This is a genomic window from Lentibacillus salinarum (assembly GCF_042679865.1).
Classification (GTDB): domain Bacteria; phylum Bacillota; class Bacilli; order Bacillales; family Amphibacillaceae; genus Lentibacillus; species Lentibacillus salinarum.
The window spans coordinates 1-56870 of the sequence record NZ_JBHTNH010000005.1; the positions used below are offsets into that span (position 1 = coordinate 1).

The following is a 56870-nucleotide window of genomic DNA, read 5'->3' on the forward strand; positions in this document are numbered from 1 at the left end:
AGCAGTGTAATGTTCATCTTTAGAATTAATCGATACAGTTATGTCCAAGACTCCTAGATGAGACTCCGCAGTGCGACGAGCAATCTTTTCTGCGAGGAGCGTATGTCTCACCGAAATAGCTTGCAACGTGATGAGCACAAAGCAAGGCTTCCCTGAGCACGCTTCAACCTGCGAGGAGTGCCGCTTCACCGAAAAACTTGCAACACGACGAGCACCAAGCAAAGCTTCACCGAGTACGCTTCAACCTGCGAGGAGTGCCGCTTCACCGAAAAACTTGCAACACGACGAGCACCAAGCAAAGCTTCACCGAGTACGCTTCAACCTGCGAGGAGTGCCGCTTCACCGAAAAACTTGCAACACGACGAGCACCAAGCAAAGCTTCACCGAGTACGCTTCAACCTGCGAGGAGTGCTGCTTCACCGAAAAACTTGCAACACGACGAGCACCAAGCAAAGCTTCACCGAGTACGCTTCAACCTGCGAGGAGTGCTGCTTCACCGAAAAACTTGCAACACGACGAGCAATTTTTTCTGCGAGGAGCGTATGCCTCACCGAAATAACTACTAACGTGACGAGCACCAAGTGTTTTTCCACAGCGATGGACCAGCACTTACTCAGTTTCAGAAGTCTGGAGGAATTCCTGATAAAGTTACGTCGCAATTTTTATCGCATATAAAGGTCTGTACCCGCCAAAAAACGGCGGCTAACTGACCTTAAATGCCCGATTCTGTTCAACTGCGAGGGTTAAAGGGTAGCAAAATTTCAAAACTATTGTCAGCTTTGCCGGTCTTATGCATCCGGCGTCATAACCTCATTGTGAGGTGGGAGCCGGATTTTGCATGGCAATTAGGGACATTGAAAGATATTGACGCCACACCGCAATTTTCGGCAAATCCCATCGTTTACGCTAACACCCCTCATCATTCTTTTGTTAGAATAAAGTCAGTATCATTATCTTCATACATAAAGGAGGCCACCTATATGGACTACCGGATTGAAAAAGATACGCTGGGCGAGATGAAAGTACCGGCGGATAAATATTGGGGAGCACAGACACAGCGAAGTAAACAAAACTTCCCAATCGGCGGGGAGAAGATGCCATTCGAGGTGATACGCGCATTTGCGATACTTAAAAAAAGCGCCGCCAAAGCGAACAACGACCTTGGACTATTGGATAAACAAAAAGCAGATGCCATCGGTTATGCCGCTGATCAGATTGTTGAAGGGAAGCTGGACGATCATTTTCCCTTGGTTGTCTGGCAAACTGGGAGCGGCACACAGTCCAATATGAATGTGAATGAAGTCATTGCTTACGTGGGAACAGAATGGCTGAAAGAGCAGGGGAGCGATGTGATCTTGCATCCAAATGATGATGTCAATAAATCCCAGAGCTCCAATGACACGTATCCGACAGCTATGCATATCGCATTTGTTTTAAAATTGGAAGATCATGTCCTGCCTGCTGTAAGGACACTGAAGAACACCATGAATGAAAAGATGGAAGCCTTCCAGGATGTTGTTAAAATTGGCCGCACCCACTTACAGGATGCCACACCTTTGACACTGGGACAGGAAATCAGCGGTTGGCAGCGCATGCTGGAAAAATCAGAAACAATGATTTCGGAAAGCCTCCGTTATGTGAGGGATCTGGCCATCGGTGGAACAGCCGTTGGGACAGGCCTGAATGCGCATCCGAATTTCTCGGAAGCTGTCACAAAAGCCATCAGTGACGAAACCGGCAAAACATTTAAGTCTGCGTCGAATAAATTTCATGCGCTGACAAGCCATGACGACACCGTTCATGTCCATGGTGCCTTGAAAGGGCTGGCCGCTGATTTAATGAAAATTGCCAATGATGTGCGCTGGCTGGCCAGCGGACCGCGTTCAGGGATCGGAGAAATCACGATTCCGGCAAACGAACCTGGTAGCTCAATCATGCCAGGAAAAGTCAATCCGACACAGCCTGAAGCTGTAACGATGGCAGTAACTCAAGTCATGGGTAATGATTCAGCTATCGGATTGGCAGCTAGTCAGGGCAATTTTGAGCTGAATGTTTTCAAACCGGTTATTGCTTATAATTTCCTGCAATCATGTCAGCTGCTGGCGGACAGTATGCTGTCATTTGACGAACGTTGTGTGCAGGGCATCGAACCAAATTATGAACAAATTGAAAAGTATGTGCGCGATTCGTTAATGCTCGTAACCGCTCTGAATCCGCATATCGGCTATGAAAATGCCGCCAAAATTGCTAAACAAGCCTTTGCGGACAACACAACGCTTAAAGAAGCAGCGGTTGAACTTGAACTCCTAACTGAAGGGGAATTTGAAGAATACGTGAATCCAAAAGAAATGACTTATCCGAAATAATGCTAAAAAGCTCACTACACAAGGTAGTGGGCTTTTTTTGCGCCTTCATTTTTCAACAACATATAACGGACAGTAAATCCCGAAGAACGAGTCTTAACTGACCCTAAATGTCCGATTCGGCTCAACTAACATTCAGCGGGGAAGAACGTCCCGCTGAATGAAGTTTCGCTTTATCCCGCATGTAACGGTCAGTAACCTGCCAAAAAACGGCAGCCAACTGCCCGTAAATGTCCGATTCGGCTCAACTAACATTCAGCGGGGAAGAACGTCCCGCTGAATGAAGTTTCGCTTTATAAGCAACAATTACCAGCGATATTTCATGATAAGTTTTCGAGATCTGCTCACAATAATGCGTACAGGAGGTGATAAACATGGCAAACAACAACAGTCAAAACTCAAACCAGCTGGTCGTTCCTGGCGCAGAACAGGCTCTGAACCAAATGAAAACTGAAATTGCATCAGAATTTGGTGTTAACCTAAGTGCTGACACGACTTCCCGTGCAAACGGTTCTGTCGGTGGCGAAATTACAAAACGTCTGGTTCAGTCAGCTCAATCTCAATTCAGTGGACAACAACAATAATAATGAATGGCCTCACAAGGGGTAGACCCCCTTTAAGAAGAGGGAAGTCCTTATAGGGCTTCCCTCTATTTATTATGAATACATATTGGTATTTTTTACATCAAACGGCATTTCATACGCTATAATTTTGTTTAAAAATTCCAAGCTTTGCTTATCACCGTATACGCTGTTCTGTGTCGGCATCAAAGAAAAGTGACTTGTTCATGTCAAAGGCCAGTTCGATCTGCTCCCCGCCTGTAATGTCTGAGCGGGAATCGACACGTGCAATGAAATCCTGTGCGTCGACTTTTGAGTAGAGATAGGACTCGGCTCCCATCAGTTCTGCAACATCGATAGTTGCTGTTATTTTGGTTTCGGGTGAGGCATTGATGAAAGCCGGTTCATCATGAATATCTTCCGGACGAATACCTAGCACCACATCTTTATTGACATATCCCTGTTCGCGCAATACCTTCATTTTGCCTTCGGGAATTTTAATGTTTGTGTCGTTATTGTTAAAGTAACCATCCTGCAATGTGCCAGTCAGAAAATTCATCGATGGCGATCCGATAAACCCGCCGACAAAAACATTTTCCGGTTGGTCATATACATCTTTCGGGGCGCCGACCTGCTGGATGACCCCGTCTTTCATAACGACGAGACGTGTTGCCATTGTCATGGCTTCAGTCTGGTCATGGGTTACATAGATCGTCGTTGTCTGCAGGCGCCGATGCAGTTTTTGAATTTCGGCACGCATTTGGACACGCAGTTTCGCATCAAGGTTGGACAGCGGTTCGTCCATCAGGAACACTTTTGCGTCCCGGACAATGGCCCGACCCAGGGCAACACGCTGGCGCTGTCCACCGGATAAAGCTTTTGGCTTCCGGTCCAAATAACCTTCCAGCCCCAATATTTGAGCAGCGTTCTGAACGCGCTGATCAATTTCATCTTTTTTGAATTTGCGCAGTTTTAATCCAAAGGCCATGTTGTCATAGACGTTCATATGCGGGTATAATGCATAGTTCTGGAAAACCATGGCAATATCACGATCTTTTGGGGCAACGTCGTTCATTCGTTTTCCATCAATGTACAAGCCCCCATCGGTTATCTCTTCAAGTCCGGCAATCATCCGCAATGTCGTCGATTTCCCACAGCCGGATGGTCCGACAAATACGATAAATTCTTTGTCCTGGATCCCCAGATTAAAATCATCGACAGCCACCACATTTTTATCATACGTTTTTTGGATATTATCCATTTTCAGTTCAGCCATTTTGTCCCCTCCCAGTATGTAAGCGGTTTACTATAGTATAAAAGCAGGGCGCTCACTCGTAAATGGCCATCATGCACGAAAAAACCAAGCGTTTTTGTGCAACTTGTTAAACATTTGCCAGTAATGCCAAATAAACAGCTGATGCCTGGCGAAAATCCCGTATATCGATACCGGTTTTTTCACTAAATTTATCGAGCCGGTATTGCAGGCTGTTACGGTGCATGAATAATTCTTTTGCGGTCACTGAAACATTCAAATTGCAGGCGATGAAGGTTTTGACGGTATGGAGAAGGTCCCTGTCATTGATTGTCCTCGCTAGCGCAAATTGGATAATATCGGATCGGGTGTCGTCATCCACAAGGTCAATCAGCATGTAAGGAATCGCTTCAATATAGGTCACAACAGCTTTATCAGAATATTTACGGACGACAGCTGCGCCTTTGGTCAGTGACTGGTACGCGTTTTTTGCTTCTGGAAAAGAATTAATGAACGGCCCAACGAAAAAATGGATGTTCACGGACAAATCGCTCATTAAAACATCTATAATGGCTTCATACGAAATGGATTCGTTCAGGTTCTCTTCAATAATAATCCCTTCATGGTCATTTTCCCATAATACAGGGACCTGCTTCAGGAAAAATTCATTGACAGCTTCCTTAAAGGTGTGCGGATCGATTTGATCCCGTTGAAAGGAAAAATAAATAAAGCGGTATGGGATGGATGTGGTATCACTGGTATTACCACCGGTGATCAGGTACTGCCACGCTTTTTCTTCTGTTGTCATCTTCGGCGCGACAATTGAATGCGGGCGCAGGAAAGTATTTAATAATTGGCTGTCTTTTGCTGTCAGTTCCTGTTGATGGATACCGACCAGCTCATTATCTGCGGTCAAAAACCACTGATAGGCCTCTGGTTGTTCTTCTGTCAGATCCTGATACAAAACTAACGTTGAAAAAATTTTCCGTAATTGACGAATCATCAAAACACCACTTTCCCCGGTTCTTTTTTCTATTATAGCAATGAATATGCGGTAAAAAAATCAATTTTGCATTTTTCGGCTTTTTTCCTAATGGTATACAGTGGTTTAAACGTTTGTTATAGTGAGTCTAGACGAAGATGAAGGAGGATATAGCGTGGCTAATATTTATGATAGTGCATACGATCTGGAAAAAGCAATCCGCAACAGCGATGAATTCACCAGGCTAAAAAATGCTTATGATGCCGTAATGGCTGATGAATCTGCCAAAAGAATGTTTGATAATTTCCGGAATACACAAATGGAATTGCAGGAAAAACAAATGCAGGGCCAGGAAATTTCCGAGGAGGAAGTGGAAGAAGCCCGAAAAGTTGTCGAGTTAGTGCAGCAGCATGAGGATATTTCTGCTTTAATGGAAGAAGAACAGCGTCTAAATGTTGTCATCAACGATGTCAGCCGTATCATTACCCAACCGCTTGAGGAGCTATACGGTAACCCGGAAGCAGAGGCAGAAGAATAGATCAATCATAAGGTCCCGCAGACTCATGATGTTCTGTGGGATTTTTTTTGCGATTTTCACATATCAGCCTATTTCTTTTCAGATGCTAGAGGTTAGAAGTCGGATTGGAAGAAATCGGCGAGTTAGCCGATATTGAAAACTATTGAAAGCGTCGTCCAAAATTTCATCACCTTTCCTATCTTTCAAGGATGTCAGCAAACAAGCTGACCATATGGCTAAACAAATACTGGCTTCACCGATCACATCAATGCTGAAAACGAAAAATATTTATCACGGGAACAATATCGACACACTTAAATATTATCTGGAGGCGGAACGGAATGCCCAGTGGGACCTTCGCCAGGAATACGAGCGCCAGAAGGGTGTGCAGGCATTTATGGAAAAACGGAAACCTGATTTCCGAGCGGCGTGACCGGCCCCCTCACGACTATAATCGAATCAAATCGGAAAAAGGTGGCGCTATCTTTTAAAATAACGCCACCTTTTTGCTGCCACATACGATTATAGTTATGAACAGGGTCTGTTTTTACCGGTGAAACAGCACCAGCTTTGCTTCCGGTGAGACACAGCGGTGGGTATGTTCATGGTAACCTTCTTCATCGAGACGTTTCCTGCCAATTTGTTTCGCTTCATCGTTACCGGATGCATCGAATGACTCATCAAGCAATTTTTCGCCGGATTTATCAAAAACGGTTAAAAAATATTGCCTCATAACAAGAAGTCCCCTTCCATACGTTTTTGCTTTAGGCTCTTTTCGCAAATTTTGTTGCTCTTAAAGCCTCGCAGTTGATATAAAGTGCGACGTACTATGAAAACATATTTGAGTGCTATAATACCGCTACGGAAATACACTCCGCTTTCCGCGGGGGAGTGGTGAGCCTCCTCGGGCTGACCCTGTGGGGTCTCACCGATCTCCTACTTACCGCAGTTACGTCGCAGTTTATGGATTTTGTGTCAAAAACAACAATCTTTTAGCAAACAGCCTTGCTTTATGATATAAACATACCATAAAAGAGGTTGTTCAAAAAGTCCGGTAGAAATGACACGTCGAATTGGGATCGTCGACTAAATTCCGACACGTTCTGTGTCAAACGTCGAAGTCACCACACACGTGAGAAACGCAATGGCTTGTATTTCCGCTCCTTGGAAAAGATAACAGAATGCGCTTTCGCTGTGGGTTTTGCTGAAATAGCGGCTAAGGTGACACGTCATGCGATGGTTACAGGCAGCAGGGCATTCGCGATGACAGGGCGTTTCTCTGATGTCAACAAATTGTGGTCGCATTCCTGAAACAGACATGATAAACTGTTTTAAGATATGCCTTTAAAAGGATACATTCTTTTAGTCGGCGGAGTGGACGTACCGGGACAGGTCATGCCGATATTTGTTTTGTGTTAACACGGACGTCTGACGGAGGTATGTACCGCCATATTAAATGTTCAATAAGCATATGGAGGGAGTCCAATGCCAAACAGCCAGCACCCATCAAATGAAATGGAAAAATACGAGGAAACGCTCGAAAAATTCATCCAGGTAATTGCTAAAAATATGAACTTGTATGGGATTACGTCATCGATCGGACGATTATATGGTGTGCTTTATTTTTCAGACGAACCGATGACACTGGATGATATGCGTGATGCCTTGGAAATGAGCAAGACGAGTATGTCGACAGGTGTCCGCACATTATCCGACATGAAAATGGTCGAACCAACCTTTAAACGGGGGATACGGAAAGATTTATACCAATCAGAAGAAGACTGGTATAAGTCATTTACGTCATTGTTTGCCAATCGCTGGCGCCATCATACCGAGACAAATATTGAAGAAGCGGACGAGGCGATCGCCGAGCTGAGGAAGATAGCTAAGGAAACAAGTGACCAGACATTAGTGGATAAAATTGAACGGGATATCGACCGGCTCCAGTATGCAAAGGACTATTACAAATGGCTGATGCAATTCATTCAGGTCGTTGAATCCGGCAAGATATTCGACTATATTCCGAAGAACATTAATGAAACTGATAACCGCAGCGAATGACAGAACGACGCCCGTCATCTTTTCAGGTAGGATAAAAGGGGGAGAAATCGTGTTGAAAAAGGGGATAGGACATTACAATATCGGTGATCCATTTGATAATTTTATTTTAATCAAATCGTCTTCTCGGGGAGTGGCAAGTAACGGAAAAGCATTTTTAACATTAATACTGCGGGATGTTACTGGCGAAATCGAGGCCAAATTGTGGGATATTACAAAAGAAGATGAAGATGTATTCGTCCCCGAACAGATTGTGAAACTCTCCGGGGAAGTCAATCAGTTCAGAGGAAAACCACAACTTAAAATTTTTTCCATTCGGCCCTCCCAGCCAACAGATGGTGTTCAGGTATCTGATTTCATTGAAAAAGCTCCCGTCAGCCAGGAAGTGCTTATGGAGAAATTGACGGAAGCCATTTTTGAAATGACCAATCCATCTTTGCAGCGGATTGTTCGGGCATTGGTTAAAAAATATCAGGAGGCCTTACTGACGTACCCGGCAGCAGCGAAAAATCATCATTCATATGTGTCAGGATTGGCACATCACATTGTCAGCATGCTTGCATTGGCAAAAGACTTGCATGGCTTGTACCCGCAGACGAATAAAGATTTGCTTTATGCAGGTGTGATTCTGCACGATCTTGGTAAAGTGAAAGAACTTTCAGGTGTGGTCACCACGTCTTACACATTGGAAGGTAAACTGATCGGGCATATTCCCATCATGGTTGAGGAAATTGGTAATACGGCGAAGGAATTGCAAATTGATGGGGAGGAAGTGCTCATTCTACAGCACCTGATTCTTTCACATCACGGTAAAGCGGAATGGGGGAGCCCTAAGGCGCCAATAATCCAGGAAGCGGAGCTACTTCATTTAATTGATCTGATCGACGCCCGGATGAACACATTGAACCGTGCACTGGATAAAGTCAGACCGGGAGAATTTACTGAACGATTATTTGCGCTGGATAACCGATCGTTTTATAAACCAATATTTGAAGAAAAATAAGACAGACCGACTGTGTTGCAACAGGTATTTTTTTACCTGTCTACCCATATACATGTAGTAGATTCATGGACAAGGGGGGTATCGAATGATTCTCGGAGTGCCTTGGTGGGTATTTATGATGATACTCTTTATTTTTGTGAGCGGCTACATGGCTTTTCGGGCAATGCGAGCAGAACGCAGGCTTGAGCAGCAATATATTGCACAGGAAGGCAAAGTGTATATGGATCGGGTCGAGAAGGAACGCCAGCAAAAACAGGCGCGCAGACAACAAATGTCATGATGAAAAAACGGCTGCCCCGTTAAATGAGGGTACAGCCGTTTTTTATTTAAAAGATAAGCGAGTATAGAATGTTGGGCGACGTTTTCAATGCCGAAATCGCCGAAATCGGCTAACTCACCGATTTTTTCCAATCTGATTTCTACCTCTTCATCTGAAAAGACGCGTCAGCGTTTTTTCTTAACCTTGAGCTTGTCCGGCGTCTTGTTGTTCAAAAATATCTTCCAGACCTTCTGCCTGAATGTTAACATCCGAGTCTTCAATCAGCCCATTGATTTTTTCCTGAAGCCCCTGCACGTCGACACGCTGATTAATGATGTCCCGGCGTATTGTATCTTTGTTGTCTTCAAAGGAACCGATATCCTCTTCGGTCTCACGCTTGTCCGTTACTTGAATAATGTGAAACCCATGTTCAGATTCAACAGGATCGCTGATTTCATCCACTTCCATGCTGTAAGCAGCATCTTCAAAAGCAGGTACCATATCACCGGCTGAGAAGTAGTCCAGGTCACCGCCGTTTTGGGCAGATGCATCGTCAGTGGAGTATTCTTCTGCCAGATCAGCGAAATCGTCACCGTTATCAAGCTTATCTTTGACTTCATTTGCTGTTTCTTCATCTTCCACTAAAATATGTTTCGCCTCAATTTCCGTTTGCATCCGGTCATATCGCTTCTGCAAGTCGTCTTCTGTAATATCCATATCCTCGGCCGCTGCTTCTAACTGCAGGAGACTGAGACGGATTGTTCGATGGTAGGCTTCTTCATCCTGGAAGCCCTCCTGTTGCAGGAACATGTCAAATTGATCCCCTAATTGATCTTTCGTATTTTGAACCTCCTGATCCACCTGTTCATCAGTTACGTCATAGTGATCGTTTAACACCTTAAGCGTAACGATTTCACGCAGGACGTTCGGTCCGACCTGGTCTTTCATTTCTTCATAAAATTCTTGCTTGGACACATCGCCCGCATTTGTTTCAGCGACGGTATCGGGATCACCCCCGCCTGAATCACAGGCTGTCAAAGTCAGGATGCCGGCTGTTAAGCTTGCAGCAATCGCCAGTTTCTTCATTTGTGCACACTCCCAGTTCATTAAATCTTTTTTGGTTAGGTTATTTCATAAACATAACACATATTGTTGCAAAAAAAATAGACATATCCCTTATACTGTTGCATTTAGTACTTTTACATAGGAAGATACGAGTAAAACCAGAATCATGATATTAATGACACGAAACATGGAAGATTGCTTTTTTTCTTTTATTTCCATTTTCATGCAAAATTGATGCGTCAAAGAATTGAAGATAAACAATACAAAAAGGGCATAAAACGGAAAAATTAGTGTCATTGTCAAAAACCCCCTTCAAGGATACCACAACATCCATATTAAATACTGTATCAAAAGATGCTTGTGATGAACAGTATAAATTTACTTTTTCAGGCGGATGTTCAAAGATAACAACCATGCAGGCAAAAAAATAAACCGGCTAACCAGCCGATTTATTGTCACTATTTACGAGGATTGTAATTTCGTTATTACTGTTTTCGATATAGGAGCGCTTTGGTGCTTTAGAGATATAGAGAATATATAAAAAGTCTGTGAACGTCATGGCCATATGGACGGACGTAAATATCAGGAAATACACATAGTATTCACTGAACAACCAGGCCCCCATGATCCCGGGAATCGTAATGAGCAGGGTGGGCGCCCCCGCCGCAAGTAATGACGCTTTTTTTGTCAAATGTTTTTTTGTATAATAATTAACAATAGGAAAGAATAAGGTATTTCGTTTGAAAATCAGTCTTGCACGCTTATTCAGCATAATCAATGGTAAAATATGCATAGACGTATGCATAATGGGCATAAAAAAGATCGCTAAGATTAAGGGTATAATACCCGATTCATACAAATCTGCTGTTCCGTGCTTGACGGAAAAAGGTATATAGAGCAATATGAACGCCAGCAGACCGATCAAAAATGACTGCAAATACAACCTGTTCATCCCAAATTCCTTATTAAAATTGATGGTTTTCCAGCAATTCATTTTTGATCCCTCCCGTGTAAATGTCTTAACGCATCATAGTACGTTCTGTGTTAAAAATCAATAGGTTTAACTGAAAAATTTTTTTCGTTTTCTGCATGGCGAAGAGACCTGTCATGCCGGGAAACATGGAAGGTTGGAAAATACCAGTCTGGAGGTCTTATTGTTGGAAAATATCGAGTATCATGACACCATTCATTTTTACCTTCAACTGTTATCGAAAACGATTGATATGAACCGGTATCCATTTACAAGGATGGTTATCGAAACGCATTTGACCAGGGCGGAGTATGATGAATTAATGCAGTTGCTCAACAAGCTGCATCAACAGTATATGATGCAAAAAGAGGAAGGGTTTTTGGATTTTTCGTCTCTTTTAGTCCAGTTTGCTGGTATGCTAAATGAAAAATTGGATCCGAATACGGCTGTCTATGCTTTGAAAAAAGAAGGTTGTTATCCTTCTTTAATGGCGGAATTTATAAAAGTGCTGGAAGGGTGACCGGCCAACGACCAAGCCGGTCACAACAATCATAATGACAGGTCGGACAAGTGCGTTTTTCGCGTCAGTTTTACTTAAGGTGGTGGAACGAGGATTCAATTTGATTGTGGAACGCAATAATCTCGTTTAAATTGTCCAGCAGTTTGGGAGCGTGTGTATCGCAGCTAATAAGGTTCTGCTGTATTTTTTCGAGTGCTTCTCTTTGATGGAGGGTTGTGTTAATCCATTGATTTGCATAATGGCTCATAAACAATTTGAATAACTGACTGTTAGCTTCATATAAATCTTTCCGTACACCTTTTCTCCAAACGAGTGTGACCAGACCCGCATCGGACAGGGAACGGACACTTGTACTCATCGACGTTTTGCTCTTTCCCAGTGCTTCACTCATCTCATCCAGTGTTTTTGGCTGTTCCTGCAAGTATAAATAAACGAATAACCGCGCTTTGGACGGACTTAAACCAAACATTTCTATTGTTTTAGCAAACTCATTGATGACTTGGTATGTAACTGTTTCTGTTTCGTTAGTAGATTCCTGCATAAAAACCTCCTGAAAGCCCTGGTGCATAAAGCGTACCTCAAATTCAGCCAGAATCAAAATATGGGATAGATAAGTAAATAAAAGAAAATAAAAGGAAATCAAAGAACAAGCTGGCACAATTTTGTACAGTACAAACTGTACAAAAAATACATACAAAATCACCGGTATTTAGTATTTGAAATTTATAGTTACTAGTTATATAGTATTAAGAGTGGACGACACGAGATCAGTTAAATTCATACATAGACCGGACCAAATCGTTTTGGTTTGTTTTATGAATTTAATCTGATAGAAAAGTAGCAGGACTTTTAACCTTGTCATTCGTGTTGGTTTGGAAAAGGGCAGAACGGCTGTTGTGGATTGCTCACCGGTTTTGGGCAAGATTCATCAATGTGTTCTGGAAACTGCTGAAAAAAACTATAGATAGGCGTTAAGCGAGGTGAAAAGAATGAGTAAGATTAAGGTAGATCGGTTAACGAAAATATTCGGGAAGCGACCGAAACAGGCTGTCAAATACCTTGAAGAAAATAAATCGAAGGATGAAATCCTGGAATTAACGGGTATGACAGTGGGCGTTAATCAGGCTACATTCGAAGTTGAAGACGGTGAAGTCTTTGTTATCATGGGTTTATCCGGAAGTGGTAAATCCACACTTGTCCGTATGCTCAATCGCTTAATTGAACCAACTTCAGGCGATGTGTGGCTCGAGGATGAAAACATAACAAAAACGAATAAGGACGAACTGCGGCGTTTGCGCAGGAAAAGAATGAGTATGGTATTCCAGAATTTCGCATTGCTGCCGCATAAATCAATCATCAAAAATGCTGAATACGGGCTGGAGATCCAGGGGACTGACAAGGAAGAACGGGAAAAAAAGGCCCGTGAGGCCCTGGAACTGGTTGGTCTGGGCGGCTACTTGGACAAATATCCAAGTGAGCTTTCCGGTGGTATGCAGCAGCGTGTCGGATTGGCGAGAGCACTGGCCAATGATCCGGATATTCTTTTGATGGATGAGGCATTCAGTGCGCTGGACCCATTGATTCGGAAAGATATGCAGGATGAATTGATGGATTTGCAGCAATCGGTACACAAAACCATCATCTTTATTACACACGACTTGAATGAAGCGCTTCGGATCGGTGACAGAATTGCCTTAATGAAAGATGGCAGCATCGTACAAGTTGGTACGGCTGAGGAAATTCTGATGGATCCCGCCAACGATTATGTTGAGCGTTTCGTTGAGGATGTCGACCTTGCCAAAGTTCTTACGGCCGGTCATGTGATGAAACGTCCTGAAACAGTGACGGTTGACCGAGGGGCCAATGTTGCCTTGAGACTAATGAAGGAGAGCGGCATTTCAACCATCTATGTGGTTGACAAAAAACAAAAACTGCTCGGCTATGTGACGGCCGATCAGGCAGCAGCTGCTGCTAAGGAAAGTAAAGGACTAGAAGATATTCTGACAGGTGAAATTCCGACTGCGCATCCGGATACATTGCTGTCTGATCTGTTCGAACCGATGGCTGATGATAAAGCGCCACTTTCTGTTGTGGACGATTCAGGTAAGCTGGTGGGCATTGTTGTCAGAGGATCTGTAATTGGTGCACTCGCTGGTAATGATGAAGTGCTGAATGGAAATGGAAATGGGGGTGATGAGACAGATGGATAACTCTGGAACACTCTTACCCAAACTTCCATTAGCTGAATGGATAGAAGCGTTAGTCGACTTTTTGACTAGCTCATTCTCAGTCGTATTTGATTCCATATCTGCGGTTCTCGGATTTATTACGGAGAATTTTGTGGTAGTGCTCGGGATTGTCCCACCACTACTATTGATTGTCATCATTGCACTGCTTGCATGGTGGGTTGTGAACTGGAAACTCGGTCTTTTTGCACTCATTGGTCTTGGCCTTATCAACAACCTTGGTTATTGGCCGGAAACATTAGAGACGGTGGCACTTGTTATTGTATCGGTTGTCATTTCGATGATCATCGGGATTCCATTTGGTATTTGGATGTCACAGAAGGGTTCCGTACAAGCGGTTATTACACCGGTCTTGGACTTTATGCAGACGATGCCTGCATTTGTTTACTTGATTCCGGCGGTCGTCTTCTTCAGTCTGGGCATGGTACCGGGGGTCGTGGCAACCATCATCTTCTCCATGCCACCGACTGTCAGGCTGACAAACCTTGGTATCCGACAGGTGGACCAGGAACTGATTGAAGCGTCCAACGCGTTCGGTTCATCAACCGGACAGAGACTGTCGAAAGTACAGATTCCACTTGCCATGCCAACAATCATGGCAGGTGTTAACCAGACAATCATGCTTTCATTGTCAATGGTTGTTATCGCCTCGATGGTAGGGGCACCCGGCCTTGGTACGGTCGTTTACAGGGCTGTAACACAGGTTGCAATTGGACCGGGCTTTGAAGGTGGACTATCCCTTGTAATTCTTGCGATGCTGCTTGATCGCATAACGCAAGGGGCAAGTAAAGATTAAGCATGTTCCCGGGTTATCTGCATCATCTAATGATGCAGATTCCCGAACATATAAATTATTACATCTAAGGAGGTCAATTTCTTATGTTTAAGAAATTTAGATTTTTAGGCTTAGCCGCAGCCCTTGTGCTGGCAATTACGTTAGTCGCATGTGGCGGTGGAGATAGCGAAGACGACAGCGGTGAATCCGCTGACGACGGTAGTAATGGCAATGGCGGTGAAGCAAGCGGTGACGCCATTGAACTTGGCGAAACTGAACTGACTGTCCCATATGTCGCTTGGGCAGGTGCACTCGTGCGCACGCCACTTTTGCAAATAGCACTGGAAGAAGCGGGCTATAACGTTGAGGCAACTCAAGTTGATGCTGGTCCGATGTGGACGAGTGTCGCTGATGGTTCGGCTGATTTCATGACAGCTTCTTGGCTTCCGGCGACTCACCAAAACTATTGGGATGAATACCAGGAAGATGTTGAAGTGATTGGTGAATTTGTAGCGCAGGCGCCGCTAGGATTAACCGTTCCATCTTATATGGATGTCGAGTCAATTGAAGACCTGAAAGGCAATGAGGAACTGGGTGAAGCAGTCGATTGGACCATTACTGGTATCGACCCAGGTGCAGGTGTTATGGCGAGCACGGAAGAAGCAATTGAGAACTATGGACTTGAGAATTGGGAACTGCAGGAAAGCTCTGAAGGGGCCATGCTGTCAGAACTGCAAAGCAAAATTGATGATGAAGAGCCAATCCTTGTTCCGGGTTGGAAACCACATTGGAAATTTGCAGAATTGGATCTGAAAATGCTGGAAGATCCTGACGAAATTTATGGCGGTGAAGGTGACCGTATCGAAGCTGTTGCCAACCCTGAATTCGAGGAAAATTCACCAGGCGCTTTTGAAGTCGTACAACGCTTTACAGATGATTATAATGAAGAAATGGAAAATGAGCTGCTGGTAGCCGTTAATGATGGTGCCAGTGAGGAAGAAGCAGCACAGCAATTCCTCGACGATAATCCGGATCTTCTGGAAAAATGGACAGAAGGTATCGGTGAATAAAAAACCGAATCTATTCGTAAAAAAGCTGTCTCATGTAAATGAGCCAGCTTTTTTTTAAGAAGTTGAGAGTGTCTGAAAATCGGAAGAGAGGGATTACTTTTCAAACGGCCGAATTAAGGATGAAACTGGCTACCTTACCTATTCCTTCCAATCCGACTTCTGACCCCTGGTATCTGAAAAGACACGTCAGCGTTTTTTCTTATGGACGGTGCCAGCCATCTGACGTTTCTAAAACCGAACATACAAAAAACGCCCCCGTATCCGTAGCTACAGATATGGGGGAGATACATCATAATGTTTCGTGTTTATGTTTTCTTGCCTTCCTGGAAGTGAGGCGGCTCGGGTATATTCACGAGGTACATGAAAATCGTCAGTTTCTTACTTTATCCTCCAGGTCTTTTAAACTTGATTCAATTTGTTCGAGGTATTCATGAATGTTTTCCTGATGGGGTTCCACCGTTTTTTTCCATTCTTCCACTGAATTTTTCATTTCCAGTGTCAATTCCTTTGCGAGAACGGCGCCCTCTTTGGACGTTTCGGTAAGTTGATTTTTCAATTGTAAGCCATTATCCGTCAGTTTTTTAAACAAATCTTTTAACTCAATACGCTGTTCTTTTGCGCGGCTGCGCAAGCTTCTTCCCGATTCTGGCGTACTTAACAGGGCCGCAGCGGCGCCTATGGTGCTTCCTGCCAAAATCCCGAGAAAAAATGATTTTCCCCTTGCCATATGCTGAACGCTCCTTTCAAAGATTCCATATATCTCCTTTAACAGGCCGTGGCATCCCACTGAATGACGTTTCACTTTACCTGTTTCCAGTTTGTCATCTGCAAAAACCTGTTCAGTAAAAGTCATTTTAAAAAAATCCTCTGACAAAATAAATGTGCCAGAGGATTGCTGTCGCGCGTCTTGTTCTAGGTGGTGGTTAACGGTTGTGCCTGTTTTAAAATGTTTTGAACGATCGGATAAACAATCATCATGAATGCTGTGTTCAGGGCAGCTGCCGGCAAAACAATGGTTGCAAACAATAGAGGGAATGCCCCTTCCATTAACCCGATGATATAAAGCGCCAAAGTTAAAAATATTGACCCACTGATCATGGTACCGATAGCCGTTAGAACAGGAACATTGATTTTAACGTTAATCCGATCCTTCACTAGCAATAACAGTGCAAAGAATACCAGTCCTGTAATCGGCTTATCGATCACGTTGGCAATCTGTCCGCCTGGCGTTTGCGTTGTCAGGGCGGAAATGACGCCTGCTGCGATCGATACGACCAGTACATACTTTGCTCTCGGAAATAACATAATACCCAAAAACATCATGGAAAGCAACATGTCAGGCTTCATTCCGTAAATGAAAGGCGGAATGACAAAATGCAATACGGCACCAATCCCCAGTAACAATGATAATAGCACTAAAATTCTCGTATTCATTTTTACCTCTCCTCTTCTCAGCTGAGCTAATTTCATTTTCCAGCTGTGCACTCCTGCCAGCCGCGAAAATCATAATGTTATTATAACAGAATAACACGCAAATAAACAGTACTAATTTTCTAACAGGTTGTTTAGTACAAATCCAAACGTAACAAATTAAATTTCTGTGCTAATTTCTTTAGCAATCTGCTGCAGGTCGTCCTGTGAATAATCATCTGAATGCACCTGCCAGTTGGATGAGAAGCCGTCATTTTCATCATAACGTGGCAGCAGGTGAATATGCAGATGGAATACCGACTGATCGGCGAACTCCCCGTTATTGTTTAACAAGTTCATGCCCACTGGTTTATACGCTTTCTTGATGGCATTTGCGATGGTCGGAATACGTTCAAATAGTTTGGCAGCAACTTCCGGTGATGTTTCATAAATGTTTTGTGTATGTGTTTTAGGAATCACCAGTGTGTGGCCTTTCGTTACCTGGCTGATGTCCAGGAATGCGTAGACGTCTTCATCTTCATACACTTTTGCTGACGGAATTTCCCCATTGATGATTTTGCAGAAAATACAATCCTCATGCGCCATGCCAATCACTCCTATGTATGCTTTTATTCATTGTATATATAATCAGGGGCGAAAGTAAAGCAATCTGATTAGAAAAACCCGCCACTCGCTTCGTGTTAAAGCGCATGTCTAAGGACATCCTGGCGTTAAAAAAAAGAAACAGGCCGGGTCCACGTTTTAAGTGAACCGGCCTGCTTTAAGAAGCAAGAGGATGACAAAGCATCTAACGTTGGGGACTTTGTCTTCGTTATCGCATCATCATTCATGCGCTAACAAAAACCGATTTGTCAGCATCCCAAATGATTGGGACGATCCGGCAAAAGGGTTTAAGCATTAGATGGTACATTAAAGACCTGTGCTTTGCATCACAAGACGCTTGGCTTTTGATCTTTCCTGTCAATCACCTAATTATCGATCACAAACACCTCATTTGTGTGTCATGCGAAATTACATGATTTTGTTCATCCTCTTCGCTTCATTAAGTAGTGTTAACGGGAGATGCTTTTTTATACATACAATGTGAGCAAAAAATTTTATAACAGCCTGTTACATTCCGGACACCGTATTTAGCTGATCCATCTGCGACGTGAGGTACACTGCAAGTCACTGACTGGCGATGACGCTGTTGTTAATTTGTCGAAGAGTTTACTTTGGCATGATCAGGCAAACATGGTAAACTTTTAACTAAGTGAAAATTGGGAGGAACGCTTGTGGAACCTTTGTTACATATAGCAGATCTACATGGCGGCTACACGCATAAAAACGTGCTGCACGGCATATCATTTGATGTTTTCCCGGGAGAGATTGTCGGTCTGATCGGGCTTAATGGCGCCGGGAAAAGCACGACGATTAAGCACATTATTGGCCTGATGCAAGCCAAAAAGGGCACGGTTGCGGTCAATGGTAAGACATTTCAGGAAAATCCGGATACGTATCGGAATCAGATGGCCTATATTCCGGAAATGCCGATTTTGTACGACGAACTGACGTTGTATGAGCATCTGCGGCTGACGGCAATGGCCTATGATATTCCTGAGGATGTATTTGAAAAAAGGCTGCCGCCGCTCTTGGAAGCGTTCCGGATGGAAAAACGGCTGAAATGGTTTCCGACGCATTTCTCCAAAGGGATGCGGCAAAAAGTCATGATTATGTGTGCGTTTTTAATTGAGCCGCCGTTATATATTGTGGACGAGCCATTCGTCGGCCTTGACCCGCTCGGCATCAAATCCTACCTGCAACGAATGGATGGTATGAAAGCAGCAGGCTCAGGGGTGCTGATGTCGACGCATATCTTGGCGACTGCTGAACGGAATTGTGACCGGTTTGTCATCTTGCATGATGGGCACATCAGGGCAATCGGCACATTGGAGGAATTGCGCAGTGATTTTAACATGCCAGCTGCCACACTAGATGATTTGTATGTGGAACTGACAAAGGAAGATAGCCATGTTTGATTCGCATGCATTTTTTAAGCAGCGTTTTGCGGCCCACCTGAAAGAGCTGAGCCGCTACCTGCGCTATATTTTTAACGGGCATATTGCGGTTGCCATGCTGTTTTTTGTTTCGGCCGGCGCTTATTATTATCAGCAATGGCTGGCGGAACTGCCGGAACATTTCCCGACAGCGCTGATCATTGGTGTGACATTTGGTCTCCTGGTCAGTTATAGCCCGGTTCGAACGTTAGTAAAAGAGCCGGATCTCGTGTTTCTGATCGCTGCTGAACATAGAATGGGCCCTTATTTCCGTGATGCTCTGATCTACAGCTTTGTTATCCAGCTTTATTTGATTCTGCTGGCCGGCGCTGTGTTTGGTCCGCTGTATTCTGCTTCCTTTCCGGACCGTCCGGGAAATGCCTATCTGTTGACAGTGTTTGTGATGCTTATCTTTAAAGCGGGAAATCTGATTGCCAATTGGTGGATCCTGAAAATCAGGGAGCCTGGGGTGCGGCAGATTGATCAGACTGTACGCATTTTCTTGAATACGGCTGTTTTCTATTTCCTGATTCAGGGTGAGATGCTTTGGGCCGGCATTACAACGCTATTGTTTGCACTCGTATTTTTATATGATTTAAATGTTTCCCGTAAACAGCCTGGAGTTGTCTGGGATCTACTGGTGGAAAAAGACCGAAACCGAATGCAGGCCTTTTACCGGATGGCGAATATGTTTACGGATGTGCCTCATCTGAAAAATCGCATCAAAAGCAGATATTGGCTAGTATCACTTGTCAGTAGGGTGCCCTTAGCCAAAAGCCGGACATTTGATTACTTGTACCGGATTTCCTTCGTACGGAGCGGCGACTATTTGGGAATGTATGTGCGGCTGATTGTACTCGGCGGATTGTTCATTTACTTTGTGCCGAATGTGTGGATGAAACTATTGTTCGCTTTGCTGTTTTTGTATATGAGCAGTTTTCAGATGATGACCCTGTACCACCAGCACCGGACCGTTATGTGGCTGGATTTGTATCCGGTTAATATTGGGGTACGGCGAAGATCACTGCTCAAATTGCTGTTTCAGCTGACGCTTATTCAGACGATCCTGTTTGCACTGGTGTTTTTGTTTATGCAGGAATGGAGTGGGATGGTGCTCGTGCTGACCGGTGGAACAGTGTTCAACTATCTGTTTATGCAAGGATATGTTAAAAAGAAAATAGCGGTATAAATAGGGGAGGCTGATCCATTTTTGGATCAGCCTCTTTTCTGGTCAATGCTGTTTTTGGTATGCAAAATAGGCGGAAATAAGCGTTTTGGCTGCGACCGGTATTGCCCGCTCATCAATATCGAATTTCGGGTGGTGGTGCGGGTAGTGGTGCCCTTCTAATTGTGCCCCCGTGAAAAAGTACGCACCTGGTTTTGCCAATGTGTAATAGGCAAAATCCTCGCCAGCCATCACCGGTTTTATTTCTTCAGCGGTTTGGATGTCATCGACATGTTTCGCTGCCTCGAGCACCAACTCCGCTTCTTTGGGATTGTTAACAAGAGGCGGATAGCCTTTTTCGTAATTGATTGAATAGGAGGTGTCATTGGCGACAGAAATGCCCTTCACGATTTTTTCCATTTCATCAATAACCTGTTCTTGGATGTCCCGTTTTAAATAACGGACTGTGCCAACAAGCCGTGCTTTGTCAGCAATTACGTTAAAGGCATTACCGGCTTCAAATTGGCCGATCGTGATGACTGCCGTTTCCAGCGGATCCAACCGCCTTGAAACAATTTGCTGCAGCTGGGAAACAACTTGGGTACCAATCGTGATCGCATCTTTTGTCTGATGTGGGTAGCCGCCGTGCCCGCCCTGGCCTTGAATCGTAATTTCAAAACGGTCCGGACCAGCCATGAAGACGTCTTTGGATGTCTGCAGCACCCCGAATGGTGTTGTCGCCCATAAATGGGTTCCGAAAACGGCATCAACATTGTCAAGTGCACCGGAGTCGATGATCGGTTTGGCCCCGCCTGGTGCATATTCCTCTGCATGCTGATGCAAAAAGACAATCGTGCCCGGCAGGTCGTCTTGAAAATCCTTCATGGTTTTGGCAAGTGTCAACAGTGATGCGGTGTGCCCATCGTGACCGCACGCGTGCATGACACCGTCCACTTTAGACTTATAGGGGGCATCTTTTTCATCCTGGATCGGCAAGGCATCGAAATCAGCCCTGAGTGCAACGGTTTTACCTGGCTTACCACCTTCAAGGGTCGCAATAACACCGTTGCCGCCGACGTTTTTCTGATAAGGAATACCAAGCTTCTCGTAAAAATCGGCAATATATTGAGCTGTCTTCGTTTCCTGAAACGACACTTCCGGATACTGGTGCAAATAACGGCGGATCTTAACCATCTCCGGGTACAATTCATCCAGCCTGTTATGTATAGCCTGTAACATTGAAAGGCCTCCTTCAGCTATTTTCCGACTATTATAACATGGTTTGGAAGCAGCATGCCGGATTGGAGGCCAATTGGTAGAAAGAAAGTTGGGTGAACCAGGCGTTACAGGAAAAAACGCTGACGCGTCTTTTCCAGATGTCAGAGGGTCAGATGTCGGATTGGAAGAAATCGACGAATTAGCCGATTTCGGTATTGAAAAGATCGTCCAAATATACGCTTATCCTTCGAAAAAGGCTGTTCCAATATGTGGTTTGGAACAGCCGTCGTTTTTTTAATGAACTCTCGGGTCAGTCAATAACCGTTGAATTTCTTCCTCATGATTAGTTTCATCGGCAATCATATCTTCCAGTTTTACAACAAGCTCCGTGTAACCTAACGTCTCGGCCTGTTGTTTGCGTTGTTCGTAACGTTTAATGGTATCTTTCTCAGCTTCAAGTGATGCTTCCAGTAAATCTTTCACATCTGTCGGCTGCGGTACGTCAGCGGATTTTGTTGTCGGTATTCCGCCTAACGACTTGATTTTTTCGGACAGGTATAAGGCATGCCCCATTTCGTCATTGATTTCACTTTCGAAAAAAGGTTTCAATGCCGACCGATATAATCCCGAAACAACTGAAGCACTGTACGTATACTGGATTGCTGCCGCATATTCATGGGTCAAATCTTCATTCAAGCCATCAATCAGATTTTGTAACTTCTGATCCATCATATATCCCTACCTTTCAAGTATAATTAGAGCACGTCATTATTATTCCCTGCTTTATTTTTTTGAAACTTAAGTGAATCGTATTCAGCAGGGCGTTCCATTTTTCAACTTTGAAAATGAGAAATGTATCGTCTTTTACAGTGGGAGAGAATAAAGTATGATGAGTTCAGGAGGTTATGAACGTGTGGAATCGACGACACACTATGTTGTTATTACTGGTGATCGTACTTAGTGTGATTGGTATCTGGATCGGACGCATTATAAGCGGCCGGATCATTGTTGTTGATCAGCTGACGCGGGGACTTGTCGACCAATTGGCGGATACGTATTTCTATACGGTCTTCCGCTGGATAACTGAATTAGGCTCTGGTACATTCCTTACCCCGTTTACGGTTATTGTGGCCTTTATCGTATGGCGGTCCTTCCGGGATTGGCTGCCAGCGTTGGTTTTCGGTCTGGGCACGCTTGGCAGTCACGGTCTGAACGTGCTTATTAAACATCTCGTCGCCCGTGAGCGGCCAAGCATCTTCATTGCCGCCAATGCGGAAGGGTTTAGTTTTCCCTCTGGCCACGCCATGATTCCAATGGTCTGTTACGGTCTGCTCGCTTACTTTCTGACGAAAAAAATCACCTCGTCAAAAAGTGTATTCATCATCCAATTCAGTTTGGCATTGCTTATTTTTCTGATTGGGATCAGTCGTTATGTGATTAATGTCCATTATTTAACAGATGTCCTGGCCGGCTTTGTGTTCGGCTTCCTCTACTTAATCGGCATAATTATTTTATACGAGAAGCTGCAGTCGGTACGGCGGAAATCTCCGACCTGAGACTGAGGCGAAAACAGGCTGGAGCCAATTATGTATGGCAGGACTATTTTGTATAATGGGACCACGATGTTTAATAGTGCGTGTTTAAAAAGGAGCATGAAAAGGATCGGTTGGCTAGGTTCGCAACGACAATCGCAAACGCCGACACCGGCACGTCCTGTGCGTCGAAAGTTCGGCGGCGACGTTTTGATGGGCGGGCTTCCACAGGATGTGGTGATTTCTGCGATTGGCTGTTTTAGCAGAAGAACCCGATCGATGTGTCATTTTCACCGGCCTTTTTGAACAACCTTTAATGGGATGGTTAAGGTGATGGAAGGGGGAAGCTGGTTGGTACGTTATATGCTGGCAGTTATTCTGATAGCAGCCGGTGCAGCCCTTGTGCTGGCTAATATCGGGATTATAGATTTTAACGTCGACAACGCATGGTTTTATATTTATCCGATTTTATTGATTGGCTTTGGCATGAAATGGATGGCTGACCGAATCAGACAACAGGGTGGCAGCTGGATTTTTGGGTCGTTTTTCTTTATCTTCGGTTTGTTGTTGCTGCTTGACCGGTTTAGCGTGATCATGTTCCATTTTGACGACGTCTTTAAACTGTGGCCGCTCCTGATTGTGTATGTTGGGTTTTCATTTATCGGGCGTTCCAGAAGCCATCAGCAGTCATTTGCCCGTCGCAGGAAACAAAAGAAAATGAAATACGCCGGCGGATTTGATTCGTTTACGGTTGGTACCCATGAGTACAATCAGCCTAATTGGAAGGTCGAACCGATGAATTTAAAAAATATGGCCGGTGATTTTCATCTGGATTTTTCCAAAGCATTCATCCCGGAAAACGAAATTCCGATTGCCATCAAATCTCTGGCTGGTGATGTTCATATCGTCATTCCCGGCAATCTTGCTTTCCGGATTGATGCTTACGTTAAAGCTGGTGAAATGGATATTATTGGTCAGGTACAGGAAGGGATTAACCGGGATATCACATATGAAACACCGGATTATGATCAAGCCGTCCAGAAACTAGATTTGTTCATCGATCTGAAGGCAGGCTCGATTAAAGTGGTCAATGTGTAAGGGGGGGGGACGCATCAATGCTGAGAAAACTGAGTGGTATCCGTTATGTGGCTATTCGGTCCCATTTGTATGCGGTATTCTTGACCACCGTTCTGGTTTTGTCCGGCTTGCTGATCATTCATGTGTTGTTTTCACCTGATTGGCTGACGCTGACGGGCATTGTGGCGTTTATGCTGTTTTACATATTGTTTGGCTTGGCGATTGCCTTTTATATCGGGTTTCAATCTGGTGGTGACATAAAAGAGCGGCTGGATGACCTGTCTGTTTTGATTACACAGTTTGCGAATGGCCGCTATGATGCCCGAACTGATTTGGATGAGCGTGATGAAATTTCGAGAATCAGTAACGAAATGAATGAACTTGGCGAAAAGCTGCAGGCTCAGGTGAAATCGCTCAAACGGATGGCTGATGAAAAAGCTGATTACGCCAAATCCGCCCACAAAGCTGCGGCGATGGAAGAGCGGCAGCGGCTTGCTCGTGATTTGCACGATGCGGTCAGCCAGCAGCTGTTTGCCCTGACGATGATGTCGGAGGCGGCCGTTAAACAGCTTGATAAACAGCCCGCTGTTGCCAGATCGCAAATCGGGGAAGTGGCGGCAATAGCCTCAAAGGCACAGACCGAAATGCGGGCACTGCTTTTGCACTTAAGGCCGGTTCATTTATCCGGTGACCCACTCCCGGCCGGGGTCAGAAAGCTGATAAATGAACTGGAGCAGAAAACACAGTTGAATTTTTCAGTGGAGATGGACGATGCGCTAACCTTGTCCGAGACGGTTGAAGAGCATCTGTTTCGGATTATCCAGGAGGCATTTTCCAACACGCTGAGGCATGCGGAAGCGACCAGCGTTAAATTGGCCATTACCCTGCACGCAAATGAGCTGTTTTTACATATTCGTGATGACGGGCGGGGGTTTAAGGCGGAAGACGATATTAACCGCAAGACGTCGTATGGGCTTAAAACCATGAAGGAACGAACGGATGAACTTGGCGGAACATTTACGGTCAGGTCGAGCGAGGGAGAAGGAACTTACATTGATATTCGTATTCCGTGTTAGGGGAGGAGGCATTTTCGATGATTCGGGTAATGGTGGTTGACGATCATGAAATCGTCCGAAAAGGGATTGTCGCTTATTTGCAGACAGACGATGCGATTAATGTTGTCGGCGAGGCATCCGGAGGTGATGAAGGGGCTGGCCTCGTTTTGCACGCCGAACCGGATGTCGTACTGATGGATTTGATTATGGATAATGGCAGCGGTATTGATGCGACGGAAAAGATCATGAAAAGGCTGCCGGCCTGCAAAATTATTATTCTGACAAGTTATTATGATGATGAACAGGTTTTCCCTGCGCTTGAAGCGGGGGCGTTCAGTTATCTTTTAAAGACAGCTTCTGCATCGGACATTGCTGATGCGGTCAAAAAAGCAGCAGCTGGTGAGACGGTGATTGAGCCGAAAGTGGCCGGAAAAATGATGGCCAGTTTCCGGGGTGCTGAGAAAAAAAAGCATGATGAGCTGACAGAACGTGAATTCGAGGTTCTACTGTGCATTGGTGAAGGATTGACGAACCAGGAGATCAGTGACAAATTATACATTGGCATCAAGACGGTCAAAACACATGTCAGCAACATTCTCGGTAAATTGGACGTCCATGACCGGACACAGGCAGCCGTGTACGTTCACAAAAATGCCGTATTAAAGCAGACGGATTAGCTGTCTGAAGACTTCCTTTTTGCTTTTTGGCTATTATGGAATGTATAATACTTACGAAAAGTAACATGAGAGGTTGGGCATATGGAAAATACAAAGCATGAAACAGTCATGATCGTCATCTGGGCACAGTCGCTTATTGCGGCGTTGGGAAGTCTGTTTTACTCGGAAGTCCTGGGCTATGTACCATGTGAACTGTGCTGGATACAGCGGATTTTAATGTATCCGTTAGTGATCATATATGGGACTGCTCTGGTAAAAAAAGATGTGTCCATGGCACTGCCTGGCTTGATTTTAAGCGGAATCGGGATCGTTGTTTCGGTTTACCATTACCTGGTGCAAAAATGGCCAACGTTACAGGATGCCGGTGAAGCATGTGGTGTCGTTCCGTGTCATACGGCATACGTTAACTATTTTGGGTTTGTGACGATTCCTTTTCTGGCTGGTATGGCGTTTATGATTATATTCCTATTACATTTGTTGTTGTGGAAATCGGGGAGGCGTTAATTTATGCAAAAGAAAATGCTGATCATAATTGGATCGGTTATCGTACTGTTTGCGGCACTGTACTTTGTGATTGATTATAAAAACCAGCAGGCAATCGGGGATAATGACAATCCATATGGGAAAGATGATCTGGAACAGGCGACGGTTGATCAATTGGATGATCCGAACTATCAGAATCAACTGTTACCGGAGGAATTAAGTGAAAAACTGGACAACGGTGAAGATATGGTCGTTTATTTCTATGATCCAACATGCCCGCACTGTCAGGAATTGACCCCCAGGTTGGTTCCGTTGACGGACGAAATGGGTGTCGATATGAAAAAACTGAACCTGCTGGAATTTCAGGATGCCTGGGGACAGTATGGCATTGAAAGCACCCCGACCCTTATTTACTTTGAGGATGGTGAAGAAGCGGATCGAATCAATGGGGCACAGCCGAACGACATGTTCAGAGCCTTTTTCAATGAATATGTGGTTGACGATTCCGGGGAAAATGACGAACAAGCAAGCTAACGTTTCTGGCTTGCTTGTTTTTTATAATAAGATAAGCAACGATAAAATGTTGGGCGACGTTTTCAATACCGAAACCGGCTAACCCCACCTATTTCTTCAAGTCTGACTTCCGGCCTCTGACCTCTAGAAAGACGAGGCGTAAGCCGAGTTTTTCTTAGCGTCTAGTCATCCATTTCGATCATGTGGTAGCTTGTCACAAATGGTCTGTCCAGAAAGTATGCCGGTGGTTTGACGTCACTTCCGTCCTTATGTGCCTGCTTAAATTGGTCCGAATGCTTCCAGTTGTCAAAATCAGCCTCGGAAGCCCATTGGGTCATAACCACATACGTATCGCCTTTTTTCGGTCGCAATAAACGGAAGGCTTGAAAACCGGGCATTGATTCGACACCCTGCTTTCGTTGTTTGAATTTGTCTTCAAATATCGGTTTGCCTTCATCCGCTACCGGAATATTATTCATGACGACAAACCCGTTTTCTTTTAATGTTCCACTCGTGGTCACTGTTTCATATGTCCTTCCCGAGGCAAAGATGCTTTTCTTGTGGTCGCCTTCATAGTAAACGAGTGTGCTTGTATTTTCACGCATAAAGAAAAAATCGATAGCTGGATGTTCGGCCGGCAGTTTTCTCAGGAAGTCGAATGTCCCTTTGGTCATATAGGCATTCATGAAAATTCCCCCTTTCAAGTCTACTCTTAGTTTAACATACCCGTTTGTTAAAACCATTAACCTGATTAAAATGATTATTAATTAATAGTGTATATTATTCTTTCGTCAGCGCAAAAATTGTCGTATACTGTTTTTGAGGTGAATTCCTAAACGATGAAAAAGCTAAAATGGCTGTCGCTTTCATTTATTTTCCTGCTTGTATTGGGCATCATCGGCTATGCTGTCATCGTGTTCGGTGGCGGCCTGATTGTTGATGAGGATGATTTGATCCTTGATGCCACAACGACGATTGAAACAAGTGATGGCGAGGTCGTCGGCAAGCTATACGATGAGAACAGGGTGCCCGTTGCGCTTGATGACATACCGCAGCATGTCCAGAAGGCATTTATAGCGATAGAGGACAGACGTTTTTATGACCATGCCGGGGTTGATTTCATTTCAATTGTCCGGGCTGTTTACCGGGATATAGTGGCTATGTCCAAAGTGGAGGGCGGCAGCACGATTACCCAGCAATTGGCGAAAAATTTGTTTCTCTCTAACGATAAGACATGGATGCGCAAAACAAAAGAGTTAATGGCAGCCATTCATTTGGAGCGTCATTTGTCGAAAAACGACATTCTTGAATTGTACCTGAATGAAATTTACTTTGGTAACGGTGTATATGGTGTTGAGGCAGCATCACGGCGGTTTTTTAACAAATCAGCTACCGATTTATCCCTGACAGAAGGTGCGCTGCTGGCGGGGTTGGCGAAAGCGCCGAATGGCTATTCGCCGATCAATCATCCTGACAAAGCGGCGCATCGTCGAAACGTCGTGCTGCAGGCGATGACGGACACAGAGGTGATCTCGGCAGCAGAACGTTCGGAGGCGCAAGCGGAAGCGGTTGACCTCGATGTACAGACATATGAACCCAAACCGTGGGCAGCAAGTTATATCGATTTGGTGTTAAAAGAAGCTAAGGATAAATATGAATTGTCCAGTGATGAATTACGGCGCGGGGGTTATCGGCTTGTCGTGAACATCGATTCAGATATCCAGCAAATGGCCTATGAAAAATTTCGGGATGATGATTATTTCCCAGGTAATACTGAAGGGGCTGAAGGTGCCTTCGTGATGTTGGAACAGGATTCGGGAAAAGTCGCCGCTGCTATCGGGGGGCGCGATTACCAGCTTGGTGATCTAAACCGGGTGACCGTGAACCGGCAGCCAGGATCAGCGATCAAACCACTTGCCGTCTATGGGCCTGCCATGATGCAGGAAGCCTATCAGCCATACACCTTAATCCCGGATCAAAAAACTGAAATTGCCGGTTATAACGCAACGAATTATGATGATCAGTATGCCGGTGCGGTCTCGATTTATGATGCACTTGTTGCATCTAAAAATGTACCGGCGGTCTGGCTATTAAACGACATCAGCATCCCCTATTCGAAAGACTATTTAGCAAAACTCGGTATGCCGATAGAAGACGAGGGGTTGGCCATCGCATTGGGCGGATTATCAGAAGGCGTGACACCGTTGCAAATGGCAACTGCTTTCCGTGCTTTTGCAAACGGTGGTGAGACGGGTGAGGCATTTGCCATTGAACAGATTATAGATCGGGACGGTACTGTCATTCACGAAGGTAAAACAAGTGACGCTGAAGTGTTCAGTCCGCAAGTTGCCTGGAATATGACAGCCATTTTGTCCACTGCTGTCACAGAAGGAACGGGCAGTGCGGGCGAATACGCCAAGGCGTTGGCGGGCAAAACGGGGACGACACAGCATCCGCACGTTGACGGGGAAGTAAAAGATGCCTGGTTTACAGGGTTTACACCCGAATATGTCAGTGCCATGTGGATGGGTTTTGACACGTCTGATGACACGCAATATTTGACGGCGGGAAGTGAGATGCCGACGAAACTGACCAAAGCTATTCTAGCGGATATCGATGATCAGAAATCACTGGCAGCCTCTTTTGATAAGCCGGCGAATGTGACAGCACTGCCGGAACCGATCGATTTGCCCAGGGATATAACGTTACATGGGGATTATTCGTTTGGCGGCTTCTCCTTGTTCGATGCCAAACTGGAGTGGACAGAAGCTACGGACGAACGCGTTATTTATCGTATCTACCGAGAAGAAGAAGGCCTTGACAAACGAATCGCGGAAGTCGAGGGTGATAACGAATATAAGCTTGACCACATCCGAATTTTTGGATCAACGCGTTATTATGTCGTACCGTATGACCCACTGACAAAAACAGAAGGTCAACGATCCAATACGGTTGAGTTGTCCATGTAGGCCTGTATGAAACAAGCTTTAAAAACCAGCCATGTAATTGAGACAAATTGATGACAATCCCTGCTGTTTTCTATACAACGCCATGGAAAATCGCTATAGTAAGAGTAGCGCGTGTGCATACACTGTGAAAAGGGTGAAGTTAGTGACAACACGTTTTAATGATACAATTTTGCAAGCATATAAAGGTAAAAACATCAATTATACACCTACCTGGTATATGCGCCAGGCAGGCAGGTCACAGAAAGAGTACCGTAAGCTGAAAGAAAAATATTCATTGTTTGAGATCACACACCAGCCGGAACTGTGTGCCTATGTCACCAGGTTGCCTGTTGACCATTACGGGGTTGATGCGGCGATTTTATACAAAGATATCATGTCACCGCTGCCGGCCCTTGGTGTCGACGTGGAAATTAAGAAAGGCATCGGCCCGGTGATCGATAATCCGATCACAAATTTTCAGGATGTCGAACGCTTGGGTACCATCAATCCGGAACAGGACGTGCCGTACGTCCTGGATACTATCCGGCTTTTGACGGAAGAACAGTTGAATGTTCCGCTCATTGGCTTCAGCGGGGCGCCATTTACATTGGCAAGCTATATGATTGAAGGCGGGCCGTCAAAGAATTACAGTAAAACGAAGGCGCTCATGTACAGTCAGCCAGATGTCTGGTTTGCGTTAATGGATAAATTGGCAGACATGACCATCACCTATGTGAAGGCACAAATTGCTGCTGGGGCCCGGACCATCCAAATTTTTGATTCGTGGGTTGGAGCGTTGCATGCAGAAGACTACCGTTATTATATCAAGCCGGTCATGACACGCATTTTTTCGGAATTGCAAACAGAAAACGTGCCATTGATCATCTTCGGTGTGGGCGCGCGGCATTTACTGCCGGAATGGAATGACTTGCCGGTGGATGTGATCGGACTTGATTGGCGCACGTCTATCACTGAAGCACGGCAACTGGGGGTTACGAAAGTGCTGCAGGGTAACCTGGATCCGACTGTTTTGCTTGCCGATTGGCCAACAATTGAGACAAAAACGAAGGCAATACTGGATGAAAGCATGAACGATGGCCGACATGTCTTCAATCTGGGACATGGTGTCACACCGGATATCAAACCGGAAACACTCAAAAAATTAACTGAGCTTATTCAGACGTATTCGAAACGATAATTTGAAAGTGATGAGGTGTTACAAATGGGAAAGAAAACGCTTGGACTGCTTGTGATGGCATATGGAACGCCATACAAAGAAGAGGATATTGAACCGTACTACACGGATATCCGCCACGGCAGAAAACCATCCGAAGAAGCGTTGCAAGATTTGAAAGACCGCTACAAAGCAATTGGCGGCATTTCGCCCCTAGCAAGAATCACGGAGGAACAGACGAAAGCATTGGAAGAAAAACTGAACACCGAACAGGATGACGTTGAATTCAAAGCATATATCGGCCTGAAGCATATTCATCCATTTATTGAAGATGCTGTTCAGCAAATGGCGGAAGACGGCATTGACGAGGCTGTTTCCATCGTGTTGGCACCGCACTATTCAACATTCAGTGTCAAATCGTATAATCAACGTGCCACTGACACAGCCGAAAAATACGGTATCGCCATTGAGTCAGTGGAAAGCTGGTATGATGAGCCGGGATTCATCACGTACTGGGCCGATCAAATCAGCGCCGTTTATGATGATATGCCTGTAGAAGAGCGGGAAAAAGCTGTTTTGGTCGTATCTGCCCACAGTCTGCCGGAAAAAATTCTGCAGGACGGCGACCCGTATGTTGACCAGCTGAAAGAAACCGCACGGCTGATTTCCGAAGCGACCGGCATCCGGAACTATGCGATTGGCTGGCAAAGTGAAGGGAATACGCCTGATCCCTGGCTCGGCCCGGATGTGCAGGATCTGACACGTGATTTGTATGAACAAAAAGGTTACCGTTCATTTGTTTATGCACCGGTCGGTTTTATTGCCGATCACTTAGAAGTGTTATATGACAATGACTATGAATGTAAAGTGGTTTGTGATGAACTGGGCGCGTCCTATCACCGTCCGGAAATGCCAAATGCCCACCCGCAATTTATCGCAACCCTTGCCGATGTGGTATTGAAAAAAGTAAAGCGTGACGCACAATGACTGTAAGAAAAAAGATTTTAATCGCAGGCGGCGGGATAACCGGTTTGGCCGCGGCCTACTATTTGCAGAAAGAGATTAACGAAAAAGGGTTGCCGTACGACGTGAAGCTTGTGGAAGCAGGCAGCCGGCTCGGCGGTAAAATCAAAACAACACGGCGGAACGGATTTGTCATCGAGCAAGGACCGGACGCCATTTTATCGCGCAAACAGCCTGGCGTTAAATTGGTGGAAGAGCTGGGAATGCGTGATCAGATGGTCCGTAATGGCACAGGTCAGTCGTATATACTGGTGAATAACAAGCTGCATAAAATGCCTGCCGGTGCTTATATGGGGATACCGGTTCGCGTTCGTCCGTTCTTGTTTTCCGGCATGTTCTCACCGGCAGGAAAGTTGCGTGCCGGGATGGATTTTATGAAACCGAGAGGGAAGGCCGGTGACCAGTCGCTGGGCGCTTTTTTCCGTCGGCGTTTTGGCAATGAATTGGTGGAAAATTTAATTGAACCACTTCTGTCAGGCATTTATGCCGGTAATATTGATGATATGAGCATCAAGGCGACATTCCCGAATTTTCAGCAGCTGGAACAGGAACACCGAAGTCTGATGAAAGGCCTGCAAAAAACGATGCCGGAAAAAACAAAGCCACAGAAGAAATCAGACGGGAAACAGCAGGGCGCATTTTTCTCGTTTGCCAATGGACTGGAAACATTGGTCGAACGTCTCGGGGAAGTCCTTGGCGATACCGTTTCGCTCGGTGTTGGTGTTGACCACGTTGAAAAGAAAGACCAAGGCTATCATGTCCTGCTGAGCAATGGCGACGTGTACAAAGCAGATGCCGTGATTATGGCAACACCGCATGACACCTTGCCGAAGATTTTCAGCCAGTTCAGCTTGTTCGATGCGTTCCGCGATATTCCAGCAACATCTGTTGCGAATGTGGCGATGGCGTTTGATGCATCAGCCATCAAACAAGACATCGACGGGACCGGCTTTGTTGTGTCGCGAACCAGTGATTATCGAATAACAGCTTGTACCTGGACACATAAAAAATGGCCTAACGCCGCACCGGATGGCAAAGCACTGGTCCGGTGCTATGTCGGTAGACCGGATGACCAAGCAGTGGTTGATCTGCCGGATGACGACATAACAGATATTGTATTGAACGATTTAAACAACACGATGAATATAACAGCAAAACCTGAATTCAGTGTCATCAGCCGCTGGAAAAATGCGATGCCACAATACACCGTCGGCCATACCGAGCGGATCGCGAACGTTCGCGGTGATATGAGTCAGGAGCTTCCGGGCGTATTTTTAGCCGGCAGTTCGTATGAAGGTGTAGGCGTCCCTGATTGTATCGATCAGGGCGAAAAAGCGGTATCTGATGTACTGGCATTTTTGAGTGATTAGTTTTAGAACCCGGCATCGAACAGTGCGTTTGGTGCCGGTTTTTTGTTTGTGGAGGCAGGGAAGCATGGACGTGTTCATGTATATCTTCATATGAGCGGAAGAATCAACAGAAGAACGAGAGAATCAACGGAAGAACGAGAGAATCGACAGAAGAGCGAGAGAATCAACAGAAGAGCCGAAGAATCAACAGAAGAGCCAGCAGAATCAACAGAAGAGCAGAAGAATCAACAGAAGAACGAGAGAATCGACAGAAGAGCCGAAGAATCAACAGAAGAGTCGAGAGAATCAATAGAAGAACGAGAGAATCAACAGAAGAATGAGAGAATCAACAGAAGAACGAGAGAATCGACAGAAGAGCGGAAGAATCAACAGAAGAATGAGAGAATAGACAGAATATCCGAAAGAATCGACAGAAGAGCGGCAGAATCAACGGAAGAACGAGAGAATCGACAGAAGATCCAGCAGAATCAACGGAAGAGCAAAATAAAGCAACAGAATAAGAAAAGATCTGCAGAAGAAGCTAACTTCTGCAGAAATCTATTACGTCTTAATAAAACTGCTCAATTTGTTTTGAGCTATTTATATATGGAAAAGTTGAACGTTGTGGAAAATCGTTGATACTCGGTGCTAAGTATTTTCTTGCTCTATTTTCTCTATCGTGTTGAAGATGCATGCTTTTTAATATAGAATGAGCTGTTCGTGGTGAATCAATCTGAAGTACTTCGCGGCATTCCTTATTTGTTATGCTGGTTTGGTGAAGAAGAAAATAATCAAGAATAATGCGTTCATGTGCTTTAAGGTCAGTAGCAAGACAACTTGGACATTGCCACTTTTTATATAATCGGTTCATTGGATAAGCGTAACACCTCTCACAGGGAATACCCGCTATCAAATGCTGTTTGTTTATACCAAGTTGTGTCAATATGTCTGTCCGGAGTGGAGCGTCCTCATCCAATAAGGAGCGGCACAATTTTTTTAAGCTGTTATTGGTCAAAATATTTTTCGTATATTTTCTGTTTAATCTATTCAGGTGCTCATGCAGGCTTTCGTTGTGAATGATTGTGTTATAAACTTCCGGATCTTCCCTGATATTCACAATAGTAGTTGTAGGGTAAGCGATGACAACAAGGGTCTCAATCGGGACATTAAAAATTCCGTGTTTCTCCAGCCATCCCCGCAGATGCGTTTTTTGAGCTTTGGCTTGTAAAATCGGATCTTTGAAAGACTTTACCTCTCCATTGACTTCTTGTGTTAGCTGTTGCTGTTTTGAATCATAATTGAATGTTCCTTTTTTATTTTTAACTTCGAGAATACCAATAAATCTTCTTGTAAGGATAAGCGTGTCGATTTGGAAATAAAATGGAAAGTTAGGCAGCCGGATGCCTTGAAATACGAAGAGATCTTTATGTGGGTAAGTGGAAAGCTTGTAGTCTACATTCTTTTCGCCGTCATATCCTGCCTTCTCCCGTTTGTATGCTGAAACGATGGATTCCTTTTGTCGGTACTCTTTTAAAACCCGCCTGAACAATGCTTCACAAGCTAATAATTCGTGGGACTTTTTTCTTTGTTTTATATTTGTTGGGGTCAAACTTGAATCACTCCTTCTTTGTCATTAGTTATATATTCTGCAAAAGATTGTCATCTCCTGCTCCTAATTGTGAAAAATTTGTGAATAAAATGGTCGAGATATGAGGAAATGCCATTTTGACGTTGGAAAGTAGTATTAATGTTTGAGTGCCAATGAAAAATATCGACAGAGAACCTGGATAAATCTACAGAATAAAGAGAAAATCAACAGAAGAGCCGAGAGAATCGACGGAAGAGCCGGCAGAATCAACAGAAGAGCGAGAGAATCAGCAGAAGAGCCGGCAGAATCAACAGAAGAGTGAGAGAATCAACAGAAGAGCCGGCAGAATCAACAGAAGAGCGAGAGAATCAACGGAAGAGCCGGCAGAATCAATAGAAGAGCGAGAGAATCAGCAGCAGAAGAGCGAGAAAATCAACAGAAAAGCGAGAGAATCAACAGAAGATCCGAGAGAATCAACAGAAGAGCAGAACAAATCAACAGAAAAAGAAAAGATCCTCAAAAAAGCGAAGCCATCAAGAAAAAATATGCAAATGTGCTAAAAACATCATCATGGTGCCTATTTCTGCATGCAAAAATCATTAAGAAAAGTGCCCCGGCGAGCCCGGGGCGCACTTAATATCAGTCATAGCTTTTTTCCAGTTCATCAACGAGTTGGCCGACATAGGCGACAGCTTCTCTGATGGCATCAGGCTTGGACATATCGACACCGGCTTTTTGGGCCAGTTCGAGTGGTTTCAAGGTTCCGCCGGCTTTCAGGACGGACAGCCAGCGGTCGACAGCAGGCTGACCCTCGTTGCGGATTTGACCGGCCATGGCCGTGGAGATGGTCAGGCCGGCAGAGTAGGTATATGGATACAACCCCATATAATAGTGCGGCTGCCGCATCCATGTGAGACCGGCTCCGTCATCAATTGATACAGCATCACCCCAGAAATTTTTCAGTGCTTCTTTTTTCTGTTCGCACAGGACAGTCGCTGTCAGGGGTGTTCCTTCCTCAGCCAGTGCATACGCACGGCGCTGAAATTCACCCTCAAGCAAGTGTGTCACAAAGTTATGATAGTAAGTTCCGAGTAACGAGCTGATGACCCAGCGTTTCATTTGTTTATCGTCGGTATTGGCCATCATGTGATCAGCTAGCAGCAATTCATTCAACGTGGACGGTGCTTCGATAAAATAGGTGGACGGGCTCGTGTTGACAAGTGACTGATGCTGGCCAGCCAGATAAAAATGGCCGGCATGACCCAGTTCGTGTGCCAGCACAAATGCACCCCGCATCGTATCGGTCCACGTGATTAAAATATATGGATGGACGTCATATGGGGGCGAACAGAATGCTCCGGTTTGCTTGCCGATATTGTCAGCCCGGTCAACCCAGCGATTATTGATCCCTTTTTCCATGATGGCACTGTATTCCGGACCCATCACCTGAAGCGCATCAAGGATCGTATCTGTTGCTTCTTTATAGGTTGTCGATGGATTGAATGCTGGATCAAGCGGTGCTTTCAAATCACAAAAACGCATCTCATCCAGTCCAAGTTTTTCTTTTTTTAGTTTGGCAAATCGACGCATGTGTGGTGCCAACTCTTTCTGAATGATATCCAGTTGATTGTGATACATGTCCTTGGTCACCTGTTGTGGATGCAGCAGCATATCGGTGACAGAATCATAGGACCTTAAGCGTGACATGGTAACTTGTTTCGTCACTTCGGTGGCATAGGTTGCTGCGTACGTGTTCTTGTACCGGTTTAATGTGTTGACGAATGAATCATACGCTTGTTTACGCGTATGTGCGTCAGGCGACAATTCATAGCTGTCCTCATAAAGCGCAGCCGACATGGGCAGTTCCTTGCCTTCACGGGTTTTGATCGGTTCAAACGCCATATCCGACGATTTGCTTCGTTCATAGATCATATATGGCGCTCGATGTACGTCATCAAGTGCCGCGAGTGTTTCTTCAATGTCAGGTTTCAAGCTGAATGGTTTTTTCTCCAAAACATCCTGAAGCATTTTCCGGTACGTTTCCAGTTCCGGTTTTTCGTCCATGAATTGTTCGATGGCGTCTTCGGATAATAGCAGCAGTTCATTTTCGACGAATGCCAGCTTCGCACCAATGGCAGCCAGTGCTGATGATACTTTCGCAGTGTTTGCCTGATTTTGCGGATCGGATCCATCCGCACTTGATTTCAGATTGGCATAGGTGGCAACACGAATCAGCCGCTTTTCAAACGCCTCCTGTGCTTTCAGACCATTCAGCAAGTTTTCGGCATTTGCGGTTAGTCGCCCTTTATACTGTGTGACATCACTGACATGTGCCTGAATAGCGCTTAGTTCATTTTCCCATTTTTCGTGTGATGCGAATAAATCGGTTAAATCCCACGTTTGTTCTTCCGGCACTTCAGCTCGTGTTAAACGTTTTGTATTGGTGGTCATCATGATACTCCTTCCCATACTATTTCGTCTCTCTAATTAATTATAAAATAAAAATAATTGAAATGACACCATTTTCGTATCTTTTGCGGACAAAAAAATACAGCTGTGTGCATAGCTGTATCAATGGAAAGGCAATATATAGTACAATACAATGGGAAGGAACTACCTGGCCGGGTGGTCACATTCGTCGCACAAATTGCCGTAGCAGTCGGCTTTCTCGACCATGGCATGGCCGCATTTATGGCATTTTTTCTGGGGCAGGTTTCGGAAAAATTCGATAACGTTCATCATGCTTGACATCCCCTTTTTGAGTTGGTATCAATATTGTATTATAACAGTATGTAATGTGTCAACGCTGTGTTACAACAAAATTTAAAAATGAGGTGAAAAATTATGAAATTAACTGTAATCGGATGCTGGGGAGGCTATCCAGCCCCGGATGGCGCGACCTCAGCTTATATGCTGGAGCAGGATGATTTCACGTTATTGATTGATGCAGGGAGCGGTTCTTTATCAAAATTACAGACAAAAAAACATGTGGTGGATCTGGACGCCGTCATTCTTTCCCATTACCACCATGACCATGTGGCGGATATTGGAGTGCTGCAATATGCCCTGCTCGTCCAGTCATATATTCATGAGAACAGAGACGTTTTGCCGATTTACGGGCATCAGGAAGATCAGTACGGTTTCAAATCATTGACCCATAAGCATACGGAAGGGATCGCCTACGACCCAACCGCCACATTGGAGGTTGGACCATTCGCGATCACCTTTCTGAAAACGGCCCACCCTGTTCCATGTTATGGAATGCGGATTACCAACGGGGAGACTGTTATCGTTTATACCGCTGATACGGCCTTTAAGGAAGCATGGTATGACTTTGCCAAAGATGCCGATCTCCTGATAACGGACTGCAATTTTTATGAAAACCAAGATGGCTCAGGAGCGGGCCATATGACCAGTAAAGAAGGAGCCATGGTTGCTGAGAACGCAAATGCCAAAGAACTTATCGTCAGTCATTTGCCACAGTATGGTGACCACCATGATTTGGTCAAACAAGCTGAACATTATTTTTCCGGTCGCATTCAGTTGGCTGCAGAAGGTTTGATCTGGGAAAAAAGTCGTAATTTTTGATTGATGCTGTTATTTCGTTTAAACTAAAAGTGTTTGGATTTATTACAGCTGGGGAGGTTAGCATGATGAAATTCATTGATAATCAAGGCATTACTGATCCGATGATCAATCTGGCTATAGAAGAATATATTTTGCAGAATTTTGGTGAAAAAGATACATATCTGCTGTTTTACATCAATCAGCCATCGATCATCATCGGACGGAATCAAAATAGTGTTGAAGAGATTAACACAGACTACGTGGATGAAAATGGCATCAAAGTTGTCCGTCGGTTATCCGGTGGCGGAGCCGTTTATCATGATGAACAAAATCTTAATTTCAGTTTTATCACGAAAGATGACGGGGAAAGCTTCCAGGATTTTGCCAAATTCACCCAACCGATTATTGAAGCACTGAATAAATTAGGTGTCCCAGCCGAAATGAAAGGCCGGAATGACATGGCTGTCGAAGGGCGCAAAATTTCCGGGAATGCAATGTTTTCAACAAGAGGCCGTATGTTCAGCCATGGGACATTGATGCTTGATTCGGAAATTGAAAATGTCGTATCGGCATTGAATGTCAACAAGGAAAAAATCGAATCAAAGGGCATCAAATCAATTCGCAGCCGAGTCGCCAACATTTCCGAGTATTTGGATGAGAACATTTCCATGGATGCGTTTAAAGAAATGATTCTGAAACATGTTTTTGATGTGGAAGATGTCAACGATGTACCACGTCATGACTTGACTGAAGCGGATTGGGAGGAGATTTACAAAATTTCGGAGAACCGTTACCAAAAATGGGAATGGAATTATGGTAAATCGCCTAAATTCAACGTCCAGGCGTCACATAAATTTGATGCAGGGCTGGTTGATGTTCGCCTTGATGTAAATAATGGCACTATCGAAAACTGCAAAATTTATGGGGACTTTTTCGGATTAGGCGAAGTTAGTGACCTGGAAAATGCCCTGACAGGTATCCGGCATGAACGGAAGGCGATCGAAGAAGCACTAGCAGACGTTGACGTCCCGTATTACCTAGGTAAAATTCCTAAAGATGAATTTATTAAATTGCTGTATTAAGACAGCGAAAAATCGGTTTTGGTTAAAGAAGCCGGTTTTTTCATTAGGCTCTTTTCGTAAGGTGAATATAACGTATCGGCCAAAATTGAATTTTTGGATGAACTGCCGAAAAATACAACCGGGAAAGTATTGCGGAAAAACTTGCGCGAACGCTTGGGACAATAAAGAACAGAAGAAGGTGTCCCTGCTAAAAAGGGGCATCTTTTGTTTTACTTTGTCATTTTTAAACGTCATTTTGAGAAAAAGGTAAATTTTCTGTTGCCTTTTTATGTCCGAATTGGTAAATTATACATAGCCTCTTTCTTTTCATGTTTACATGAAAGGATGATAGATATGTTGGATAATTTTTATTCACCCTCATACGAAGTAACGCCTCTCACCATGGCTATCATTGCACAGCAGGATGAAAACGGCAATACCAGTGCATGTGTATTGGAAGAACAGGAAGAATTTTCTGCTCACTATTCTCCCAGCAAAATCATCGATAACGCCTGCAAATTCTTTGGGAGCAGTCTTCGCGGCAGGCAGGACGGCACACGGGGCATTTGCGGTATCACGCATAAAGCGCCGATTTCCATTGATCCGACCAGCGGTATGTACTTTTTTCCGACAACGTCCCCAACCAATCCGGAATGTTCCTGGGTTGCACACTCACACATTGATCAGGTCAATCAGGGACCGGGAAGGCAGACGAAAATTGTCTTCAAAAACCGGAAAACCATCCTTCTTAATGTGTCGTTTGGCTCCATGCTTAATCAGGTGCAGCGAACTGCGCAGTATCGGTATTTATTGGACAACCGGATCAAGTATCTGCATCGGCATAATGCTGACGTGGTGGCAGAGCCTTTTGCATAAGTTCATCGATGATTGTTTCCACTTTTTTGCGGATAGCCGGGTTAAAGTAATTGCGTTTTTCTTCCCGTCCCCTGCAAAGAAATAAGTAGGATGAAAAGGAATCATTCTTATTCAATGTCACGACCTGTATCTTTTTATCCTTCATCATCTTCCGCAGTTCCCTTCGTTCGCTGGCAGCTTCGGTGTCCATTTTTTCCAGAAGATTGATATAAGGTTCCTTAATCTTAAACGTTCCCTGCCGGATATGCTGCAAGTCCTGCTGAATCACAACCATCGCCATGGAAAGAAACAGGAAGCGTGAAGCAAGTTGTAATTCTTCGTCGGTCAGATAACGCATGTAATCCCCTCCATAAACGAACGTTTGTTCCATTACTATTATATGATATAATGATCAAAAAATACACTAAAAAATATGATTTAAGGTAAAATGAAAAGAAAGAGGCACGAACAAACAGCAGATACATGACATGTCTGCGATTGATTAGGGATGATTACAGGACAAATCAGGTATACTAAATAGGAGATGACGAAAAACGACTTGGTTGAATAAGGGGACAATGAACACATGTATTTGCTAAACGTCAGTATTACGGATTGGCGAATCTGGCTTGAGCAGGAAAAAATGGACGAATTTATCCTAGAATTGCTGAAAGAATATGAAAGTCTTGGTCCGTTGCCGGGTATTCTGTTACCATTTATCGAAGCATTTCTCCCATTTTTACCACTGGTCGTGTTTGTGATTGCCAATGCCGCCGCATATGGCCTGTGGGAAGGATTCATATTGTCATGGATTGGTGCATGCGCCGGTGCGATACTCGTGTTTTTGGTGATCCGAAGGCTGGGGGACAAGCGTCTGTTCAAGGCTATCGCCCGCAATAAACAAGTTCTTCGTGTAACCGGATGGGTGGAAAGACATGGCTTCGGGCCGCTCTTCCTATTAATGTGTTTTCCCTTTTCGCCGTCGTCAGTGATCCACGTTGTCTCAGCGCTTTCGGGAATCAGTATTCGGCAGTTTATTCTGGCGGTCATCATGGGGAAAACAGTTATGATTTTTTCAATCGCCTTTGTCGGATCAAGTATATTTGAATTTGCCAAGAATCCGATCCGGACGATTGTTGTCGGCATCTGTATTGGATTGTTTTGGCTGTTTGGCAAATATATTGAACGACGTCTGCAGCGAAAAGCCATGATACGCGACATATCTGAACAAGACAGGGTTAAAAAATAGCTAAGCAGGGTATGCTGGTAAAAAGGTTGTTCAAAAAGTCCGGTAAAAATGACACATCGAATTTCTTCGTTGGCTTGTTTCTCCGCTGCTCATGTATCTAAATGCATACATTCCGCTGCTCGAAACGGCGCCGCCTCGAACTTTCGACGCACAGGACGTGCTAGTGTCGGCGTTGCAACAGGACGTTGCGAACTTAGCCGACCGGTCCTTTTTATCCTCCTTTTTGAACACGCACTAAAAGTAAATATAACGAGCTAATACCCTGGAGGAAAGCTGGAATGAAAAGAAACTATCTTCGCAAACTAACACCAATCGTCTTGGTGGCAGTCGTTCTGGCGATTATTTTCCGGTCCTTTTTGTTTGCCAGCTATGTCGTAAATGGTGAATCAATGGAGCCAACGTTGTATGACGGAAATCTGTTAATGGTTAATAAAGTCGTGTATAATCTAACAGATGTTGACCGTTTCGATATTATTGTGTTTCATGCCGACAAGCAGGATGACTATGTGAAACGTGTGATTGGTCTGCCTGGCGATAACATCGTTTATGCCGATGATCAGCTGTATATTAATGGGGAACCCGTGCAGGAGAAATTTTTGGAACCATTCCGGAAAATAAGCGACAGCAGGCCATACACCGGGGACTTTACGCTGGAAGATGTCACCGGATCGGGAAAAGTACCAGAAGGGAATCTGTTCGTCATGGGTGATAACCGCCCGGACAGCCTCGACAGCCGGGAGATCGGCTTTATAGGTGTTGGGAAGCTTGTCGGAAAAGTAGATATCAAATACTGGCCGGTTTCCGAAGTACAGCTGAGTTTCGGATGAGGATATAATGGTTTACTGAAAGTGTATAAAACCTTTTTCTCTGTTAAAATGAGAAAGAGGTTTTATTTTTACGTCAGGAAAGTATGGATTTTGGTTATCTGACCTCTGGAAGATGAGGCGGATACTGGTTTTCAAGGCAGGGGGAAACGTTTATGGGAATCCGATTTTTGCTGGGGCGAGCTGGCGCCGGCAAACGGGAAAAAATTTTACATGACATCCGGCAAAAACTGATCGACCATCCACAAGGGCCGCCTATCTTTTATATTGTCCCGGAACAGATGACATTTCAGCAGGAATATGCCTTGTTTCAGGATGAAGCGGTTAAAGGGAGTATCCGTGCTCAGGTTGTCAGTTTTTCGAGGCTGGCATGGCGCGTGCTCCAGGAAACAGGCGGAGCAACTAGGCAATTCATCAGTTCAGTCGGAACCCAGATGATGCTCCGCAAAATTATTGCGGAGAAAGAAAGTGACTGGTATGTGTTTCAAAAAGCATTGGAAAAACAAGGGTTTCTGGAACAGCTCGAGCATATCATAACCGAGTTTAAGCGTTATCGTGTCAGTCCCGACATGCTTTATATGCAAATTGAACAGATGCAGCGTTTTGTTCATCAGGCGAGCGGAGAGGTAGCGTTAACTGGTAAATTAACTGACCTGGCCTATATCTATGACAATTTAATCAAAGCCTTGCAAGGTCACTATATTGATAGTGAAGATCAGCTGCAGCTATTGGCCGATAAAATAGCGGATGCACCGCTGCTGAAGGATGCGGATATTTACCTTGACGGCTTTCACCGGTTTTCCCCGAAAGAATTGTTCGTTGTGGAAAAACTGATGCAAACCTGCCGTTCGGTTACGATTGCGCTCACAACCGATATTCCGGACGGGGAGAATCTGTCGGAACTTGATTTATTCTACCAGACGAAAGAAACCTATCATGCATTGCGGGCCATTGCATCGGAGAATGGCATCCCGGTTGATGATCCGGTTATATTGGGGCCTGAAGATGGCCGGCAGCATAACCGGCCGTATTTCGCCCATTTAGAGCAGTATTTCGATATTCGGCCTGCACCAGCCTATGATGGCGACGTGCCCATCCAGATAGCTGAAGCTGTTCATCCGCGTGCTGAAGTTGAAGGTGCCGCCCAAGAAATTCTTCGTCTTGTAAGAGAAGAAAATTACCGTTTCCGTGATATAGCGGTCTTAATCCGCCAGACTGATGTCTACCACGATTTAATTGACACGGTTTTCCATGACCATGATATCCCTGTTTTCATCGACGAAAAACGCAGCATGCTGAATCATCCGTTGATTGAATTAATCCGGTCCGGCATGGATATCGTCGAAGGCAATTGGCGTTATGATGCCGTTTTACGTGTGCTGAAAACCGGGTTTGTCCCGGCTACTGATGGGGCATACCCCCTTGATGACGACGCGATTGATGAACTGGAGAATTATGTGCTGGAGTATGGTATTCGTTCACGTACTCAGTGGCTTGGTAAGGACGAATGGGTTTTCCAGCGTTTCCGTGGTTTTGATGAGCCGGCACAGACGGATGCCGAAAAGGAAACACAACGGCGGATCAACGCGTTCCGGAATCAAGTTGCCCGGGCACTGCAGGGATTTGATCATGATATAAGAAAGGCTGCCACTGTCCGCGAACGCTGCGAAATCATTTATAGGCTGCTGGAACAACTTGATGTACCGGGTAGACTGGAAAAAATGCGGGAAACATACGATGCGGAAGGACAAATTGAAAAAGCGCGCGAACAGGAACAAGTCTGGAACGCCGTCATTCAGCTCCTGGATGAGATGGTAGAAATGGCCGGTGACGAAACGATGACGATGGAAACATTCCAATCGGCCATTGAAGCCGGCTTTGAAACGTTAACATTTGCACATGTGCCGCCAAGTATTGATCACGTAATTGTCGGTACCGTCGACAGATCCCGGATCAGCGGCATTAAATGTTCGTTGCTACTTGGTGTGAATGATGGAACATGGCCGTTGAAACCGGCAGAAGACGGTATGATCAATGAGCAGGAACGGGATCTGCTGGCGGAACATGGCTTGCAGCTCGCGGAAAGCAGCAAACGCCAGCTATTGGATGACTGGTTTTATATGTATTTGGCGTTTACCTCCGCCAGTGATTATTTATGGGTCAGTTATCCGTTAAGCGATGCGGAAGGCAAAGCCAAAATGCCATCACAGCTGATCAAACGGGTAGAAGACTTATTTCCGGAATGTTGTGATCATCTATTGCTGCAGGATCCCGATGAGCTCGTGGATGCTGAGCGGTTCATTACAACACCGATGAAAACACGAGCAGCATTAACGGCCCAGCTATCCCGCAGCCGGAAGGGATATCCCGTTAAACCGGTCTGGAGGCATGTCTTGAACTGGTATATCCACAACCATCCAAAATACAGTACAACCTATACGGTGTTGCAAAGTCTGTATTATCAGAATCAGCCGGTTAATTTAAGCAAACAGACGACCAGCCAACTTTACCCGCAACAAGTAAAAGCAAGTGTGTCACGGCTGGAATCCTATTACCGCTGTTCGTATCAGCATTTTGCCCAGTACAGCCTGCAGCTGCGAGAGCGGCAGACGTATAAACTTGATGCCCCTGATATTGGCCAGCTATTCCATGAAGCGCTGAAAAAAATCACCGAATGGATTCAAGCAGAGGGCAGAGATTTTTCCCAATTAACCAATCAGGACAGTGCGGGATACGCCAGACAGGCCGTTGAGACGCTTGCGCCTGTCCTGCAGCATCAGATTTTGCACAGTTCCAACCGCTATCAATATATTCAGCAGAAACTTCAGGACGTCATCACAAGAGCGACCTATATTTTAAGTGAACAGGCCAGACAGAGTGATTTTTCTCCGGTCGGGCTTGAGCTGGGGTTTGGCGACAAAGAGACACTTAAACCGGTGACCCTTAATCTGCCGAACGGCTTTGATCTGATGCTGCGCGGCCGGATTGACCGTGTTGATAAAGCGGAAAGCGCTGACGGCTTATTTTTGCGGATCATTGACTACAAATCGAGTGAGAAAGGGCTGGATCTCGTTGAGGTATATTACGGACTGGCCCTGCAGATGCTGGCGTATCTGGATGTTGTGCTGTCACAGTCTGAGCAGTGGCTCGGGGAGAAAGCAACCCCGGCCGGCGTGCTTTACTTCCATGTGCACAATCCAATGATTTCCGGCCATATGAACATGTCGGATGATGCGATTGAAAAGGAATTGTTCAAAAAGTATAAGATGAAGGGTCTATTGCTTTCAGATGAAGAGATCGTCCAACTGATGGACACATCACTTGATTCAGGCCGGAGTCAAATCGTCCCTGCCGGTGTGAAAAAGAACGGCGAGCTTCGCAGTGATTCCAGGATTGCTGATCAGGATACGTTCAGCCGTCTGCAGGATCATATCCACCATTTGATGATGCAGGCAGGGATTGATATCACCTCAGGCGGTGTGCATCTGAATCCATTTCAGCATAAGCAGCAGACGGCGTGCACGTATTGCCCGTTCCGATCAGTCTGCCAGTTCGATCCGACCCTGGAAGACCATCACTACCGTAAGCTGACAGATATGAAAGATGAGGAAATTCTGGAAAAGCTCCGTCAAAAGGAGGAGTCATAATGGTCAACTGGACAAGCGAACAAGAAGAAGCCATTTATACGGATGGCCGGGATGTACTGGTCGCTGCCGCCGCCGGATCGGGAAAAACAGCTGTGCTTGTTGAACGGATTATCCAAAAACTCGTCCGGAAAGAAAATCCGATAGATATTGATTCATTACTTGTGGTGACGTTCACCAATGCAGCGGCACAGGAAATGCGCAATCGTGTCGGTGAAGCGCTGGAGGAAAAACTGGCAGAAGCGCCTTCCTCCGCCCATTTGAAAAAACAGCTGTCACTGCTGCAGCGTGCATCCATCTCAACATTGCATTCATTCTGTCTCGATATCATCAGACGATACGCTTATTTGCTGGATATGGACCCTGCTTTCCGGATAGCTGATGATATGGAAGCCGAACTGATCAAACAGGACGTGATTGATGAGCTGTTTGAAGAATGGTATGGAAAAGAAGGTGAAGAACAGCAGAACTTCTTTGCAGTGGTTGACCGTTTTTCCAGTGACCGCAGTGATACAGATGTGGAAAGTCTTGTACTTGATTTATACAAATTTGCTATGCAAAATCCCTGGCCGGACAAATGGCTTGACGAACTTGCCGATGTTTATGATATTCCGGCAGACTGGCAGGAGGATGATTTGGGCTGGCTTACGATTATTAAAAAAGAAGTGACAAATGAGCTTGATGCCATCAAGCAGGAAATAAGTCTGGCGATGGATCTGACACGGGACAAAGACGGCCCATATCATTATGCCGATACCATCGACTCCGACATTACCAATTTGCATGAAGCGGTGGCACACCAGGATTCATGGGATGATTTGCAGGCTTTTATGGCATCCAGCTCATTCGCCAGATTATCCGGAAAAAAAGTTGATTGTGATGAAGCGAAAAAAGAGAAAGTGAAAAACCTGCGTGACAGCTACAAAAAACGCTGGAACACTATGAAAGAAGAATGGTTCAGCCGTAATCTGGAAAATCATATTGCTGATATGCAGGAGTTAGCCCCTCTCGTCAGGCAGCTGACAGAATTGGTAAAGCAGTTTAAAGCACGGTTTACCGAACAAAAACGGGAACGGGCAATGGTTGATTTTTCTGACCTTGAACATTACTGTCTGCAGCTGTTAATGGATGAAGCATCAGAGGAAAAGACGGTAAAGCCATCTAACGTAGCTGTCAACCTAAGGGCGCAATTTACGGAGTTGCTGATTGATGAATACCAGGATACCAACCTTGTCCAGGAAACAATTCTGGCGCTGATAAGTGATCAGGAAGGTCCTGGTAACAGGTTTATGGTTGGTGATGTTAAACAAAGCATTTACCGGTTCCGTCATGCTGAGCCATCCTTATTTATTGATAAATACAAACGATTTGCAAGTGATGCACTGTCAGCAAGACGGATTGATCTGGCAAGTAATTTCCGCAGCAGGGAGCATATCCTTACTGGCACCAACTATGTTTTCCGGCAGATTTTGGATGAGGATTTAGGTGAAATCAGCTATGATGCGGATGCGGAATTAATCTATGCCAATAACAGATATGATACACTGCCGCATTCGGAACCAGAGCCGGAGCTTGTTATCATCGACCGAGAATCACCAGAAGAACAAGAGGCGCTTTCCCCGGAAGAAGAAGATTACCAGGATCTGGAGAAAGCACAGCTTGAAGCACGGGCATACGCTGAAAGAATCAAAAGCTGGATTGGACAGAAGAACGATCGTCCGCTGCAGGTTTATGATAAAGCAACCGATACACAACGGGATATAGGGTACCGCGATGTGGTCATTCTACTCCGGTCAATGACATGGGCACCGACCATTATGGATGAACTGAAAAAACAAGGAATTCCTGTTTATGCCGAACTTTCAACCGGTTATTTTGAAGCCATGGAGGTTAAAATCATGATGAATCTGCTGAAAGTGATTGACAATCCAAGGCAGGATATCCCGCTGGCTTCCGTTCTGAAATCACCGATTGTCGGATTGGATGAGGAAGAATTGGCTCAGATCCGGCTGGTTGATCGACGAGGGACCTATTACGATGCTCTTAAGGCATTTCACCAGCAGAACACGGGGGATACGGCCATCAAAACGTCCCAATTCCTCGAGCGTCTGCAACGTTACCGCCGCGCATCACGGCAGGGTGCTTTATCAGAGCTGATCTGGCAAATTTACCGGGAAACCGGCTACTATGATTTTGTCGGCGGCATGCCAGGCGGCCGACAGCGGCAGGCTAACTTGCGGGCACTTTATGACCGTGCACGTGGGTATGAAACGACCTCATTCCGCGGTTTATTCCGGTTCTTACGCTTTATTGAACGGATGGAAGAGCGTGGAGATGATTTAGGGGCTGCACGGGCACTCAGTGAACAAGAAGATGTTGTCCGGATTATGACAATCCATAAAAGTAAGGGTCTGGAATTCCCGGTCGTCATTCTTGGTGCCATGGATAAACAGTTTAATATGCAGGATTTGAATCAGCGTTATTTGTTGCATAAGGATCTTGGCTTTGCCAGCAAATATATTGATCCTGTCAAGCGCATTATTTATCCGACACTTTTTTACCATGCCTTAAAGCAGGAAAAACGGCGTGAAATGCTAGCTGAAGAAATGCGTGTTTTATATGTTGCCTTAACCAGGGCAAAAGAGAAACTACTGATGGTCGGCAATGTGGCATCCTTTGCCAAAAAACAGGAAAAGTGGGAGCAGATAATCGATCATTCCGACTGGATTTTACCGGCGCATTACCGTGTGAAGGCGAAAACATATCTGGATTGGATTGGACCTGCCTTAATTCGCCATCAGACAAATGATGTATTGCGCACAAAGGACGTGACTGATCAGGTGCTGGAAGCCATCCGAATTGATCCATCTGACTGGAACGTGTCCGTGGTACATGGAAGCTCTTATACGAATTTGGATGAAGCGTCTGTCAAGGAAGCCGATGAATTGAAAGAAAGCATCGTGAATTGGGAATCGCTCGATGTCGATGATAACGTGTATCAGCTGGCTGTAGACAACCGGTTATCGTATCGTTATCCATATCGGGAAGCAGCACAATCGCGGGCCAAACAAACCGTTACGGAAATTAAACGGCAACGCGAAATAAAGGATGAATATAGTAGTGATCAACTTGTACAGACGTTCCAGCCGCCGATTGTCAAACGGCCCGCCTTTATGCAGAAACAGAAGACGATTACAGCTGCCGAGCGAGGCACAGCCATGCACACGGTTATGCAGCATATACCGTTGACAGCACCTATGTCGCGTGAAGCGATTGCCGAGTTTGTGGCGTCCCTGGTTGAACGTGAAATGCTTACAAAGCAGGAGGCGGAAGTCATTGACTTATCTGCTGTCGAAGCATTTTTCAGAACAGCTGTCGGACAGTTGGTCATGAACGCACCAGTCGTTTATCGAGAGGTGCCGTTCAGCTTAACATTGCCGGCTACAGAGATATACGCCAATTGGACGAGTGAGACAGATGAACAAGTGCTGATTCAAGGGGTTATCGATTGTGTTATCCCTAACAATGATGGCTGGATTATATTGGACTACAAGACAGATACCATTACAGGCGAAATGACTGAACGTATAAAAGACAATCTGCTGAAGCGTTATGACGTGCAGATGCAGCTGTACAAGCAGGCATTGGAACGCATCTGGAAAGAACCGGTGACAACAGCTCATCTCTATTTCTTTTCCAGACAGCTGGAATTGGAAATTTGATTAAAGTGCGAACAACCTCTTAAACATATATGACAAAATTGTTACAAAACACGGTATGAATTATTATGGTCAAATCCCGTTAAATCAAGGGATTTGGCATTTTTTTATGCTGAAAAACCCTGGTTGGATCAGAAATGTAATATAAATCACACTTACCTGTGATACAGTTCACTTTGATGAAAGCCCTTCTCACATAGGATATAAGTAAGAAATCCAAAGGGAGGTTGATTTTCATGAAAATGGATAACATTAACCCTGAAGAGAAAGTCGATAAAACCGAGGAGCAGGAACCTTCTGAGAAAGGCGCATTTGCTTCAACGTTGACGTTTGTCGGAGGATTTATTTTGCTCTTGTATATAGCTATCTATTGGTTATATATGTTCCGGGTTGATATTTAATAAGGGAGGGACGGATGTTGCATAAACATGAAAAAATATGGCTGACATTAAGCAGTGTCATGATTATTGGTTTTATGTTGTTCACGGGTTATCAGACGTTCGCATTAGGGATGGGGCCACCCAGTCATACGGAAACCATCGATCCACAAAAAGTCGATGAAATCGAACCATTTGACGAACCTGGTGTATATGAAACAGGTGACAATAAATATGAGGTGGTCATGACACTGGAAGCGTTTATGTTCACACCGAGTGATATTGAAATTCCGGCAGGATCCGAAGTGACATTCATCATGACATCAAAAGATGTGACACACGGCTTTCAAATTGCCGGTACGAACGTAAACGCAATGGTCATGCCCGGCTATATTCAAACCATAACCCAAACATTTAATGAGCCTGGTGAGTATTTAGTGTTATGCAATGAGTATTGTGGCGCTGGTCACCAAATGATGTCCACTACAATCACTGTTAACTAAAGGAGGGACGTACAGTGGCAATAACAGAAACGATTAAATATAAAGCGAATAAGGCGATGGGCGTCTATCCGGAAGATGCCCGGATATCGAAGGCCTATTTTACTGTTACGTTTCTGGCTTTATTGTTCGGAGGCAGTTTGGGGCTGTTGCAGGGATTGAACCGTGCAGGGCTTTTTGAACTTCCGACATGGTTTAATTATTATCAGGTTTTGACTTCACACGGTCTATTATTAGTTCTTGTATTTACAGCGTTCTTTACAATTGGTTATTTCTATGCAGGCCTCTCCCACACATTAGGGGGATTACTTCCGAAAGTTAGAAAGATGGTATGGATCGGCTTTGGCATGAAACTGGTTGGCTTTGTATTTGCGGTTGTTCCAATTGTTATGAACAAAGCAAGCGTTATGTATACATTTTATCCGCCATTACAGGCATCACCATGGTTTTACATCGGATTGGTCTTTATCGTATTAGGTGTATGGATGGCTGCATTTGGCGCGTTTATCCAAGTGGCAAACTGGCGAAAGCGTCATAAGGGACAGCATCTGCCCATTCTGTCATTCTTTGCAACAGGCGTATTTATTCTTCTATTCTTCGGCAGTGTGCCAGTTGCAATCGAAGTATTCATGATTATCCCATGGGCGTTCGGTTGGATGGAGACGATCAATGTTATGCTGAGTCGCACATTGTTCTGGGCATTCGGTCATACATTAGTCAATATCTGGTATATAACAGCACTCTCAGCATGGTATGTCATTATACCGAAAGTCATTGGCGGGCGGCGTTTTAGTGATACGTTAACACGCGTTGTTATTATTCTATTAGTCATCCTGAATATTCCTGGTGGTTTCCATCACCAAATCGTTGACCCAGGTATTACCGAAACGGTTAAATTTTTACATGTCTTTATGAGTTTGGCCATCGGTTTCCCATCATTAATGACAGCATATGCCATGTTTAGCGTATTTGAACGTACAGGCAGAGCGAAAGGCGCCAAGGGCTTGTTCGGTTTCTTTAAAAAATTGCCATGGGGAGATGTCCGTTTCCTAGCACCAATGATTGCCATGATTTCATTCATACCGGCTGGTGCAGGTGGTATTGTCCAAACAACAAACCAATTGAACCAAGTCGTCCATAATTCATTGTGGGTCGTCGGACATTTTCATCTGACGTTGGGGATGACCGTAGCGCTGACATTCTTTGGAATAAGTTATTGGTTAATCCCACATATTTCAAAACGCGTGCTAACATCGGCTATGAACAAATTTGGTGTCGTAACAACGATTCTCTGGACAGTTGGTATGTCGTTTATGTCGATTTCGATGCATCTGGTAGGGTTGTTAGGCTCCCCAAGAAGAACATCGTATTCAACATATGGTGATAATGCGACGGCACTAGGCTGGGACCCATATTTAATCTTCCTTGGCGTCGGGGGAACCATCTTGATTGTTGCGGTCATCATGCAAGTGTATGCAGCATTCCATCTAATGTTCCGTGCACCTAAAGGTGAAGAGGAATTCCCTATCGGTGAAGAAGAAGATTATGCCAGTAAAACACCATTCTGGACAGAACGCTGGAGTCGAACCATTCTTATCATGCTGGTGGTCGTGGCCATGGGCTATGTTATTCCGCTGGTTGACTTTATTGGCTATGCACCGCCAGGATCACCGCCATATCAGTTGTGGTGAGAACAGGCTAACAATTGGGATAGCTCATCATTTGGGCTATCCCTTTCCGGTCAAAAGTTAGATTCAAACGGTCACAATCGATTTATCTGCTGACAACAACCATCCTGAATAATACAGGCTTGGCGACGATGACAGTTTGTAAATAGATGCGAAACGCTAAATGTTTGGATGACGTTTTGAATACCGATATCGGCTATGTCGCCGATTTTTTCAAGTTTGACTTCCGGCCTCTGACCTCTGGAAAAACGAGGCGGAAACGAGTTTTTCTTAGGACGTGATTGTGATGAGCAGGCATAATACAATAGCGACAATCGTTGTCATCTTATTTGGTATGACGTTATTTTTCACGGCAACAGATGGATTCACTGCTTTTACATCGGAAACTGCGCGGACAAACGATTTGCTGGAGGAACAACCACAGTTTCCGGAAGTGACCTTGGAAGACAGTAAGGAACGCGTCTATCCGATTTCTGATTTTGAAGGAGATTATTTGTTTATAACGTTTATGTATACCTCATGTCAGGATGTCTGTCCTGAACTGGAGATGAATATGCGGCAAGTTTATAATCAGCTTCCCGAGAAATATACAGGCGAGGCGATTACATTTCTCAGTCTCAGTTTTGATCCGGAACGGGATGACCCGGAAACCTTGACAAAATATAGAGGTTATTTTGAGAGTGACGGCGAAACATGGCGGATGGCACGGATCCCGGACCAGGCTGAATTGGATTCCCTGCTGGAGGAATTTGGTGTCATTGTCATTCCGGATGATTATGGTAATTTCACCCACAATTCCGCATTTTATTTAGTAGACCCGGACGGTTATTTAATCGATGTAATGGATTATACACAGCCGGATGCAGCTGCTGAGCGTGTCAAAACGATTCTGGATCAGGAAGTGGGGGGATAGTAATGACACAGGTAATCGTTGGCCTTGTTTTCTATTTGTTTCTCATGCTCCCTCCCGTTGCCAATCTGTTGGAATCGATCATGATTTTCCATATGCATATGCAAATGCCACTGCTTGTTGTGGCCGGATTTTTGATGGCACCTTTTTTGCAAAAAAAATTCCCATTGTTTTTTGCGAAATATAATGAAAATGGCATCCCGGGAATTTTGCTGTTTATGATCATTATGTTTTTTTGGAATATCCCCCGGACAATGGATGAAGCGTTGACAATACAGTTTGTGGAAATCTTTAAGTTTATCGGTTTGCCATTTTTGGCTGGTGTTCCACTGAGGGACAGCTGGCATAAATTGATGACACGTTGGAAAAACGGAACATTACTTATGTTCCTGATTGTTTATACCGGGACGGGGATATTATATATTGCATCACCGGTCCAATTATGTAATAACTATTTAGTTAAAGAGCAAATAACCCTTGGATGGGGATTTATTACAGTAGCTGCAGCCATTTTAATTTATTTAGTCCAATTATTTTTCGTGAACCCATCTGACTATGAATAGCAAGGATAACCCCACTATTGGAGCTATCCTTGTTTTCATAAGAAAGCGACGAGCAAACATCCGCCGAGTAAGCCTAAGAGGGGGGAGAACCAACTTGCAGCGCGGTGAACACCAAGCACATTCAGGCTGGGCAGGCTTTGAATAACAGTTTAAAGAGCCAGAACAATAGAGGTTGGGACAAAAGTGTTATATTAAAGAAAAATCGGAACTAACTAGAAGTTATGGTTGGTGCATATAACCCGCTCCGGAAATATACTTCGTGCTCGTCGTGTTGCAAGTTTTTCGGTGAAGCTGCACTCCTCGCAACTCGCAGCCTACTCGGCGGATGTTTCGCTCGTCGCTTTCCGCGGGCGGCTGGTGAGTCTCCTCGTGCTCGTCGTGTTGCAAGTTATTGCGGCGAGGCATACGCTTCTCGCAGAAAAGATCGCTGGCGCACTGCGGGGTCTCACCTATGCCTTTCCTCCCGCTGGAGTCTACGTATATTTCCTCCGCTCAGGTAGTGCATTGTTCGTTTTTAGAATTGGCTGTTTTATTATGTCCCATCCCCTTTCAGGCATTGGCGGAGAGATTTTGGTCATTTATATCAGGATCAACCGGGTTCGTTGAATTTACCCCACTATTGGTGTTTAAGAAATCACCGGTATTAAAAGAACCTGAACCGGAACTTGTTTTTGACGTACTTTTGGGTGATAAATAGAATGAATCACCAAAGTTTATAACGCCTCCATCCACACTATTTATCTTAATGGGTCCAACAACTGATGGCATGAAAACACCTTCTTTGGATAATTGATTATAATAGGTTATGAATCTCACGTGTTTTTGTAACGTCAAAAATATAAATTTTAGAGATGACCTTATAACAAGGCTCTTTTTACATATGTTGTTGTTTTTCGCAGTTGATGTAAAATGCGACCTACTATGAAAACATATTTGAGTGCTATAATACCGCTACGGAAATACACTCCGCTTTCCGCGGGGGAGTGGTGAGCCTCCTCGGGCTGATGCTCTGTGGGGTCTCACCGATCTCCTACTTCCCGCAGGAGTCTCCGTGTATTTCCTTCGCTATTGCGGCGTTGATTGAAGCGGAGGGCTGTCGACTCCTGCGGGAAAGCGGGCAGCTGAGATCTGAGCAGGAAGCGGTTTTTGCTTCCGAGGAAGCTGAAGCGTTGCCCACGGAAAGCGACTGCCCGGAGCGGAAATCAACTTACCGCAGTTACGTCGCAGTTTATGGCAATTGCTAAGTGAGATTTTATTCTCTAAAATAATGAAAAGAGCCGCAGTTTTTTAGTAAACAGACTTTTCTTAACTTTAAATGGGTGAATTCATACTTCCATCTAGATACGAATAAAAAAGATGAATGCCGCGTTTTTCTAATGTGGATCAGGCATTTAAATATTGGCGGATATGCTTAATTCGTGCTTCGCTATCTACTTTATCAATACTGCCAACTTGGAATATGGCTGTTTGACTGACACCGATGATGTTCACGTTATCCACTTGAATGGAATCACGGTGATGAAAGTTATGTTTTTGCACTGTCGCTGTGGTTGTTGGCCGGTTTGCTTCCCGGTTGAACAGTGCGTATTCCTTAAAATAAATGCCGTCATCCTCATGAAAGGATGCACCCTCCTTTTGGACAGCGATCCCTTTTGAACGAGGTCGAGCATCTGTCGTGTCGCCTATATTGAAAATCGCACTGTATGTTAAGCTATTAAGATTGATTTTATCAACAGCGGCTGTTCGTTTTTGCATGGCTAAACACCTCATCCTGTTAATGGTACAATCGAACCTAAAGCGATGGCTTCAGGCGGGGTATCAAAAAAAGATGACAAGACAAATGCATCATTATCACCGATTAAAAAAACAGATGACGCTGTGACCGTCGTGACTTCCACATTCTCAACATGCAGTCCCCAATTATGGACTTCCATATTCATTGGATGGATCATTCCCCTCCATGTATTTATTTAATGAATGATATATCTCACGTTTGATTTGCTCACCTATATGACATGTTAACTGTTCCTGGTTCATATCCTGTCTGTTTTGTCCGGCTTCAGCTTCATAATGTGCAATTCGTTCGGGCAGCTGTTTTGCCATATCTTCTATCAGCGCATTCGGATCGATATGATCCATCGGAACATGATGCTGATGTGCAAGATCCCGGATGAGATGTTCCCCGTTTTCCCGTAAATAGGTGTTTAAGTCTGGCAATAATTGTTGTTTGACCGCCGAATTGCCGGTTTCCGGGACTGAAAAATCGTCTATGCTTTTCAAATCATCCGGTGCTAAGCCGATGTGCAGCGTTCCATTAAGGTTTTCGATTTTTAGTTGATCAAAGTGATATTCAATTTTTTCTAAGCCCTGGTGGTGTTGCTGATCCGTATGATTTTCAAGCTGTTGTATTCTCGTGTCCAGTGACCGGATGGTTCGCTCCTGTTCATCGATACGCTGATAGAGGTTGTAAATATACTGATTCCAGCCATTCATATAAGTGTGCCTCCTTACTTTAGGCAAAGACCTATACATAACGTATGCATATCGGCTTCAATTGTGACTTTATCCCGCATATAACTGGCAGGCCGACATACCGTCGGACGTCCTGTCACTTTGTCGGACTGGCACGTCTTGTGCGCTGTACTCCCCATTTTAAGCCTGCGAGGCGGAACCAGGAAAGACACATGGGGGCCCCGTTGGTGTTCAGTTTTCTCCGGTTGAAAGCCGTGCCGCTCCGGTTGATGTTCAGTGTTCTCCGGTCGAAAGCCGTGCCGCTCCGGTTGATGTTCAGCGTTCTCCGGTTGAAAGCCGTCCCGCCCCGGTTGATGTTCAGCGTTCTCCGGTTGAAAGCCGTGCCGCTCCGGTTGATGTTCAGCGTTCTCCGGTCGAAAGCCGTGCCGCTCCGGTTGATGTTCAGCGTTCTCCGGTCGAAAGCCGTGCCGCTCCGGTTGATGTCAGTGTTCTCCAGTCGAAAGCTGTGCCGCTCAACTGTCAGTTAATGCCC

General features: G+C 44.8%; 60 protein-coding genes. 39 read left to right on the forward strand and 21 right to left on the reverse strand.

Annotation, left to right across the window (positions count from 1 at the left end):
• Positions 1-980 precede the first annotated feature (980 nt).
• Both fumC and ACFQ4A_RS04680 read left to right on the forward strand, forming a co-directional pair.
• Complete coding sequence (gene fumC / locus ACFQ4A_RS04675) at positions 981-2366, forward strand: class II fumarate hydratase (protein ID WP_382398077.1); 1386 nt, start codon at positions 981-983, stop codon at positions 2364-2366.
• Between the two features lie 371 nt (positions 2367-2737).
• Positions 2738-2947 carry a small, acid-soluble spore protein, alpha/beta type gene (locus ACFQ4A_RS04680; RefSeq protein ID WP_382398079.1) on the forward strand — a complete coding sequence of 70 codons (210 nt, stop codon included), beginning with the start codon at positions 2738-2740 and terminating at the stop codon, positions 2945-2947.
• Between the two features lie 154 nt (positions 2948-3101).
• Here ACFQ4A_RS04680 and ACFQ4A_RS04685 read toward each other — a convergent pair whose 3' ends face one another.
• Together ACFQ4A_RS04685 and ACFQ4A_RS04690 are read right to left on the reverse strand one after the other, a co-directional pair.
• A complete protein-coding gene (locus ACFQ4A_RS04685) occupies positions 3102-4199 on the reverse strand; it encodes an ABC transporter ATP-binding protein (protein ID WP_382398081.1) in 1098 nt (365 codons plus the stop codon).
• 106 nt (positions 4200-4305) lie between these two features.
• Positions 4306-5178 carry a PucR family transcriptional regulator gene (locus tag ACFQ4A_RS04690; protein WP_382398083.1) on the reverse strand — a complete coding sequence of 291 codons (873 nt, stop codon included), beginning with the start codon at positions 5176-5178 and terminating at the stop codon, positions 4306-4308.
• 154 nt (positions 5179-5332) lie between these two features.
• Here ACFQ4A_RS04690 and ACFQ4A_RS04695 point away from each other — a divergent pair, with 154 nt between their 5' ends.
• Both ACFQ4A_RS04695 and ACFQ4A_RS04700 read left to right on the forward strand, forming a co-directional pair.
• On the forward strand, positions 5333-5695 hold the full coding sequence (locus ACFQ4A_RS04695; RefSeq protein ID WP_382398085.1) for a YlbF family regulator: 363 nt from the start codon (positions 5333-5335) through the stop codon (positions 5693-5695).
• A 142-nt stretch (positions 5696-5837) separates the two neighbouring features.
• Positions 5838-6107, forward strand: a complete 270-nt coding sequence (locus ACFQ4A_RS04700) for an enoyl-CoA hydratase-related protein (RefSeq protein WP_382398087.1) — start codon at positions 5838-5840, stop codon at positions 6105-6107.
• A 114-nt stretch (positions 6108-6221) separates the two neighbouring features.
• On the opposite strand, the gene ACFQ4A_RS04705 is transcribed toward ACFQ4A_RS04700, so the two are convergent.
• Positions 6222-6407 (reverse strand): YhzD family protein, encoded by a 186-nt coding sequence (locus ACFQ4A_RS04705; protein ID WP_382398089.1) that lies wholly within the window; start codon positions 6405-6407, stop codon positions 6222-6224.
• A 752-nt stretch (positions 6408-7159) separates the two neighbouring features.
• Between ACFQ4A_RS04705 and ACFQ4A_RS04710 the strand changes: the two genes are divergently transcribed.
• The 3 genes from ACFQ4A_RS04710 (at position 7160) to ACFQ4A_RS04720 (ending at position 9015) form a co-directional block, all read left to right on the forward strand.
• Positions 7160-7735, forward strand: a complete 576-nt coding sequence (locus ACFQ4A_RS04710; RefSeq protein WP_382398091.1) for a GbsR/MarR family transcriptional regulator — start codon at positions 7160-7162, stop codon at positions 7733-7735.
• Between the two features lie 52 nt (positions 7736-7787).
• Positions 7788-8735 carry a 3'-5' exoribonuclease YhaM gene (gene yhaM / locus ACFQ4A_RS04715; RefSeq protein WP_382398093.1) on the forward strand — a complete coding sequence of 316 codons (948 nt, stop codon included), beginning with the start codon at positions 7788-7790 and terminating at the stop codon, positions 8733-8735.
• Positions 8736-8820: 85 nt separating this feature from the next.
• Positions 8821-9015, forward strand: a complete 195-nt coding sequence (locus tag ACFQ4A_RS04720; protein ID WP_382398095.1) for a sporulation YhaL family protein — start codon at positions 8821-8823, stop codon at positions 9013-9015.
• A gap of 177 nt (positions 9016-9192) precedes the next feature.
• On the opposite strand, the gene ACFQ4A_RS04725 is transcribed toward ACFQ4A_RS04720, so the two are convergent.
• The 3 genes from ACFQ4A_RS04725 to ACFQ4A_RS04735 all read right to left on the reverse strand — a co-directional run bounded on the left by ACFQ4A_RS04725 (position 9193) and on the right by ACFQ4A_RS04735 (position 11053).
• The gene (locus ACFQ4A_RS04725; RefSeq protein ID WP_382398097.1) at positions 9193-10080 is read right to left on the reverse strand and encodes a peptidylprolyl isomerase; all 888 of its coding nucleotides are present in this window, start codon (positions 10078-10080) and stop codon (positions 9193-9195) included.
• Positions 10081-10170: 90 nt separating this feature from the next.
• Entirely contained in the window at positions 10171-10356 is a 186-nt protein-coding gene (locus ACFQ4A_RS04730; protein ID WP_382398099.1) for a hypothetical protein, read from the reverse strand.
• A gap of 139 nt (positions 10357-10495) precedes the next feature.
• Entirely contained in the window at positions 10496-11053 is a 558-nt protein-coding gene (locus ACFQ4A_RS04735; protein ID WP_382398101.1) for a DUF3267 domain-containing protein, read from the reverse strand.
• 163 nt (positions 11054-11216) lie between these two features.
• Between ACFQ4A_RS04735 and ACFQ4A_RS04740 the strand changes: the two genes are divergently transcribed.
• Positions 11217-11549 carry a DUF1878 family protein gene (locus ACFQ4A_RS04740; protein WP_382398103.1) on the forward strand — a complete coding sequence of 111 codons (333 nt, stop codon included), beginning with the start codon at positions 11217-11219 and terminating at the stop codon, positions 11547-11549.
• 70 nt (positions 11550-11619) lie between these two features.
• Here the strand turns inward: ACFQ4A_RS04740 and ACFQ4A_RS04745 are convergent, their stop codons facing one another.
• The gene (locus ACFQ4A_RS04745; RefSeq protein ID WP_382398105.1) at positions 11620-12090 is read right to left on the reverse strand and encodes a GbsR/MarR family transcriptional regulator; all 471 of its coding nucleotides are present in this window, start codon (positions 12088-12090) and stop codon (positions 11620-11622) included.
• A 448-nt stretch (positions 12091-12538) separates the two neighbouring features.
• Here ACFQ4A_RS04745 and ACFQ4A_RS04750 point away from each other — a divergent pair, with 448 nt between their 5' ends.
• The 3 genes from ACFQ4A_RS04750 to ACFQ4A_RS04760 all read left to right on the forward strand — a co-directional run bounded on the left by ACFQ4A_RS04750 (position 12539) and on the right by ACFQ4A_RS04760 (position 15640).
• Complete coding sequence (locus tag ACFQ4A_RS04750) at positions 12539-13759, forward strand: quaternary amine ABC transporter ATP-binding protein (RefSeq protein ID WP_382398107.1); 1221 nt, start codon at positions 12539-12541, stop codon at positions 13757-13759.
• On the forward strand, positions 13752-14591 hold the full coding sequence (locus ACFQ4A_RS04755; protein WP_382398109.1) for an ABC transporter permease: 840 nt from the start codon (positions 13752-13754) through the stop codon (positions 14589-14591). Before ACFQ4A_RS04750 ends, ACFQ4A_RS04755 begins: the two co-directional genes overlap by 8 nt.
• Positions 14592-14674: 83 nt before the next feature.
• Positions 14675-15640 (forward strand): glycine betaine ABC transporter substrate-binding protein, encoded by a 966-nt coding sequence (locus tag ACFQ4A_RS04760; protein ID WP_382398111.1) that lies wholly within the window; start codon positions 14675-14677, stop codon positions 15638-15640.
• 370 nt (positions 15641-16010) lie between these two features.
• Here the strand turns inward: ACFQ4A_RS04760 and ACFQ4A_RS04765 are convergent, their stop codons facing one another.
• From ACFQ4A_RS04765 to ACFQ4A_RS04775, 3 genes are all read right to left on the reverse strand, one after another.
• Positions 16011-16493 carry a YtxH domain-containing protein gene (locus ACFQ4A_RS04765; RefSeq protein WP_382398113.1) on the reverse strand — a complete coding sequence of 161 codons (483 nt, stop codon included), beginning with the start codon at positions 16491-16493 and terminating at the stop codon, positions 16011-16013.
• A gap of 59 nt (positions 16494-16552) precedes the next feature.
• Positions 16553-17074 carry a tryptophan transporter gene (locus tag ACFQ4A_RS04770; protein WP_382398115.1) on the reverse strand — a complete coding sequence of 174 codons (522 nt, stop codon included), beginning with the start codon at positions 17072-17074 and terminating at the stop codon, positions 16553-16555.
• Between the two features lie 156 nt (positions 17075-17230).
• Positions 17231-17656, reverse strand: coding sequence for an HIT family protein (locus ACFQ4A_RS04775; RefSeq protein WP_382398117.1), 426 nt, complete (start codon positions 17654-17656; stop codon positions 17231-17233).
• Between the two features lie 689 nt (positions 17657-18345).
• Between ACFQ4A_RS04775 and ACFQ4A_RS04780 the strand changes: the two genes are divergently transcribed.
• On the forward strand, positions 18346-19089 hold the full coding sequence (locus ACFQ4A_RS04780; RefSeq protein ID WP_382398119.1) for an ABC transporter ATP-binding protein: 744 nt from the start codon (positions 18346-18348) through the stop codon (positions 19087-19089).
• The gene (locus ACFQ4A_RS04785) at positions 19082-20296 is read left to right on the forward strand and encodes an ABC transporter permease (RefSeq protein ID WP_382398121.1); all 1215 of its coding nucleotides are present in this window, start codon (positions 19082-19084) and stop codon (positions 20294-20296) included. The genes ACFQ4A_RS04780 and ACFQ4A_RS04785 overlap by 8 nt, the downstream gene beginning before the upstream one ends.
• A gap of 42 nt (positions 20297-20338) precedes the next feature.
• On the opposite strand, the gene ACFQ4A_RS04790 is transcribed toward ACFQ4A_RS04785, so the two are convergent.
• Positions 20339-21511, reverse strand: coding sequence for a M20 family metallopeptidase (locus ACFQ4A_RS04790; RefSeq protein ID WP_382398123.1), 1173 nt, complete (start codon positions 21509-21511; stop codon positions 20339-20341).
• Between the two features lie 73 nt (positions 21512-21584).
• Here ACFQ4A_RS04790 and ACFQ4A_RS04795 point away from each other — a divergent pair, with 73 nt between their 5' ends.
• A complete protein-coding gene (locus tag ACFQ4A_RS04795; protein WP_382398131.1) occupies positions 21585-21788 on the forward strand; it encodes a hypothetical protein in 204 nt (67 codons plus the stop codon).
• Here ACFQ4A_RS04795 and ACFQ4A_RS04800 read toward each other — a convergent pair.
• A complete protein-coding gene (locus ACFQ4A_RS04800) occupies positions 21785-22219 on the reverse strand; it encodes a ferritin-like domain-containing protein (RefSeq protein WP_382398133.1) in 435 nt (144 codons plus the stop codon). The two genes, ACFQ4A_RS04795 and ACFQ4A_RS04800, sit on opposite strands and share 4 nt — an antisense overlap.
• Before the next feature lie 182 nt (positions 22220-22401).
• On the opposite strand from ACFQ4A_RS04800, the gene ACFQ4A_RS04805 reads away from it, so the two are divergent.
• The 6 genes from ACFQ4A_RS04805 (at position 22402) to ACFQ4A_RS04830 (ending at position 26848) form a co-directional block, all read left to right on the forward strand.
• Complete coding sequence (locus ACFQ4A_RS04805) at positions 22402-23046, forward strand: phosphatase PAP2 family protein (protein ID WP_382398135.1); 645 nt, start codon at positions 22402-22404, stop codon at positions 23044-23046.
• A gap of 327 nt (positions 23047-23373) precedes the next feature.
• Positions 23374-24120, forward strand: a complete 747-nt coding sequence (liaF, locus tag ACFQ4A_RS04810; RefSeq protein WP_382398137.1) for a cell wall-active antibiotics response protein LiaF — start codon at positions 23374-23376, stop codon at positions 24118-24120.
• A gap of 17 nt (positions 24121-24137) precedes the next feature.
• A complete protein-coding gene (locus tag ACFQ4A_RS04815; protein WP_382398139.1) occupies positions 24138-25175 on the forward strand; it encodes a sensor histidine kinase in 1038 nt (345 codons plus the stop codon).
• A gap of 17 nt (positions 25176-25192) precedes the next feature.
• Positions 25193-25831 carry a response regulator gene (locus tag ACFQ4A_RS04820; protein WP_382398141.1) on the forward strand — a complete coding sequence of 213 codons (639 nt, stop codon included), beginning with the start codon at positions 25193-25195 and terminating at the stop codon, positions 25829-25831.
• Positions 25832-25912: 81 nt separating this feature from the next.
• Positions 25913-26335, forward strand: a complete 423-nt coding sequence (locus ACFQ4A_RS04825; protein WP_382398143.1) for a disulfide oxidoreductase — start codon at positions 25913-25915, stop codon at positions 26333-26335.
• 3 nt (positions 26336-26338) lie between these two features.
• Complete coding sequence (locus ACFQ4A_RS04830; RefSeq protein ID WP_382398145.1) at positions 26339-26848, forward strand: thioredoxin family protein; 510 nt, start codon at positions 26339-26341, stop codon at positions 26846-26848.
• 161 nt (positions 26849-27009) lie between these two features.
• On the opposite strand, the gene ACFQ4A_RS04835 is transcribed toward ACFQ4A_RS04830, so the two are convergent.
• Positions 27010-27513 carry an antibiotic biosynthesis monooxygenase family protein gene (locus ACFQ4A_RS04835; RefSeq protein WP_382398147.1) on the reverse strand — a complete coding sequence of 168 codons (504 nt, stop codon included), beginning with the start codon at positions 27511-27513 and terminating at the stop codon, positions 27010-27012.
• Positions 27514-27666: 153 nt separating this feature from the next.
• Between ACFQ4A_RS04835 and ACFQ4A_RS04840 the strand changes: the two genes are divergently transcribed.
• The 5 genes from ACFQ4A_RS04840 to ACFQ4A_RS04860 all read left to right on the forward strand — a co-directional run bounded on the left by ACFQ4A_RS04840 (position 27667) and on the right by ACFQ4A_RS04860 (position 33960).
• Positions 27667-29796: a transglycosylase domain-containing protein gene (locus ACFQ4A_RS04840; protein WP_382398149.1), complete on the forward strand. Its 2130-nt coding sequence runs from the start codon at positions 27667-27669 to the stop codon at positions 29794-29796.
• Between the two features lie 142 nt (positions 29797-29938).
• Positions 29939-30973, forward strand: a complete 1035-nt coding sequence (gene hemE, locus ACFQ4A_RS04845) for a uroporphyrinogen decarboxylase (RefSeq protein WP_382398151.1) — start codon at positions 29939-29941, stop codon at positions 30971-30973.
• Between the two features lie 24 nt (positions 30974-30997).
• Positions 30998-31936 carry a ferrochelatase gene (hemH, locus tag ACFQ4A_RS04850; RefSeq protein ID WP_382398153.1) on the forward strand — a complete coding sequence of 313 codons (939 nt, stop codon included), beginning with the start codon at positions 30998-31000 and terminating at the stop codon, positions 31934-31936.
• Positions 31933-33342, forward strand: coding sequence for a protoporphyrinogen oxidase (gene hemY, locus ACFQ4A_RS04855; RefSeq protein ID WP_382398155.1), 1410 nt, complete (start codon positions 31933-31935; stop codon positions 33340-33342). Before hemH ends, hemY begins: the two co-directional genes overlap by 4 nt.
• Positions 33343-33384: 42 nt before the next feature.
• Positions 33385-33960, forward strand: coding sequence for a hypothetical protein (locus ACFQ4A_RS04860; RefSeq protein ID WP_382398157.1), 576 nt, complete (start codon positions 33385-33387; stop codon positions 33958-33960).
• Here the strand turns inward: ACFQ4A_RS04860 and ACFQ4A_RS04865 are convergent.
• Positions 33890-34930: a nuclease-related domain-containing protein gene (locus ACFQ4A_RS04865; protein WP_382398159.1), complete on the reverse strand. Its 1041-nt coding sequence runs from the start codon at positions 34928-34930 to the stop codon at positions 33890-33892. The genes ACFQ4A_RS04860 and ACFQ4A_RS04865 overlap by 71 nt on opposite strands.
• A gap of 142 nt (positions 34931-35072) precedes the next feature.
• Between ACFQ4A_RS04865 and ACFQ4A_RS04870 the strand changes: the two genes are divergently transcribed.
• Positions 35073-35231: a hypothetical protein gene (locus tag ACFQ4A_RS04870; protein WP_382398161.1), complete on the forward strand. Its 159-nt coding sequence runs from the start codon at positions 35073-35075 to the stop codon at positions 35229-35231.
• A gap of 317 nt (positions 35232-35548) precedes the next feature.
• On the opposite strand, the gene pepF is transcribed toward ACFQ4A_RS04870, so the two are convergent.
• Positions 35549-37363: an oligoendopeptidase F gene (gene pepF, locus ACFQ4A_RS04875; protein WP_382398163.1), complete on the reverse strand. Its 1815-nt coding sequence runs from the start codon at positions 37361-37363 to the stop codon at positions 35549-35551.
• A gap of 159 nt (positions 37364-37522) precedes the next feature.
• Entirely contained in the window at positions 37523-37651 is a 129-nt protein-coding gene (gene yhfH / locus ACFQ4A_RS04880) for a protein YhfH (protein ID WP_382398165.1), read from the reverse strand.
• Between the two features lie 102 nt (positions 37652-37753).
• Here yhfH and ACFQ4A_RS04885 point away from each other — a divergent pair, with 102 nt between their 5' ends.
• The 3 genes from ACFQ4A_RS04885 to ACFQ4A_RS04895 all read left to right on the forward strand — a co-directional run bounded on the left by ACFQ4A_RS04885 (position 37754) and on the right by ACFQ4A_RS04895 (position 40413).
• Positions 37754-38497, forward strand: coding sequence for an MBL fold metallo-hydrolase (locus tag ACFQ4A_RS04885; RefSeq protein WP_382398167.1), 744 nt, complete (start codon positions 37754-37756; stop codon positions 38495-38497).
• A 65-nt stretch (positions 38498-38562) separates the two neighbouring features.
• Complete coding sequence (locus ACFQ4A_RS04890) at positions 38563-39558, forward strand: lipoate--protein ligase (RefSeq protein ID WP_382398169.1); 996 nt, start codon at positions 38563-38565, stop codon at positions 39556-39558.
• A 333-nt stretch (positions 39559-39891) separates the two neighbouring features.
• The gene (locus ACFQ4A_RS04895) at positions 39892-40413 is read left to right on the forward strand and encodes a competence protein ComK (RefSeq protein WP_382398171.1); all 522 of its coding nucleotides are present in this window, start codon (positions 39892-39894) and stop codon (positions 40411-40413) included.
• Here ACFQ4A_RS04895 and ACFQ4A_RS04900 read toward each other — a convergent pair.
• Positions 40361-40750 carry a hypothetical protein gene (locus tag ACFQ4A_RS04900; protein ID WP_382398173.1) on the reverse strand — a complete coding sequence of 130 codons (390 nt, stop codon included), beginning with the start codon at positions 40748-40750 and terminating at the stop codon, positions 40361-40363. The two genes, ACFQ4A_RS04895 and ACFQ4A_RS04900, sit on opposite strands and share 53 nt — an antisense overlap.
• Before the next feature lie 228 nt (positions 40751-40978).
• Between ACFQ4A_RS04900 and ACFQ4A_RS04905 the strand changes: the two genes are divergently transcribed.
• From ACFQ4A_RS04905 to ACFQ4A_RS04945, 9 genes are all read left to right on the forward strand, one after another.
• The gene (locus ACFQ4A_RS04905; RefSeq protein WP_382398175.1) at positions 40979-41641 is read left to right on the forward strand and encodes a TVP38/TMEM64 family protein; all 663 of its coding nucleotides are present in this window, start codon (positions 40979-40981) and stop codon (positions 41639-41641) included.
• A gap of 278 nt (positions 41642-41919) precedes the next feature.
• Entirely contained in the window at positions 41920-42468 is a 549-nt protein-coding gene (gene lepB, locus ACFQ4A_RS04910) for a signal peptidase I (protein WP_382398177.1), read from the forward strand.
• 152 nt (positions 42469-42620) lie between these two features.
• Positions 42621-46112, forward strand: coding sequence for a helicase-exonuclease AddAB subunit AddB (gene addB / locus ACFQ4A_RS04915; protein ID WP_382398179.1), 3492 nt, complete (start codon positions 42621-42623; stop codon positions 46110-46112).
• On the forward strand, positions 46112-49831 hold the full coding sequence (gene addA, locus ACFQ4A_RS04920) for a helicase-exonuclease AddAB subunit AddA (protein WP_382398181.1): 3720 nt from the start codon (positions 46112-46114) through the stop codon (positions 49829-49831). The genes addB and addA overlap by 1 nt, the downstream gene beginning before the upstream one ends.
• A gap of 233 nt (positions 49832-50064) precedes the next feature.
• Positions 50065-50229: a hypothetical protein gene (locus ACFQ4A_RS04925; RefSeq protein WP_382398183.1), complete on the forward strand. Its 165-nt coding sequence runs from the start codon at positions 50065-50067 to the stop codon at positions 50227-50229.
• Between the two features lie 14 nt (positions 50230-50243).
• Positions 50244-50708, forward strand: a complete 465-nt coding sequence (locus tag ACFQ4A_RS04930; RefSeq protein WP_382398185.1) for a cytochrome c oxidase subunit II — start codon at positions 50244-50246, stop codon at positions 50706-50708.
• A gap of 56 nt (positions 50709-50764) precedes the next feature.
• Positions 50765-52396, forward strand: a complete 1632-nt coding sequence (locus ACFQ4A_RS04935) for a cbb3-type cytochrome c oxidase subunit I (protein WP_382398223.1) — start codon at positions 50765-50767, stop codon at positions 52394-52396.
• A gap of 283 nt (positions 52397-52679) precedes the next feature.
• Positions 52680-53306 (forward strand): SCO family protein, encoded by a 627-nt coding sequence (locus ACFQ4A_RS04940; RefSeq protein WP_382398187.1) that lies wholly within the window; start codon positions 52680-52682, stop codon positions 53304-53306.
• Between the two features lie 2 nt (positions 53307-53308).
• Complete coding sequence (locus ACFQ4A_RS04945; protein WP_382398189.1) at positions 53309-53866, forward strand: hypothetical protein; 558 nt, start codon at positions 53309-53311, stop codon at positions 53864-53866.
• Between the two features lie 549 nt (positions 53867-54415).
• Here the strand turns inward: ACFQ4A_RS04945 and ACFQ4A_RS04950 are convergent.
• From ACFQ4A_RS04950 to gerPC, 4 genes are all read right to left on the reverse strand, one after another.
• The gene (locus ACFQ4A_RS04950) at positions 54416-54634 is read right to left on the reverse strand and encodes a spore germination protein (protein ID WP_382398191.1); all 219 of its coding nucleotides are present in this window, start codon (positions 54632-54634) and stop codon (positions 54416-54418) included.
• Between the two features lie 615 nt (positions 54635-55249).
• Positions 55250-55621: a spore germination protein GerPE gene (locus ACFQ4A_RS04955; protein WP_382398193.1), complete on the reverse strand. Its 372-nt coding sequence runs from the start codon at positions 55619-55621 to the stop codon at positions 55250-55252.
• Between the two features lie 11 nt (positions 55622-55632).
• Positions 55633-55806 carry a spore gernimation protein GerPD gene (locus ACFQ4A_RS04960; RefSeq protein WP_382398195.1) on the reverse strand — a complete coding sequence of 58 codons (174 nt, stop codon included), beginning with the start codon at positions 55804-55806 and terminating at the stop codon, positions 55633-55635.
• Entirely contained in the window at positions 55787-56359 is a 573-nt protein-coding gene (gene gerPC / locus ACFQ4A_RS04965) for a spore germination protein GerPC (RefSeq protein ID WP_382398197.1), read from the reverse strand. Before gerPC ends, ACFQ4A_RS04960 begins: the two co-directional genes overlap by 20 nt.
• A 44-nt stretch (positions 56360-56403) precedes the next feature.
• Here gerPC and ACFQ4A_RS04970 point away from each other — a divergent pair, with 44 nt between their 5' ends.
• Positions 56404-56865, forward strand: a complete 462-nt coding sequence (locus ACFQ4A_RS04970; RefSeq protein WP_382398199.1) for a hypothetical protein — start codon at positions 56404-56406, stop codon at positions 56863-56865.
• Positions 56866-56870 lie beyond the last annotated feature (5 nt).

Bases quoted from the DNA above. Each gene is read 5' to 3' on its own strand.
- fumC (WP_382398077.1), top strand. From the start codon at position 981: ATGGACTACCGGATTGAAAAAGATACGCTGGGCGAGATGAAAGTACCG.
- ACFQ4A_RS04935 (WP_382398223.1), top strand. From the start codon at position 50,765: ATGGGCGTCTATCCGGAAGATGCCCGGATATCGAAGGCCTATTTTACT.
- ACFQ4A_RS04820 (WP_382398141.1), top strand. From the start codon at position 25,193: ATGATTCGGGTAATGGTGGTTGACGATCATGAAATCGTCCGAAAAGGG.
- ACFQ4A_RS04735 (WP_382398101.1), bottom strand. From the start codon at position 11,053: ATGAATTGCTGGAAAACCATCAATTTTAATAAGGAATTTGGGATGAAC.
- ACFQ4A_RS04930 (WP_382398185.1), top strand. From the start codon at position 50,244: ATGTTGCATAAACATGAAAAAATATGGCTGACATTAAGCAGTGTCATG.
- ACFQ4A_RS04905 (WP_382398175.1), top strand. From the start codon at position 40,979: ATGTATTTGCTAAACGTCAGTATTACGGATTGGCGAATCTGGCTTGAG.
- hemY (WP_382398155.1), top strand. From the start codon at position 31,933: ATGACTGTAAGAAAAAAGATTTTAATCGCAGGCGGCGGGATAACCGGT.
- ACFQ4A_RS04770 (WP_382398115.1), bottom strand. From the start codon at position 17,074: ATGAATACGAGAATTTTAGTGCTATTATCATTGTTACTGGGGATTGGT.
- ACFQ4A_RS04800 (WP_382398133.1), bottom strand. From the start codon at position 22,219: ATGGATCAGAAGTTACAAAATCTGATTGATGGCTTGAATGAAGATTTG.
- ACFQ4A_RS04955 (WP_382398193.1), bottom strand. From the start codon at position 55,621: ATGCAAAAACGAACAGCCGCTGTTGATAAAATCAATCTTAATAGCTTA.
- ACFQ4A_RS04755 (WP_382398109.1), top strand. From the start codon at position 13,752: ATGGATAACTCTGGAACACTCTTACCCAAACTTCCATTAGCTGAATGG.
- ACFQ4A_RS04885 (WP_382398167.1), top strand. From the start codon at position 37,754: ATGAAATTAACTGTAATCGGATGCTGGGGAGGCTATCCAGCCCCGGAT.
- yhfH (WP_382398165.1), bottom strand. From the start codon at position 37,651: ATGATGAACGTTATCGAATTTTTCCGAAACCTGCCCCAGAAAAAATGC.
- ACFQ4A_RS04775 (WP_382398117.1), bottom strand. From the start codon at position 17,656: ATGGCGCATGAGGATTGTATTTTCTGCAAAATCATCAATGGGGAAATT.
- ACFQ4A_RS04960 (WP_382398195.1), bottom strand. From the start codon at position 55,806: ATGAATATGGAAGTCCATAATTGGGGACTGCATGTTGAGAATGTGGAA.
- ACFQ4A_RS04690 (WP_382398083.1), bottom strand. From the start codon at position 5,178: ATGATTCGTCAATTACGGAAAATTTTTTCAACGTTAGTTTTGTATCAG.
- ACFQ4A_RS04725 (WP_382398097.1), bottom strand. From the start codon at position 10,080: ATGAAGAAACTGGCGATTGCTGCAAGCTTAACAGCCGGCATCCTGACT.
- ACFQ4A_RS04750 (WP_382398107.1), top strand. From the start codon at position 12,539: ATGAGTAAGATTAAGGTAGATCGGTTAACGAAAATATTCGGGAAGCGA.
- ACFQ4A_RS04760 (WP_382398111.1), top strand. From the start codon at position 14,675: ATGTTTAAGAAATTTAGATTTTTAGGCTTAGCCGCAGCCCTTGTGCTG.
- ACFQ4A_RS04890 (WP_382398169.1), top strand. From the start codon at position 38,563: ATGAAATTCATTGATAATCAAGGCATTACTGATCCGATGATCAATCTG.
- ACFQ4A_RS04785 (WP_382398121.1), top strand. From the start codon at position 19,082: ATGTTTGATTCGCATGCATTTTTTAAGCAGCGTTTTGCGGCCCACCTG.
- ACFQ4A_RS04790 (WP_382398123.1), bottom strand. From the start codon at position 21,511: ATGTTACAGGCTATACATAACAGGCTGGATGAATTGTACCCGGAGATG.
- ACFQ4A_RS04730 (WP_382398099.1), bottom strand. From the start codon at position 10,356: ATGACACTAATTTTTCCGTTTTATGCCCTTTTTGTATTGTTTATCTTC.
- ACFQ4A_RS04945 (WP_382398189.1), top strand. From the start codon at position 53,309: ATGACACAGGTAATCGTTGGCCTTGTTTTCTATTTGTTTCTCATGCTC.
- ACFQ4A_RS04950 (WP_382398191.1), bottom strand. From the start codon at position 54,634: ATGCCATCAGTTGTTGGACCCATTAAGATAAATAGTGTGGATGGAGGC.
- ACFQ4A_RS04895 (WP_382398171.1), top strand. From the start codon at position 39,892: ATGTTGGATAATTTTTATTCACCCTCATACGAAGTAACGCCTCTCACC.
- ACFQ4A_RS04835 (WP_382398147.1), bottom strand. From the start codon at position 27,513: ATGAATGCCTATATGACCAAAGGGACATTCGACTTCCTGAGAAAACTG.
- ACFQ4A_RS04970 (WP_382398199.1), top strand. From the start codon at position 56,404: ATGCATATCGGCTTCAATTGTGACTTTATCCCGCATATAACTGGCAGG.
- ACFQ4A_RS04685 (WP_382398081.1), bottom strand. From the start codon at position 4,199: ATGGCTGAACTGAAAATGGATAATATCCAAAAAACGTATGATAAAAAT.
- hemH (WP_382398153.1), top strand. From the start codon at position 30,998: ATGGGAAAGAAAACGCTTGGACTGCTTGTGATGGCATATGGAACGCCA.
- ACFQ4A_RS04745 (WP_382398105.1), bottom strand. From the start codon at position 12,090: ATGCAGGAATCTACTAACGAAACAGAAACAGTTACATACCAAGTCATC.
- ACFQ4A_RS04840 (WP_382398149.1), top strand. From the start codon at position 27,667: ATGAAAAAGCTAAAATGGCTGTCGCTTTCATTTATTTTCCTGCTTGTA.
- ACFQ4A_RS04680 (WP_382398079.1), top strand. From the start codon at position 2,738: ATGGCAAACAACAACAGTCAAAACTCAAACCAGCTGGTCGTTCCTGGC.
- ACFQ4A_RS04765 (WP_382398113.1), bottom strand. From the start codon at position 16,493: ATGACTTTTACTGAACAGGTTTTTGCAGATGACAAACTGGAAACAGGT.
- ACFQ4A_RS04710 (WP_382398091.1), top strand. From the start codon at position 7,160: ATGCCAAACAGCCAGCACCCATCAAATGAAATGGAAAAATACGAGGAA.
- ACFQ4A_RS04830 (WP_382398145.1), top strand. From the start codon at position 26,339: ATGCAAAAGAAAATGCTGATCATAATTGGATCGGTTATCGTACTGTTT.
- ACFQ4A_RS04940 (WP_382398187.1), top strand. From the start codon at position 52,680: ATGAGCAGGCATAATACAATAGCGACAATCGTTGTCATCTTATTTGGT.
- pepF (WP_382398163.1), bottom strand. From the start codon at position 37,363: ATGATGACCACCAATACAAAACGTTTAACACGAGCTGAAGTGCCGGAA.
- ACFQ4A_RS04825 (WP_382398143.1), top strand. From the start codon at position 25,913: ATGGAAAATACAAAGCATGAAACAGTCATGATCGTCATCTGGGCACAG.
- ACFQ4A_RS04925 (WP_382398183.1), top strand. From the start codon at position 50,065: ATGAAAATGGATAACATTAACCCTGAAGAGAAAGTCGATAAAACCGAG.
- addA (WP_382398181.1), top strand. From the start codon at position 46,112: ATGGTCAACTGGACAAGCGAACAAGAAGAAGCCATTTATACGGATGGC.
- gerPC (WP_382398197.1), bottom strand. From the start codon at position 56,359: ATGAATGGCTGGAATCAGTATATTTACAACCTCTATCAGCGTATCGAT.
- addB (WP_382398179.1), top strand. From the start codon at position 42,621: ATGGGAATCCGATTTTTGCTGGGGCGAGCTGGCGCCGGCAAACGGGAA.
- lepB (WP_382398177.1), top strand. From the start codon at position 41,920: ATGAAAAGAAACTATCTTCGCAAACTAACACCAATCGTCTTGGTGGCA.
- ACFQ4A_RS04720 (WP_382398095.1), top strand. From the start codon at position 8,821: ATGATTCTCGGAGTGCCTTGGTGGGTATTTATGATGATACTCTTTATT.
- ACFQ4A_RS04815 (WP_382398139.1), top strand. From the start codon at position 24,138: ATGCTGAGAAAACTGAGTGGTATCCGTTATGTGGCTATTCGGTCCCAT.
- ACFQ4A_RS04705 (WP_382398089.1), bottom strand. From the start codon at position 6,407: ATGAGGCAATATTTTTTAACCGTTTTTGATAAATCCGGCGAAAAATTG.
- ACFQ4A_RS04900 (WP_382398173.1), bottom strand. From the start codon at position 40,750: ATGCGTTATCTGACCGACGAAGAATTACAACTTGCTTCACGCTTCCTG.